51 protein-coding genes and 2 pseudogenes (2 of these 53 running past the window's edge) are annotated in these 57,164 nt (G+C 64.6%); 28 read left to right on the top strand and 25 right to left on the bottom strand.

Annotated features, from left to right (window positions below; genetic code table 11):
- Positions 1-183, top strand: partial view of a class I SAM-dependent methyltransferase gene (locus CCX87_RS09830; RefSeq protein WP_087745907.1) — the final stretch only. It extends 792 nt beyond the left edge of the window; the window shows 183 of its 975 coding nt (coding positions 793-975); its start codon lies off the left edge, out of view; its stop codon occupies positions 181-183.
- A gap of 114 nt (positions 184-297) precedes the next feature.
- On the opposite strand, the gene CCX87_RS09825 is transcribed toward CCX87_RS09830, so the two are convergent.
- From CCX87_RS09825 to CCX87_RS09815, 3 genes are all read right to left on the bottom strand, one after another.
- A complete protein-coding gene (locus CCX87_RS09825) occupies positions 298-3,048 on the bottom strand; it encodes a DEAD/DEAH box helicase (protein ID WP_232476570.1) in 2,751 nt (916 codons plus the stop codon).
- 217 nt (positions 3,049-3,265) lie between these two features.
- A complete protein-coding gene (locus tag CCX87_RS09820) occupies positions 3,266-3,769 on the bottom strand; it encodes a hypothetical protein (protein WP_087745905.1) in 504 nt (167 codons plus the stop codon).
- Between the two features lie 42 nt (positions 3,770-3,811).
- Entirely contained in the window at positions 3,812-4,063 is a 252-nt protein-coding gene (locus tag CCX87_RS09815) for a GlsB/YeaQ/YmgE family stress response membrane protein (RefSeq protein WP_087745903.1), read from the bottom strand.
- Positions 4,064-4,332: 269 nt separating this feature from the next.
- On the opposite strand from CCX87_RS09815, the gene CCX87_RS09810 reads away from it, so the two are divergent.
- Positions 4,333-4,707, top strand: a complete 375-nt coding sequence (locus CCX87_RS09810; protein ID WP_087745901.1) for a hypothetical protein — start codon at positions 4,333-4,335, stop codon at positions 4,705-4,707.
- A 47-nt stretch (positions 4,708-4,754) separates the two neighbouring features.
- Here CCX87_RS09810 and CCX87_RS09805 read toward each other — a convergent pair whose 3' ends face one another.
- The gene (locus tag CCX87_RS09805; protein WP_087745899.1) at positions 4,755-5,318 is read right to left on the bottom strand and encodes a C40 family peptidase; all 564 of its coding nucleotides are present in this window, start codon (positions 5,316-5,318) and stop codon (positions 4,755-4,757) included.
- A 117-nt stretch (positions 5,319-5,435) separates the two neighbouring features.
- On the opposite strand from CCX87_RS09805, the gene CCX87_RS09800 reads away from it, so the two are divergent.
- The 4 genes from CCX87_RS09800 to CCX87_RS09785 all read left to right on the top strand — a co-directional run bounded on the left by CCX87_RS09800 (position 5,436) and on the right by CCX87_RS09785 (position 10,782).
- Entirely contained in the window at positions 5,436-7,034 is a 1,599-nt protein-coding gene (locus CCX87_RS09800) for a thymidine phosphorylase family protein (protein WP_232476375.1), read from the top strand.
- Between the two features lie 2 nt (positions 7,035-7,036).
- Positions 7,037-7,951, top strand: coding sequence for a ribose-phosphate diphosphokinase (locus CCX87_RS09795; protein ID WP_087745897.1), 915 nt, complete (start codon positions 7,037-7,039; stop codon positions 7,949-7,951).
- Between the two features lie 57 nt (positions 7,952-8,008).
- Positions 8,009-8,614 carry an isochorismatase family protein gene (locus tag CCX87_RS09790; RefSeq protein ID WP_087745895.1) on the top strand — a complete coding sequence of 202 codons (606 nt, stop codon included), beginning with the start codon at positions 8,009-8,011 and terminating at the stop codon, positions 8,612-8,614.
- Between the two features lie 188 nt (positions 8,615-8,802).
- Positions 8,803-10,782, top strand: coding sequence for a propionate--CoA ligase (locus CCX87_RS09785; RefSeq protein WP_087745893.1), 1,980 nt, complete (start codon positions 8,803-8,805; stop codon positions 10,780-10,782).
- Positions 10,783-10,860: 78 nt separating this feature from the next.
- Here the strand turns inward: CCX87_RS09785 and CCX87_RS09780 are convergent, their stop codons facing one another.
- The 5 genes and pseudogenes from CCX87_RS09780 to CCX87_RS09765 form a co-directional block, all read right to left on the bottom strand.
- Positions 10,861-13,176, bottom strand: coding sequence for a putative bifunctional diguanylate cyclase/phosphodiesterase (locus CCX87_RS09780; protein ID WP_232476374.1), 2,316 nt, complete (start codon positions 13,174-13,176; stop codon positions 10,861-10,863).
- A gap of 239 nt (positions 13,177-13,415) precedes the next feature.
- Positions 13,416-13,982 (bottom strand): annotated as a pseudogene (locus CCX87_RS21320) (PAS domain-containing protein); the annotation flags it as partial.
- A gap of 207 nt (positions 13,983-14,189) precedes the next feature.
- Positions 14,190-15,098: a DMT family transporter gene (locus CCX87_RS09775; protein ID WP_087745891.1), complete on the bottom strand. Its 909-nt coding sequence runs from the start codon at positions 15,096-15,098 to the stop codon at positions 14,190-14,192.
- The gene (locus CCX87_RS09770; RefSeq protein ID WP_087745889.1) at positions 15,095-15,643 is read right to left on the bottom strand and encodes a methylated-DNA--[protein]-cysteine S-methyltransferase; all 549 of its coding nucleotides are present in this window, start codon (positions 15,641-15,643) and stop codon (positions 15,095-15,097) included. The genes CCX87_RS09775 and CCX87_RS09770 overlap by 4 nt, the downstream gene beginning before the upstream one ends.
- Positions 15,644-15,700: 57 nt before the next feature.
- Entirely contained in the window at positions 15,701-17,278 is a 1,578-nt protein-coding gene (locus CCX87_RS09765) for a DNA-3-methyladenine glycosylase 2 family protein (protein WP_369825312.1), read from the bottom strand.
- Positions 17,279-17,410: 132 nt separating this feature from the next.
- Between CCX87_RS09765 and CCX87_RS09760 the strand changes: the two genes are divergently transcribed.
- From CCX87_RS09760 to CCX87_RS09750, 3 genes are all read left to right on the top strand, one after another.
- Positions 17,411-18,799, top strand: coding sequence for a phosphomannomutase/phosphoglucomutase (locus CCX87_RS09760; RefSeq protein ID WP_087745885.1), 1,389 nt, complete (start codon positions 17,411-17,413; stop codon positions 18,797-18,799).
- 19 nt (positions 18,800-18,818) lie between these two features.
- The gene (locus tag CCX87_RS09755) at positions 18,819-20,180 is read left to right on the top strand and encodes a 3-deoxy-D-manno-octulosonic acid transferase (protein ID WP_087745883.1); all 1,362 of its coding nucleotides are present in this window, start codon (positions 18,819-18,821) and stop codon (positions 20,178-20,180) included.
- Between the two features lie 171 nt (positions 20,181-20,351).
- Complete coding sequence (locus CCX87_RS09750) at positions 20,352-23,042, top strand: bifunctional acetate--CoA ligase family protein/GNAT family N-acetyltransferase (protein WP_087745881.1); 2,691 nt, start codon at positions 20,352-20,354, stop codon at positions 23,040-23,042.
- A 279-nt stretch (positions 23,043-23,321) separates the two neighbouring features.
- On the opposite strand, the gene CCX87_RS09745 is transcribed toward CCX87_RS09750, so the two are convergent.
- The 7 genes from CCX87_RS09745 to CCX87_RS09715 all read right to left on the bottom strand — a co-directional run bounded on the left by CCX87_RS09745 (position 23,322) and on the right by CCX87_RS09715 (position 32,334).
- Positions 23,322-24,521 (bottom strand): HPP family protein, encoded by a 1,200-nt coding sequence (locus tag CCX87_RS09745; RefSeq protein ID WP_087745878.1) that lies wholly within the window; start codon positions 24,519-24,521, stop codon positions 23,322-23,324.
- Between the two features lie 156 nt (positions 24,522-24,677).
- Positions 24,678-26,006: a TolC family outer membrane protein gene (locus CCX87_RS09740; protein WP_087745877.1), complete on the bottom strand. Its 1,329-nt coding sequence runs from the start codon at positions 26,004-26,006 to the stop codon at positions 24,678-24,680.
- 60 nt (positions 26,007-26,066) lie between these two features.
- Complete coding sequence (locus CCX87_RS09735; RefSeq protein ID WP_087745875.1) at positions 26,067-26,408, bottom strand: rhodanese-like domain-containing protein; 342 nt, start codon at positions 26,406-26,408, stop codon at positions 26,067-26,069.
- A gap of 21 nt (positions 26,409-26,429) precedes the next feature.
- Positions 26,430-27,143, bottom strand: coding sequence for a protein-L-isoaspartate O-methyltransferase family protein (locus CCX87_RS09730; protein ID WP_087745874.1), 714 nt, complete (start codon positions 27,141-27,143; stop codon positions 26,430-26,432).
- 24 nt (positions 27,144-27,167) lie between these two features.
- Positions 27,168-30,455, bottom strand: a complete 3,288-nt coding sequence (locus CCX87_RS09725; RefSeq protein ID WP_087745873.1) for an efflux RND transporter permease subunit — start codon at positions 30,453-30,455, stop codon at positions 27,168-27,170.
- A 6-nt stretch (positions 30,456-30,461) separates the two neighbouring features.
- Entirely contained in the window at positions 30,462-31,649 is a 1,188-nt protein-coding gene (locus tag CCX87_RS09720) for an efflux RND transporter periplasmic adaptor subunit (RefSeq protein WP_087745871.1), read from the bottom strand.
- Positions 31,650-31,653: 4 nt separating this feature from the next.
- A complete protein-coding gene (locus CCX87_RS09715) occupies positions 31,654-32,334 on the bottom strand; it encodes a TetR/AcrR family transcriptional regulator (RefSeq protein WP_087745869.1) in 681 nt (226 codons plus the stop codon).
- 98 nt (positions 32,335-32,432) lie between these two features.
- On the opposite strand from CCX87_RS09715, the gene msrA reads away from it, so the two are divergent.
- The 11 genes from msrA to CCX87_RS09670 all read left to right on the top strand — a co-directional run bounded on the left by msrA (position 32,433) and on the right by CCX87_RS09670 (position 43,197).
- The gene (gene msrA / locus CCX87_RS09710) at positions 32,433-32,972 is read left to right on the top strand and encodes a peptide-methionine (S)-S-oxide reductase MsrA (protein WP_087748274.1); all 540 of its coding nucleotides are present in this window, start codon (positions 32,433-32,435) and stop codon (positions 32,970-32,972) included.
- 136 nt (positions 32,973-33,108) lie between these two features.
- On the top strand, positions 33,109-33,504 hold the full coding sequence (locus CCX87_RS09705) for a hypothetical protein (protein WP_232476373.1): 396 nt from the start codon (positions 33,109-33,111) through the stop codon (positions 33,502-33,504).
- 218 nt (positions 33,505-33,722) lie between these two features.
- Positions 33,723-35,807, top strand: coding sequence for a TonB-dependent receptor domain-containing protein (locus CCX87_RS09700; protein WP_087745865.1), 2,085 nt, complete (start codon positions 33,723-33,725; stop codon positions 35,805-35,807).
- Between the two features lie 316 nt (positions 35,808-36,123).
- The gene (locus tag CCX87_RS20795) at positions 36,124-36,603 is read left to right on the top strand and encodes a hypothetical protein (protein ID WP_143218415.1); all 480 of its coding nucleotides are present in this window, start codon (positions 36,124-36,126) and stop codon (positions 36,601-36,603) included.
- Between the two features lie 752 nt (positions 36,604-37,355).
- Entirely contained in the window at positions 37,356-37,904 is a 549-nt protein-coding gene (locus CCX87_RS09695; protein WP_087745863.1) for a hypothetical protein, read from the top strand.
- A 90-nt stretch (positions 37,905-37,994) separates the two neighbouring features.
- Positions 37,995-38,252, top strand: a complete 258-nt coding sequence (locus CCX87_RS09690) for a hypothetical protein (protein ID WP_087745861.1) — start codon at positions 37,995-37,997, stop codon at positions 38,250-38,252.
- A 267-nt stretch (positions 38,253-38,519) separates the two neighbouring features.
- Positions 38,520-38,648, top strand: coding sequence for a hypothetical protein (locus CCX87_RS21485; RefSeq protein WP_255378706.1), 129 nt, complete (start codon positions 38,520-38,522; stop codon positions 38,646-38,648).
- Positions 38,649-38,879: 231 nt separating this feature from the next.
- Positions 38,880-39,761, top strand: a complete 882-nt coding sequence (locus CCX87_RS09685; RefSeq protein ID WP_087748273.1) for a hypothetical protein — start codon at positions 38,880-38,882, stop codon at positions 39,759-39,761.
- An 81-nt stretch (positions 39,762-39,842) separates the two neighbouring features.
- A complete protein-coding gene (locus CCX87_RS09680; RefSeq protein WP_087745859.1) occupies positions 39,843-40,790 on the top strand; it encodes a sensor domain-containing diguanylate cyclase in 948 nt (315 codons plus the stop codon).
- 85 nt (positions 40,791-40,875) lie between these two features.
- The gene (gene chrA, locus CCX87_RS09675; protein WP_087748272.1) at positions 40,876-42,123 is read left to right on the top strand and encodes a chromate efflux transporter; all 1,248 of its coding nucleotides are present in this window, start codon (positions 40,876-40,878) and stop codon (positions 42,121-42,123) included.
- A gap of 126 nt (positions 42,124-42,249) precedes the next feature.
- Complete coding sequence (locus CCX87_RS09670; protein WP_087745858.1) at positions 42,250-43,197, top strand: AEC family transporter; 948 nt, start codon at positions 42,250-42,252, stop codon at positions 43,195-43,197.
- Between the two features lie 6 nt (positions 43,198-43,203).
- Here the strand turns inward: CCX87_RS09670 and pdxH are convergent, their stop codons facing one another.
- Positions 43,204-43,842 carry a pyridoxamine 5'-phosphate oxidase gene (gene pdxH / locus CCX87_RS09665; RefSeq protein ID WP_087745856.1) on the bottom strand — a complete coding sequence of 213 codons (639 nt, stop codon included), beginning with the start codon at positions 43,840-43,842 and terminating at the stop codon, positions 43,204-43,206.
- 165 nt (positions 43,843-44,007) lie between these two features.
- Here pdxH and CCX87_RS09660 point away from each other — a divergent pair, with 165 nt between their 5' ends.
- Positions 44,008-44,466 (top strand): (2Fe-2S)-binding protein, encoded by a 459-nt coding sequence (locus CCX87_RS09660; protein WP_087745854.1) that lies wholly within the window; start codon positions 44,008-44,010, stop codon positions 44,464-44,466.
- An 11-nt stretch (positions 44,467-44,477) separates the two neighbouring features.
- Positions 44,478-46,763, top strand: a complete 2,286-nt coding sequence (locus tag CCX87_RS09655; protein WP_087748271.1) for a xanthine dehydrogenase family protein molybdopterin-binding subunit — start codon at positions 44,478-44,480, stop codon at positions 46,761-46,763.
- 333 nt (positions 46,764-47,096) lie between these two features.
- Here the strand turns inward: CCX87_RS09655 and CCX87_RS09650 are convergent, their stop codons facing one another.
- The 3 genes from CCX87_RS09650 to CCX87_RS09640 all read right to left on the bottom strand — a co-directional run bounded on the left by CCX87_RS09650 (position 47,097) and on the right by CCX87_RS09640 (position 49,628).
- Positions 47,097-48,182 carry an IS630 family transposase gene (locus CCX87_RS09650; RefSeq protein WP_087748270.1) on the bottom strand — a complete coding sequence of 362 codons (1,086 nt, stop codon included), beginning with the start codon at positions 48,180-48,182 and terminating at the stop codon, positions 47,097-47,099.
- A gap of 112 nt (positions 48,183-48,294) precedes the next feature.
- A complete protein-coding gene (locus tag CCX87_RS09645) occupies positions 48,295-48,960 on the bottom strand; it encodes a GDSL-type esterase/lipase family protein (protein ID WP_157667119.1) in 666 nt (221 codons plus the stop codon).
- A 488-nt stretch (positions 48,961-49,448) separates the two neighbouring features.
- Positions 49,449-49,628, bottom strand: a complete 180-nt coding sequence (locus CCX87_RS09640) for a hypothetical protein (protein WP_087745850.1) — start codon at positions 49,626-49,628, stop codon at positions 49,449-49,451.
- Between the two features lie 38 nt (positions 49,629-49,666).
- Here CCX87_RS09640 and CCX87_RS09635 point away from each other — a divergent pair, with 38 nt between their 5' ends.
- Positions 49,667-50,248, top strand: coding sequence for a nucleotidyltransferase family protein (locus tag CCX87_RS09635; protein ID WP_087745848.1), 582 nt, complete (start codon positions 49,667-49,669; stop codon positions 50,246-50,248).
- A 48-nt stretch (positions 50,249-50,296) separates the two neighbouring features.
- Here CCX87_RS09635 and CCX87_RS09630 read toward each other — a convergent pair whose 3' ends face one another.
- Positions 50,297-50,827 carry a superoxide dismutase family protein gene (locus CCX87_RS09630; protein WP_087745846.1) on the bottom strand — a complete coding sequence of 177 codons (531 nt, stop codon included), beginning with the start codon at positions 50,825-50,827 and terminating at the stop codon, positions 50,297-50,299.
- A gap of 104 nt (positions 50,828-50,931) precedes the next feature.
- The gene (locus CCX87_RS09625; protein ID WP_198314695.1) at positions 50,932-51,525 is read right to left on the bottom strand and encodes a gamma-glutamylcyclotransferase; all 594 of its coding nucleotides are present in this window, start codon (positions 51,523-51,525) and stop codon (positions 50,932-50,934) included.
- 59 nt (positions 51,526-51,584) lie between these two features.
- On the opposite strand from CCX87_RS09625, the gene CCX87_RS09620 reads away from it, so the two are divergent.
- Positions 51,585-52,121 carry an OmpA family protein gene (locus tag CCX87_RS09620; protein WP_087745843.1) on the top strand — a complete coding sequence of 179 codons (537 nt, stop codon included), beginning with the start codon at positions 51,585-51,587 and terminating at the stop codon, positions 52,119-52,121.
- A gap of 113 nt (positions 52,122-52,234) precedes the next feature.
- Here CCX87_RS09620 and gloA read toward each other — a convergent pair whose 3' ends face one another.
- Entirely contained in the window at positions 52,235-52,648 is a 414-nt protein-coding gene (gene gloA / locus CCX87_RS09615) for a lactoylglutathione lyase (protein ID WP_087745841.1), read from the bottom strand.
- Positions 52,645-53,196, bottom strand: coding sequence for a PaaI family thioesterase (locus CCX87_RS09610; protein ID WP_087745839.1), 552 nt, complete (start codon positions 53,194-53,196; stop codon positions 52,645-52,647). Before CCX87_RS09610 ends, gloA begins: the two co-directional genes overlap by 4 nt.
- Before the next feature lie 73 nt (positions 53,197-53,269).
- Between CCX87_RS09610 and CCX87_RS09605 the strand changes: the two genes are divergently transcribed.
- The 4 genes and pseudogenes from CCX87_RS09605 (at position 53,270) to CCX87_RS09590 (ending at position 56,967) form a co-directional block, all read left to right on the top strand.
- A complete protein-coding gene (locus CCX87_RS09605) occupies positions 53,270-53,770 on the top strand; it encodes a MarR family winged helix-turn-helix transcriptional regulator (protein ID WP_087745837.1) in 501 nt (166 codons plus the stop codon).
- Entirely contained in the window at positions 53,760-55,019 is a 1,260-nt protein-coding gene (locus CCX87_RS09600) for an MFS transporter (RefSeq protein ID WP_087745835.1), read from the top strand. Before CCX87_RS09605 ends, CCX87_RS09600 begins: the two co-directional genes overlap by 11 nt.
- A 40-nt stretch (positions 55,020-55,059) precedes the next feature.
- On the top strand, positions 55,060-55,563 hold the full coding sequence (locus CCX87_RS09595; RefSeq protein WP_087748268.1) for a MaoC family dehydratase: 504 nt from the start codon (positions 55,060-55,062) through the stop codon (positions 55,561-55,563).
- A pseudogene (locus CCX87_RS09590) lies at positions 55,560-56,967 on the top strand (MATE family efflux transporter). Before CCX87_RS09595 ends, CCX87_RS09590 begins: the two are co-directional and overlap by 4 nt.
- Positions 56,968-57,046: 79 nt before the next feature.
- On the opposite strand, the gene CCX87_RS09585 reads toward CCX87_RS09590, so the two are convergent.
- Positions 57,047-57,164, bottom strand: partial view of an SDR family NAD(P)-dependent oxidoreductase gene (locus CCX87_RS09585; RefSeq protein ID WP_087745833.1) — the 3' end only. The gene runs 689 nt beyond the window's last position; the window shows 118 of its 807 coding nt (coding positions 690-807); its start codon lies off the right edge, out of view; it ends in the stop codon at positions 57,047-57,049.

Here is a 57,164-nt window from a genome sequence, read left to right as displayed (position 1 = left end):
CTGTGCCTCAATGCGCCCGAGCTGGGCCTGGCCTTTTTGCAAGACCAGATGCGCGAGCTGGCGCCCGAACTGCGCTTTGTGGAGCGCGTGGCCAACCCGCCCGTGTTTGCCGATGTGGACGAGGGCAGGGCGCTGAAGGTGCTGGTGTACCAGGCGCCTGAGCTGCCCGGCCAGGGCGGGTGAAGGGCGCGGGTGAAGGAAGCACTGCCCGGTGGCAGGGTGCGCCATTTCGCGAGTTGCTTTTAATTTAATAGCTGTAAGCGCTTATCTGGCGGGCGCTGCAGGCCAAAATCGCCCTCAAACCTCGGGGGCGTGCAATGGCCTTGGCCGCCGTTTGCCCGTGCCGCCCCAGCGCAGCGCGTCTTCGCCCGGAATGCCCAACGGGTTGTTGGCCGGTTCGGTGAGCGGCGCCAGCAGCGCGTGCAGGTCGGCCGCGCTGAATTTCACCGCGCCCTCGGCATCATGGCCCAGCACGCCCTGGGCCAGCGCGGCCTTGCGGGCCTGCAGCTCCAGCATGCGCTCTTCGATGCTGCCTTCCACCACCAGCTTGTAGACAAACACTGGTTGGTCTTGCCCGATGCGGTGGGCGCGGGCGGTGGCCTGTTCTTCCACGGCGGGGTTCCACCAGGGGTCGAGGTGAATCACGGTGTCGGCGGCGGTGAGGTTCAGGCCCAGACCGCCGGCCTTGAGGCTGGCGAGCAGGATGGGGGCGCTGGTTTCGTCCTGTGCCTGAAAACTCTTGACCACTGCACCGCGCTGGCGGGGCGGCGTCTGGCCGGTGAGCGTGAGGTAGGGCAGGGCCAGGGTGTCGAGCAACTCGGCCGCCAGCGCCAGCATTTCGGTGAACTGCGAAAACACCAGCACGCGGCGGCCTTCATCGACCAGGGCGGGCAGCAGGTCGGCCAGCAGTTCCAGCTTGGCGCGCTCCATGGCGTGGGCCGTCTTCGTGGTTCCTTTCACCAATCGGGGGTCGCAGCAGACTTGGCGCAGCTTGAGCAGGGCGTCCAGGATGGCAATTTGCGAGCCTTCGAAGCCTTGCCGCTCCAGCGCGCGGCGCACCTGCTTGTCGGCGGTGGTGCGCACGGCCTCGTACAACTCGCGCTGTTTGCCCTGCAACTGCACGCGCAAGATGGTTTCGGTGCGCGGCGGCAGTTCGGTGGCCACGTCCTGTTTGCGGCGGCGCAGGATGAAGGGGCGCACGCGCTGCGCCAGCAGCTGGGCGCGCAGGGTTTCGCCGTTTTCTTCGATGGGCTTGCGCCAGCGGGCGTTGAAGCTGCGCACATCGCCCAGAAAACCGGGCATCAAAAAGTCGAACTGCGCCCACAGCTCACCCAGGTGGTTTTCGAGCGGCGTGCCGGTCAGGCACAGCAGGTGCGGCGCCTGCAGCTTGCGCAGTGCGCGGGCGCTGCGGCTGCCGGCGTTTTTCACCATCTGGGCTTCGTCCAGGATCAGCAGGTGAAACGGCTGGGCCGCCAGCGCGTCCACATCGCGCCAGAGCAGCGGGTAGGTGGTCAGCACCAGGTCGTGGTCGGCCACCTGCAGGTAGCGTTTGCCACGGTCTGCGCCATGCAGCGCGAGCACGCGCAGTCCGGGAGCCATGCGCGCGGCCTCGGCCTGCCAGTTGAAGAGCAGCGAGGTGGGCAGCACCACCAGGGCAGGGCGCTTCAGGCGCCCGGCCTCCTTCTCGGCCAGGACATGGGCCAGGGCCTGCGCGGTTTTGCCCAGCCCCATGTCGTCGGCCAGGATGCCGCCCAGACCCTGGGCGCGCAGGTATTGCAGCCAGGCCAGGCCTTCAAGCTGGTACGGGCGCAGTTGCACCTGCAGGCCCTGCGGTGCAGCCACCGGCTGCGGGGTGCCGATGGTGCGCAGGCGCTGGGCGAGCTGCGCCAGGCCCGCGTCGCCCTGCAATTGCCAGTCGTTGTTCCAGCCGTTGACCGTGCCCACGCGGTGGGCCTGCACCAGCCCGGCACGCAGCGCCTCGATGCGACGGGCTTCCCAGGCGCCCAGGTGCAGCGGGTCGCCGTCTTTGCGCTGATTCCGTGTCGGGTCGGTCAGCAGATCCACCATGGCGCCCACGATGGCCTTGAGCGGGCCGGCGGGTGCTTCGATGCGTTTGCCGCCCGGGGCGCGCAGAGAAATGATGGCGATGTCGTCAATGGCGGCCATTTGCTGGGCGTTGAGCCAGCGGGCGTCGCGGCGCAGCAGGTCGGCCAGCATGGGGGCCAGGTCCAGCGTCTGGCCGTCGATCTCGATCCCCAGGCTCAGCAGCCAGGCGCCTTCGCGCTCGGGCAGCATGAGCTTTTGCACGGGGCGTTCGCGTGCGGCCAAGGGTCCATCTACTTCCTTGCCCAGCAGCTCACCGGTGTCGGGGGCGATCAGCAGCTTCCAGCGCTGTACGGGCACGCTTTCGTGCGCAAAGCCGGGGTGCACCACCACGCTCCAGCCCTCGGCGCGCAGCTGCGGGATCTGCTCGGCCCAGAAGTCGCCAAAGTGCGCCTCCTGCGCCAGCGTCCACACGGGGCCCAGCGTGGCGGCGGCAGCGCGGTGGCGCCATTGCAGCTTGGTGGCGTCCACGGGGATCAGGCCCAGGTCCCACATGCGGTCCATGGCGTCGGATTCAGCCGCCAGATTGCGCTGCATGCGCACCACGGGACCGCCGGTGTCGAACAGGTCTTGCACCGGGGCCGGGCGCGCGTTGAGGATGGAGGCGGGGGCGGGCGTCTGCCAGGTGGCACCACTGTCGGTGCGGTAGGTCCAGTCGATCCGCACCAGCGTCACGCTGTCGCCGCGCGGGCCCAGCTTACCTTGCGGTTGCAGGCCCAGCAGGCCATCGCCACGGCCCAGGGTCATGAGGGTGATGCGGGGGCAGAACCTCCCGTGCGCCAGCGCGGGCGTGGCGGTGGGCTCTGGCGCAAGGGCAGGCAGCGCCGCTTGCGGCGTTTCCTCGCGCAGCAAGGCCATGACGCGGGCGGCTTCCGCGCCCGACAGCGGTGTGAGCGTTTTCAGGGTGGCGGCATCGGCATGGCTGCGCAGTGCCTGAAGCCACATCGCCACGGCCTTTTCGCGCGCCGCAGGATAGGGGCCGGGGGAGAAAGGGGCGTTGTTGCCAGCGGTAGCCATGGGCTGCAATTTTGCCTTGCGGCCGGGTGCCGGATATTGCCAGTTGGCGGTGCGGGTAAAACGCCGGGCGCCAACCTGGAATGCGCCGTGTATATAGAGAAAACCGCGTTCCGCGCTTATGCCATCAGCGGGGATAGCTATTTTTTTAGGAGCGTTCTGGCGGGGCCGGCAAACGCAACCGGGCCTGTTGCACAACTTGCACGCAGTCGCGCAGATGCTGTTCACCCAGATAGCGCAAGGTGGCATAGCCGACCGTTGCCGCCACCACCTGGCCTGCCAGTGGCACGTATTTGGCCAGCTGCCTGGTGGTCAGGCGCAGGCCCACCGTGCGGGTGGCGCGCAGCACGAGTTCCTTGGTGATGAACTTGCCGATCAGCACCGAGCCGACGAGCGCGACCGCTTTTTGCACCTGCTCGCGCTTTTGGGGGTCGAGCTGGTCGAGTTGCTCGGGGGTAAGGCCAAACTGGGCATTGATTTGCGGCAGCAGGCGCGAGAGCAGGGCGGCATCGACCGCCCAGTCCAACCCTGGCACGGGCACCGCGCTGGCCGCCGCCGCCACCAAGGCGCGCCGGTGCAGCAGGCGGCGGCTGCGCTGCACGGCCGCAGCCAGCTCCGGGTGATCAGCGGCCATTTGCCGGGCGGATGGCATGGGTGCGGCGCCTTGCCTGCAGTGCTGTGAGGGTGTCGGCGATCAGGTCTTGCTTTTGACCAGGCTGTAAATTGCCAGCAAGATCACGGCGCCGACCACCGAGGCGATCCATCCTGCCGGTGCGCCTTGGGTGTACCAGCCCATGGCAGCCCCCACGTAGCTCGCCAAAAACGAGCCCGCCACGCCGAGCAAAGCCGTCATGATCCAGCCCATCTTGTCGTCGCCCGGTTTGATTGCCCGTGCAATGAAGCCAACGATGAGTCCGACGATGAGGGTTCCGAGGATTGAGAGCATGGGTACACCTGGTAAGAACAAAGATGGGTGCCACTGTATGGCAAATTCACCAGACGCGTGTGTCAGACAAGGCCTTGTGCATTCGGACGGGAAGATTTTTTTAAGGATGGCTGCCGCGGCATGGCGCGGACGGCAAGAGAAATGCATATCGGCCTTGTCCGACATGCCAGCGCGCTGCGCGCCTGCGCATTGCGTGGGAGCGGGACTATGGGTGCAACCCTGCCGCGCGCCTAAAGTTTCAGCTACTGATGGACTCTTAAGGAAATCGCATGAAGAACTTTTCGGCTTCTGGCCTGTTGGCCGCCGTGGCGTGGGTGGTGGCAGGTGTATTTTCGGCGCCCGCTTTTGCCCAGGGCGGCGAAGAAGCATCGCTGACGCGTGGTGCTATTCCGGACACCACCGCCCAGCAACGCTACCAGTCAGCCATCCGCGAGGCGGGAGGCGGGCTGAAAATTAGCCTGGAGGAGTGCCGGGCCATGCCCCAGGGCAAGGAACGCAAGGGTTGTGAGGCGGATGCCCGGTCTCGCTACCAGCAGGACATGGCCAATGCACGCGCCATGCGCACCAACCCCCATCTAGGCCCCGTGAATATCACGGGTGGTCCGATACGAAGCACTGAAACAGTGACGACGGTCACACCATGACCGGTTTGGGCGGCGCTGCACGAGACGGCGGCGCTGCTGGCGCCAGTTCAGGGCTGGGTCTTGGCTTCCACCGTCACACGGCGGGCACCGTCAAAGCGGTGCTGCCAGTACGACAGGCGCATGTCTTCCACCCGCACCTCACTGCCTGTGCGCGGTGAATGGATGAATTTGCCGTCGCCCACGTAGATACCGACATGGCTGAAGGCGCGGCGCATGGTGTTGAAGAACACCAGATCGCCGGGTTGCAGCTCTTTCTTGTCAATGACCTCTGTGCTGGCGGCTTGCTGGTCGGCCTTGCGGGGCAGGACCATGCCCACGGTTTTTTCGTACACAGCGCGCACGAAGCCGCTGCAATCAAACCCGGTGGTGGCACTGGTGCCGCCCCGGCGGTAGGGCACGCCGATGAAACCCATGGCGTTGCCGATCAGATCCGCGGTACGGTCTGCGACCACATGGGCTTTGTCTGCGACGGAATGGCGCACTTCATCGAGCTGGGTAATCAACCTTCTTTCGGCCAGAAAACGCTCGATGTCCTCGGGGGATGCCGCTGAAGGGGCAGCTTGGGCGGCAGAGGCGCAGGTGATGAGTAAGGCAATGAACCAACGGGACATGGGTGCGAAGGGTAACACGCAATTCTTACAGGCCTGGAATCCGGGGTTCTGCGCAAGTCGTTGATTTGAATTGTTTTCCTGTTTTGGCAGCGGCGTTTCCGGTGTAGTCTGCTGCCCATGCACATTGAGACCAGCGAACCGCAGGACATTCCCGCTGTACCCGTTTCGAGCCAGATCCCCTCGCAATTGGCGCTGCGCCGTGTAGCCATCGACACCTGGCGAGAAAACGTCGCCTACCTGCACCGAGATTGCGCGGTGTACCGGGCCGAGGGCTTTCAGGCGCTTTCCAAGATCGAGGTGCGCGCCAACGGGCGCCACATCCTGGCCACCGTGAATGTGGTGGACGACGCCGCCATCGTCGGGTGCAACGAACTGGGTCTGTCGGAAGACGCCTTTGCCCAGCTGGATGTGGAAAACGGCCACACCGTCTCGGTAACGCAGGCAGAGCCACCCGAATCCATGGGTGCGCTGTTTCGCAAAATTGCCGGCGAGCGCCTGACACGGGCGGACTACGCCGCTATCGTGCGCGACATTGCCGGCCACCACTATTCCAAGATCGAGCTGACGGCCTTTGTCGTGGCCTGCAACCGCGACGAGCTTGACCGCGAAGAAGTGTTCTTCCTGACCGACGCCATGGTGGCCAGCGGTCGACGGCTCGATTGGCACGAGCCGCTGGTGGTCGATAAACACTGCATCGGCGGCATTCCCGGCAACCGCACGACCATGCTGGTGGTGCCCATCGTGGCGGCGCACGGCATGCTGTGCCCCAAGACATCGTCGCGCGCCATCACCTCGCCGGCAGGCACGGCCGACACCATGGAGGTGCTGGCCAATGTGGAGCTGCCCTTCGAGCAGCTGGCCGACATCGTGCGCGACTACCGCGGCTGCCTCGCCTGGGGCGGCACGGCCAATCTGTCGCCCGCCGACGATGTGCTGATTTCGGTGGAGCGCCCGCTGTCGATCGACTCGCCCGGGCAGATGGTGGCCTCCATCCTGTCAAAAAAGGTGGCTGCCGGCGCCACCCATCTGGTGCTCGACATCCCCATCGGCCCCACGGCCAAGGTGCGTTCCATGCCCGAGGCCCAGCGCCTGCGCCGGTTGTTTGAATATGTGGCGCGGCGCATGGGCCTGTCGCTGGACGTGGTCATTACCGATGGCCGCCAGCCCGTGGGCAACGGCATTGGCCCGGTGCTGGAGGCGCGTGACGTGATGCGCGTGCTGCAAAACGACCCCGACGCGCCCAACGACCTGCGCCAAAAGGCCTTGCGACTGGCGGGTCGCCTGATCGAATGCGACCCCGACGTGCGCGGCGGTGACGGCTATGCCATTGCGCGTGACATTCTTGACTCGGGCCGGGCGCTCCGGCGCATGGAGGACATCATCAACGCGCAAGGCAGCAAGGGGTTCGATCACCTGCACCCGCAACTGGGACCGCTGACCTTCGAGGTCTGCGCACCCACCAGCGGCACGGTGGTGGGCATCGACAACTTCCAGATCGCCCGGGTGGCGCGGCTGGCCGGCGCGCCCAAGGTGCAGGGCGCGGGCGTGGACCTCATGCACAAGCTGGGCGCCACGGTGGCGCAGGGCGATGTGCTGTACCGCGTGCATGCCGGCTACCCCGCCGACCTCGAATTTGCCCGGCAGGCCAGTGCGCGCGATATTGGCTACCGCCTGGGTGCTGCCGACGCCGTGCCCCAGGTGTTTGTGGAGTTTTGACCATGCAGCTCGCTCCCCCGCAGGCCTGCCTGCTGCATTTTGCGGACGAGACCGATGCCGCCCGGCGCCTCGGGCAGGCCGCGCAGTTGCCCGTGAAGACGATCGACCGCCACCGTTTCCCCGATGGCGAGCTCAAGCTGCGGCTGCCGGTGGATGGGGCAGGGCGCCTGCCACCCCATGTGGTGCTGCTGCGCAGCCTGCACGATCCCAACGAAAAGCTGGTGGAGTTGCTGCTGGCGGCCCGCACCGCCCGCACCCTGGGTGCACGGCACATCACGCTGGTGGCGCCCTATATGGCTTACATGCGGCAGGACATGGCCTTCACGCCGGGCGAAGTGGTCAGCCAGCAGGTGGTCGGCGGGTTTCTGGCCGGGTTGGTCGATGCCGTCATCACGGTGGACCCGCACCTGCACCGCGTGGCGTCGCTGAAAGAGGCGATTGCCGTGCCGCAGGCCGTCGTGCTCAGCGGCGCCGAGCCGCTGGCCGACCTGATCGCGCAGCGGCGCCCGGGTGCCTTGCTAGTGGGGCCCGATGGCGAGTCGGCCCAGTGGATTGCCCAGGCGGCCGCACGCCATGGTTTTGACCGTGCCGTGTGCACTAAGGTGCGCCACGGCGACCGCGATGTGACCATCGAGTTGCCGCCGATCAACGCCCAGGGGCGCACCGTGGTGCTGCTCGACGACATGGCCAGCACCGGCCGCACGCTGGCCCAGGCGGCCCGGCTGCTGCGGGCGGCGGGCGCGGCGTCGGTGGACGTGGCCGTCACCCATGCGCTGTTTGCCGGCGATGCCTTGCAGGCCCTGCACGATGCCGGGGTGGGCGAGGTGTGGAGCACCGATTGCATTCCCCACGCCAGCAACGCCGTGCCCATGGCGGAACCCCTGGCGGGTGCGCTTCGTTCGCTGTTGCCTGCATGACTTGGGCTGCGACAATCAGTGCCTTCCGCGTGCCACTGACCGCTTTCGAAAGACACCATGCTGCTCGACGCCTCTGAATCCCAACTCGTTCTGGTGGACTACCAGGAACGCCTGATGCCCGCCATCTTTGAGGGCCCTGCCGTGCTGGCCAATGCGCTGCGTCTGGCCAAAATGGCCCAGCTCATGGACGTGCCCGTGTGGGGCACCGAGCAAAATCCCTCGCGCCTGGGGGGCAACGATGCCGCGCTGCGCGCCCTGTGCCACAACACCCTGGCCAAGATGCATTTCAGCGCCGCCGAAGAAGGCCTGGGTGAATGGCTGCGCCCGCCCGCCAAACCCCAGCAGGGCGGCAATGCCCGCAGCCTGCCCAAGCACCTGCAAAAGCCCGCCCAGCAGGCCCCCGAGCGCGGCACCATCGTGATTGCCGGCTGCGAAGCCCATGTATGCCTGCTGCAGACCGCGCTCGACTTGATTGAAGACGAGTTCGAGGTGTGGGTGGTGACCGACGCCTGCAGCTCGCGCACCGAACGCAACCGCGATGCCGCCTTCGACCGCCTGGCCGGAGCGGGGGCCGAACTGGTGACCACCGAGATGGTGGCGTTTGAATGGCTGCGCACCTGCGAAAACCCGGTGTTCAAGGACGTTCTGGCGCTGGTGAAATAGCGCCGCTGGTTTTTTGGTGATTTTGGGTCTTTTTGGCCTCTAGCGCTTATTTATAAAGCGTTGGTAGCTATTGAATAAATAGCATAGCGAATACTTCGGTGCGTCAGCTTGCCGCAAGCCCGTTATGAATAATTATGAATTCAAAACCTGCATCCCCTGCAGGACAAGAGATGCCGAGGAGACGCTCCATGCCCAATTACGCCGACTTTTATCGCCAGTCCATCGACCAACGCGACGCCTTCTGGGCCGAGCAGGCCCAGCTGATTGACTGGAAAACGCCACCCCAGCAGATCTGCGACTACAGCAATCCGCCGTTTGCGAAGTGGTTTGTCGGCGGCACCACCAACCTGTGCCACAACGCGATCGACCGCCACCTGAAAGACCGCGCCAGCCAGCCGGCGCTGGTCGCTATCTCCACCGAAACCGACACCGAGCGCAGCTACAGCTTTGCCGAGCTGCACGCCGAAGTGCAGCGCATGGCCGCCGTGCTGCAAAGCCTGGGGGTGAAGAAGGGCGACAGCGTGCTCATCTACATGCCCATGATCGCCGAGGCCGCCTTTGCCATGCTGGCCTGTGTGCGCATTGGCGCGCTGCATTCGGTGGTGTTTGGCGGCTTTGCCTCGGGCTCGCTGGCCTCGCGCATCGAGGATGCCGAGCCCGTGGCCATCGTCAGCGCCGATGCTGGCTCGCGTGGCGGCAAAAGCGTGCCCTACAAGCCGCTGCTGGATGAAGCAATTGTGCTGTCCAAACACAAGCCGGCCGCCGTGCTCATGGTGGACCGGGGCCTGGCGCCCATGGCCATGCGCGCCGGCCGCGACCACGACTGGTCCGCGCTGCGCGCCCGGCACCTGAACGCCACCGTGCCCTGCGAATGGGTCGAATCCACGCACCCCAGCTACACGCTCTACACCAGCGGCACCACCGGCAAACCCAAGGGCGTGCAGCGCGACACGGGGGGCTACACCGTGGCGCTGGCCGCCAGCATGAAGCACATCTTCGATGCCAAGGCGGGCGATGAGGTTTTCACCGCCGGGCCGCCCCAAGGTGAAAACGCGGCCCCCCCGGGGGGCAGCGACCCGCGCGAGCGGCGGAGCGTGGGGGTCTTTTTTGCCACCAGCGACATCGGCTGGGTGGTGGGGCACAGCTACATCATCTATGGCCCGCTGATCGCCGGCATGACCACCATCATGTACGAAGGCCTGCCCACGCGGCCCGACGCGGGCGTGTGGTGGAGCATTGTCGAGAAATACCAGGTCACGCACATGTTCTCGGCGCCCACGGCGGTGCGGGTGCTCAAAAAGCAGGACGCCAGCTGGCTCAAGAAGTACAACGTTTCCACCCTCAAGGCGCTGTGGCTGGCCGGCGAGCCGCTCGATGAACCCACCGCGCAGTGGATCAGCGACGCCCTGCAGGTGCCCATCATCGACAACTACTGGCAGACCGAGACCGGCTGGCCCATCCTCACGCTGGCCAACGGCGTGGAGCAGCAGACCACGCGCTTTGGCAGCCCTGGCAAGGCCATGTATGGCTACCACGTCAAGCTGATCGATGAGAGCAACGGCGAAGAACTGACGGTACCCAACCAAAAGGGCGTGGTGGCCATCGAAGGGCCGCTGCCCCCCGGCTGCATGCAAACCGTGTGGCGCGACGACGACCGCTTTGTCAACACCTACTGGAAGAGCATTCCCGGCCGCCTGATCTACAGCACGTTTGACTGGGGCATTCGCGATGCCGACGGCTACCACTTCATCCTGGGCCGCACCGACGACGTGATCAACGTGGCCGGCCACCGCCTGGGCACCCGCGAGATCGAGGAGTCCATCTCGTCGCACCCCAACATCGCCGAGGTGGCCGTGGTGGGCGTGGCCGACAGCTTGAAGGGCCAGGTGGCCATGGCCTTTGCCGTGCCGCGCGATGCCTCGGGCCTGACCGACGACGCCGCGCGCCTGAAGCTCGAAGGCGAGGTGATGAAGCAGGTGGACAGCCAGCTCGGCGCCGTGGCCCGGCCCTCGCGCGTGTACTTTGTGACCGTGCTGCCCAAGACACGCAGCGGCAAGCTGCTGCGCCGCGCCCTGCAGGCCGTGGCCGAGCGCCGCGATCCGGGCGATCTGACCACCATGGACGACCCGGCCGCGCTGCAGCAGGTCAAAGACCTGGTCGGCCCCTGACCGCCGGGCTCGACGCGGCACAAGCCGTGTCAAAAACAATAGCTGCTCGCGCTTTATGGATAAGCGCTGCAGCCGTTTTTAGATCAAATATTCTGCGACGTGCTGGTGCTGCCACGCCGTGGGTTGTCGCCAGTGGCGGGTCCAGTCGATGAAGGCACCGAGGGGCATGGGCCGCGCAATGCAATAGCCCTGGGCCTTGGCGCAACCGAGCTGCAGCAGCAATTGCCCTTGTTCGATGGTTTCCACGCCCTCGGCAATCACCTGGTAGCCAAACGACTGCGCCAGCCCGATCACCCCTTGCACGATGGCCCGGTCTCCCGGGTCGGCCATCATGCCCTGCACGAAGCTCTGGTCGATTTTGAGCGTGTCCATCGGCAGGCGGCGCAGGTAGGTGAGCGATGAATAGCCGGTGCCAAAATCATCGAGCGAAACCACCACGCCCAGCGCGCGCAGCGTGGCCAGTGTCTCGGCGACCGCCGCCAGGTTGTACAACGCCGCGCTTTCGGTGATTTCCAGCTCCAGCAGGCAGGGCGCCACCCGAGGGTGGCGGGCCAGGCACTGCACCATCCACTCGGCAAAACCGGGTTGCTGAAGTTGCTGGGCCGAGATGTTGACGCTCACGGGCAGGTTCAGCCCTGCATCCAGCAATTGCTCGAGCTGTGCCAGTGCGGCTTCGACCACCCATTGGCCAAAAATAATCTCCAGCTCGGTGCCGTCCAGCAGCTGCAAAAAAGCGCCCGGTGGCAGCAGACCGCGCTCGGGGTGCTGCCAGCGTGCCAGCGCCTCGGCCCCCACCACCTGACCTGTTTGCATGACCACCTTGGGCTGCAGAAACAGCACGAACTGCGCCTGCGCCAGGGCCTCGCGCAGGCGCAGGCCCTGCTCACGTTGCTCGCGCTGGGCGCGCTCTTGCGCAGCGTCGAACTGGTGAAATCGGTTGCGCCCCGCCTGCTTGGCGGCATACATGGCCTGGTCTGCGTGGCGCAGCAGGGTGTCGGCGTCCGCGTCGTCCGAGGGGAACACCGTGTAGCCGATGCTGGCCGTTACGGCCACGCGCTCGGTGTCCAGCGTGTAGGGCGAAGAAATGCTCTCCATCACGCGTTGCAGCAGGCGTTCGCCATCGCCGTGCGTTGCCAGACCCGGCATGAGGATGACGAACTCGTCGCCGCCCAGGCGGGCCACGCAGTCTTGCGGGCGCAACGCGCGCGACAGCCGGCCCGCCACCACCACCAGCAGCCGGTCGCCCGCGCCATGGCCCAGGCGGTCGTTGACGGGCTTGAAGCCGTCAAGGTCCAGGTAGGCCACGCCCAGCTGGGTGCCTTGGGCACGGGCCTGGGCCATGCCGTCCTGCAGCCGGTGCGCCAGCAGCACGCGATTGGGCAAGCCCGTCAGTGCGTCGTAGTGGGCCAGTTTTTGCAGCAGCTCTTCCTGCTCGCGCTGCGGCGTGACGTCAATGGACACACCCAGCATGCGCGTGGGCTGGCCGGCGCTGTCGTGGCTGATGATCTTGCCCAGGTTGCGAATCCATCGGGTCCCTTCCTGGGGCAGCGTCACTTTCCAGGTAGCGTCGAACGGGGTGGCAGGATGGGCGGTGTGGCGCGCGACTTCCGCTGAAATGCCGGGCAGCGTGTCGGCGGCCACCCCAGTCGTCCAGTGCACGGCGGGCGCGGCCGCATCGTCGGTGCCTGCGCCACGCAGGGTGCGCCAGCGCGCATCGCCATGGACCATGCCGGTTTGCAGATCCCAGTCCCAAAGCCCCAGCGCGGCGGCCGAAATGGTGAGCGACAGCAGCGCTTCGCGCTCGCGCACCTGCTCTTCGCTGCGCTTGCGGTCGGTGATGTCCTGCAGCGCGAACAGCCAGCACGCTTCGCCATCGAACTCCGTGGCGCGCATGGACTGCAGCACGGTGCGCTTCTCGCCGCTGCGCGTGATGATCTTGACCTCGTAGGCATCGAGCTGGCCGGCCTGCCGGGCCACGTCAATCAAGCGGGCACGATCGTGCGCCTCAAAAATGCCCAGTTTGATGGCCGAGCTGCCCACCGCCTGCTCGCGCGTGAAGCCCAGCACCTGCTCCCACGCGGGGTTCACTTCCACATGGGCGCCGTCGCTTTGCCGCGTCATGCCCATGGGGTAGGGCATCAGGTGAAAGATGCGTGAAAACCGGTCTTCCGACTGGCGTAACCGCTGCTCGGCGCGCTTGGCCTCGTCAATGTCCTGCAGCACGCCGCGCATGCCGGTGACGGCGCCGTCCTGCAGCACCGGCGCGCCGCTTGTGCGCACCCAGGCGTGGCGGCCATCGGTGCGGACGATTTCGACCTCCAGGCTCCATTCCTCTCGGCGGTGGATGCAGTCGTGCGATGCGCGGTGCACCGCGTCCTGCCACGCGGGCGCCACGAAACGTTCGATGTAGTCACCCGCCAGCGGGGCACCTGGGGCAGGCCGTGGATGTCATAGCAGACATCCGACCAGTACACCATGCCCCGTGTGCGCGAACTCTCCCATGCGCCCAGACGCGCCATGCGACCGGCCTGCTGCAGCAGGTTGTTCAGAGCCCGCAACTCGTCGCTGATGCGCTGCGCCTCGGTCATGTCGTGAAAGACGAACAAGAAACAGTCTTCCCCCTCCACCACGATGCGGCGCGCCGACATCAGGCCCGGTACGCGCTCCCCGTTGCGCTGCGCCACCATGGGCAGGCGGTCCACCCGGCCTTCGCGCTGGTAGGTTTCGAGCATGCGTGCGCGCTCAGTGGGCGATGCCCAGATGTTGAGTTCTGTGGATGTGCGTCCCAGCACGGCGTCGCGCCCTTCACCCAGCAACTCGCAAAAGGCCGGGTTCACGTCGAGATAGCGCCCGTCCGATATCCGCGAAATGCCCGCGGGGTCGGGCAGCGTCTGGTAGATGGTGGTGTATTTGGCTTCCGAGGCCCGCAGCGCCTCCTCGACCTCGCGCTGGGCCGTGATGTCCACGTCCATGCCCAGCAGCGTCAGCGGGCGCCCGTCGGCATCGCGCTCGTCCACCAGCCCGCGCGATATCACCCAGCGCCAGCGGCCCGCCGTGTCCAGAATGCGGAACTCGGCTTCGTAGGTGTCGAGCTGCCCGCGCATGGCGCGATCCATCTTGTCGGCAAGGCGTGCGGCATCGGCCGGATGCTTGCGCGTGTGCCAGCGTTCCCAGGCGTCCTCTGTGTCGGCGGCTTCCATGCCGAAGGCGGCATAAAAGCGGCCATGGCATGCCAGCTTCTGGCGCGAAATGTCCCATTCCCAGCGCCCGCCGCCCAGGGCATCGAGCGCCAGGCGCATTTGCTGATCGCGCTGGCGCAAATCACGGTTGGCCTGCTGCTCGGCGGCGAGGTGATTTCTGAGGTCCGGCACAAGATCCATGCGCCGAGTTTAGGCCCGTTCCGTGACTCACCGCCGAGTGGGCGACGTCCCGATAAGTCCTGTTGACAACATCGTTCCGCACACGATGATGAGCCCGCAGCCGATCATCCACGGCGTGATGGCCTCGTGCAAAAACACCGCGCCATACAGCAGGGCAAACACCGGCGCCAGAAACGTCACCGCCAGGGCGCGGCTGGGGCCGGCGTGGGCAATCAGGCGAAAGTAGAGGATGTAGGCAATGCCCGTACAGAGGATGGCAATGGCCACGATGGCCGCCCAGGCGCGCGGCCCCGGCATGACCGCGGGCCAGAACCACAGCATGGGTACGAACAAACCCAGCGCTGCACCCAATTGGCTACCCGTGGCGGCGGCCAGCGGCGGCACTCCCACCAGGTTGCGCCGGGCAAAGCTGGCTGCGATGGCATAGCAGGTGGTGGCCCCCAGGCAGGCAGCGATAGCCCAGGGCGCGTCATCCGATTGGAGGCCCGCGCCCCCCGGTGCACGCCAGGCCAGCAGCGCCACGCCCACGAAGCCTATGCCCAAGCCCAGCCAGCGCAGGCGGTTGATGCGGTCGCCCAGCCACACCCAGGCTACCAGGGCGCCGAACAGGGGCACCGTGGCGTTGAGGATGGAAGCCAGACCTGTGGTGATGTGCAGTACAGCCCAGGAGTACAGGGCGAATGGAATGGCTGAATTCACCACGCCCGACAGCAGCGCTGGCTTCCAGTGCTTGCGCAGCGCCGGCCACTGCCCTTGTTGCAGCAGGATGGGCCACAGGAACAGCGTGGCCAGCGCCACCCGCAGCCCGGCCGTGGGCAGCGGCCCGAACTCGGCGGCCCCCAGCCGCATGAACAGAAACGATGCGCCCCACAGGGCTGCCAGCAGCACAAACTCGCCCAGCCAGGCCGGCACGGGTTGGGGCGCGGGGGCGTTCATGCGCCCACCTCGCCCTGTGCCTGTGCCCGCGCCGGGCGCAGCGCAGCGCCTTCCAGTTGCAGCAGCGCGCTTTTGCGCTCCAGGCCGCCGGCGTAGCCCGTCAGGGCGCCATCCTTGCCCAGCACGCGGTGGCAGGGCACGACCACGCTGATCGGGTTGTGCCCCACGGCGGCCCCCACGGCGCGCACGGCCGTCGGGCGGCCCAGTTGCTGGCCCAGCGCCCCATAGCTGGTGGTGTGGCCGCAACCAATGGACAGCAGCGCACGCCACACGTCCTGTTGGAACGGCGTGCCGCCTGCCAGGTCCAGCGGCAGCTCGAACCGGGTGCGCTCGCCGCGCAGGTATTGCTGCAGTTGCCCGACGGCGGCAACCAGCACCGGGTGCTGCGGGTCGTGCGGCCAGGCATGGGGCCCGTCGAGTTGCGCGGGCAAATGGCGCTGGCCGTCAAACCACAGGCCGGCCAGACCCCGTGGAGAAGCGGCCAGTCGCACGGTGCCCAGGTGGGTCGAGGTGCTTGTCTGTACGGTGGAAGGGTGGTATTGCATGGTCAGAGAATATTAGATGAAATTGGCTTGTAGCGCTTGATGCACAAGCGCAAGCAGCTATTTTTTTAATAGCTTATGTGCAGCTGCTCCTTGGCCGGTGTCGGCCATGCTGCCCGCCGCCCAGGCGCGCACCACGGCGTAGCTGCGCCAGGGTTGCCAGGCCCGCGAGGCTTCGGTGGCCGCACGGGCAGGATGGGGCTGCGCCTGCACGCCCAGGGCCTTTTGCAAAGCCACGTCACCGGCCGGAAACGCATCTGGCCAGCGCAGCACGCGCATGGCGATGTACTGCGCCGTCCAGTCGCCAATGCCGGGCAGGGCGCACAGCGCCGCCGTGGTGGCGGTTACGTCCGCGCCCGCCTGCAGCGGCAACTGGCCCGCATCCACCGCTCGCGCCAGCGCCACGATGGCCGCCTGGCGCTGGCGCACGATGCCCAGCTGCCCCAGCGCTTCGCCCGGCACCTGCGCCAGCACGGCCGGTGCGGGAAACAGCCGCGTGAGTTCGGGCCAGGGCGTGGCGATGGGCTCGCCAAAGCGCTCCACCAGCCGCTGCCCCAGGGTGCGTGCGGCCGCCACGGTGATCTGCTGGCCCAGCACGGCACGCACGGCCAGCTCAAAGCCATCGAAAGCGCCGGGCACACGCAGGCCATCGCCCTCGGGAAAACTGGGGTGGAGCACGGCATTGATGGCCGCCGGGTCGGCGTCCAGATCCAGCATGGCGCGCACGCGGCGAATCACCTGCGGCAGCACGGGGTACAGGCTGTCGCTGGTCTGCACCAGCACCTGGTGGCGGGTGGGATCAAAGCGCGCGCTCAGCCAACCGGTGTGATCTTGCGGCCCGGCAGCCCCCGGGCTTTGCAGGCGCACCGTGCGGCGCAGGGCAGGGGTGGCGGCATCGCCCGCCCACTCCACGCCATGGAACTGGCGGCGGGCAAAAAAGGCCAGCAAGGCGGGCACGTCCAGCGGCGGCCGGTAAGCCAGCCGCAGCGTGGCCGCCTGAGCGCCGGCGGGCGTTTCGCCCCCACGGCGCAGCTGGGTCGGGTTCAGGCCATAGTGCTGGGCAAAAGCGGCGTTGAAGCGGCGCACGCTGGCAAAACCGCTGACCAGGGCCACCTGCGTGACGGGCATGGGCGTGTCGGTCAGCAACTGCTTGGCGGTCAACAACCGCCGGGTCTGCAGGTATTGCAGCGGCGACACCCCCAGTGCCGCCTCGAAGATGCGGCGCAGGTGCCGGTCGCTCACGCCCAGACGGGCCGCCAGCCGGGCCACCGTGGCCGTGCGTTCGTCGCCGGTGCACCACGCATCGGGGGCGTCGAGCAGCCGCACGGCCTGCTGCACCAGAATGCCGCTGGCGTCCTGCACCGACCACACCAGTGCCTGCGGCGCCAGCTCGGGCCGGCAGCGCAGGCAGGGCCGAAAGCCCGCGCCCTCGGCCTGCGCGGCCAGCGTGAAGAACCGGCAGTTCTCGCGCCGGGGCGTGCGCACCGCACACACTGGGCGGCAATAGATGCCGGTGGAGGTGACGCCGGTGAAAAACCGCCCGTCAAAACGCGCATCCCGGGCCTGCAGGGCGCGGTAACAGCCGTCGTCGGATGAAAGGTCGTCCGGTGCAGCAGAAGGCGAGTTGCGCGGCGTCATGGCATGCATGATAGGCCGCCGGTGCCGCCGCACTGGCCGTTTTCGGACCTGTGCCTGTGCCCTGCGGTGGGGCTGGAGCGCCCCCTACAATGCAGCGGATATTTGCCCTTCTTCCCCGCGAAAGACCTTTCCGTGCAAACCACACCCGCTATTTTCAAGGCCTACGACATCCGCGGCATTGTGCCGTCCACCCTGAACGAAGCCGTGGCCCTGGGCCTGGGCCGGGCCTTTGGCACGGCAGCCCGCGCCGAAGGCCAGACCACCGTGGCGGTGGGGCGCGATGGCCGGCTGTCCGGCCCCGCCATCAGCAGCGCCCTGGTGCAGGGCCTGATTGAAGCGGGCATCGAGGTGATCGACGTGGGCCTGGTCACCACGCCCTTGCTGTATTTCGCGGCCAGCACGCTGTGCGCCAGCGGCATCCAGGTCACAGGCAGCCACAACCCGCGCGATTACAACGGCTTCAAGATGGTGCTGAACGGCCGTGCCATCTACGGCGACGAAATCCAGGCCCTGCGCCGCACCATGGAGGCCGAAAGCTGGCAGCTGCTGCCCGGCGGCAGCGTGCGCACGGTGGATGTGCTGCCCGCCTATGCGCAGCGCATCACCGGCGACGTCAAGCTGGCCCGCCCCATGAAAATCGTGGTCGATTGCGGCAACGGCATTGCCGGCGCATCGGCCCCGGCCATCTTCCGCGCGCTGGGCTGCGAGGTGATCGAGCTGTTTTCCGAGGTGGACGGCAACTTCCCCAACCACCATCCCGACCCCAGCAAACCCGAAAACCTGCGCGACCTGATTGCCGCCCTGCAGGCCAGCGACGCCGAGCTGGGCCTGGCCTTTGATGGCGACGGCGACCGCCTGGGCATCGTCACGCGCGATGGCACCAACATCTTCCCCGACCGCCAGATGATGCTGTTTGCGCAGGACGTGCTCAGCCGCGTGCCGGGCGCGCCCATCCTGTTCGACGTGAAATGCACCCAGCGCCTGGCGCCGGCCATTGCGGCGGCGGGCGGCCAGCCGGTGATGTACAAAACCGGCCACTCGCTCATCAAGGCGCGCATGAAAGAGCTTGATTCGCCCCTGGGCGGCGAGATGAGCGGCCACATCTTCTTCAAGGAGCGCTGGTTCGGCTTTGACGACGGCACCTACGCCGGCTGCCGCTTGCTCGAAATCCTGAGCCGCAGCGCCGACCCCGGCGCCGTGCTCAACGGCCTGCCCACCAGCTTCAGCACGCCTGAACTCAACGTCGCCTGTGCCGAGGGCGAGCCGCACCGCCTCACGGCCGAGCTGCAGGCCCTGGCGGCAGACACCTTTGCCGCCCCGGCGCAGATCAACACCATCGACGGCCTGCGCGTGGACTGGCCCGACGGCTTTGGCCTGATCCGCGCCAGCAACACCACGCCCGTGCTGGTGCTGCGCTTTGAAGGCCACACGCCCGAGGCGCTGGAGCGCATCGAGGCGGCCATGCTGGCCCTGTTGCACCGCGTGAAGCCCGACGCCCAGGTGGGCAGCGCAGCACACTGAGCGCCGCTTTTAGCTGCCCATGGCACATGCCGCACTCTGGCTGTATTCCGCCCTGACCTGGGCCGCCCAGCCGCTGCTGCTGCGCAAGCTGCGCCGCCGCGCGCTGGCCGAGCCTGGCTATGCCCACGCGGTGGGCGAGCGTTTTGGCCACTACGCGCGGCCCCTGGACAGCCTGATCCCCCCAAGCAGCACGGACCCGCTGGGCAGCTTTGTCTGGATTCACGCCGTATCACTGGGCGAAACCCGGGCCGCCGCCATTTTGCTGGCCGAGTTGCGCCAGCAGCTGCCCGGCATGCGCCTGCTGCTCACCCACGGCACCGCCACGGGCCGGGCCGAGGGCGAAAAACTGCTGATACCGGGCGATGTGCAGGTGTGGCAGCCCTGGGATACACCGGGCGCGGTGCGCCGTTTTTTGCGCCAGTTTCGCCCCGCCATCGGCATCCTCATGGAAACCGAGGTCTGGCCCAATCTGGTGGCCGCTTGCCGGCAGCGCGGCATACCGCTGGTGCTGGCCAATGCCCGGTTCAATGAAAAATCACTGCGCAAATCCCAGCGCCTGGCCGCGCTGGCCCGCCCGGCCTATGGCGGCCTGACAGCCGTCTGGGCGCAGACCCAGGCCGATGCCGAGCGACTGCGATCCATCGGCGCGCCGGTGCGGGGCGTGTTTGGCAACCTCAAGTTCGACGTGGTGCCCGATGCCGCGCAGCTGGCGCGCGGGCGCACATGGCGCGCAGGCAGCACCCGGCCGGTGGTGATGCTCGCCAGCAGCCGCGAAGGTGAAGAGGCGATGTGGCTGGCTGCCTTGAAGCCAAAAAGCCCTGTAGCGCTTGATGGACAAGCGCAAGCAGCTATCAATAATGAAGCAATTTCAACGGATGGCCCCGTACAGTGGCTGGTGGTGCCACGCCACCCCCAGCGTTTTGGCGAAGTGCAGCAACTGCTGCGCAGCGCCGGCCTGACCGTATCGAGCCGCAGCCAGTGGGCCGACGGCCCCGAGCCCGCCGATGTCTGGCTGGGCGACTCGCTGGGCGAGATGGTGCTGTATTACGGCCTGGCCGACGTGGCCTTGCTGGGCGGCAGCTTTGCCCCGCTGGGCGGGCAGAACCTGATTGAGGCCATTGCCTGTGGCTGCCCGGTGGTGCTGGGGCCACACACCTTCAATTTTGCCGAGGCGGCCGCGCTGGCCTGCGAGCAGGGCGTGGCCCACCGCGTGGCCGATATCGGGCAGGGGCTGAAACGGGCCTGCGATCTGGCAACCGACACGCCCCGGCTGGCCGCCGCCCGTGGCTTGACCCAGGCGTTCATGCAGCAGCACCGGGGCGCCGCGCTGCAGACCGCAGCCGCCATCGCGGCGCTGCTGGGCATGGCCGCTGCGCCCTGAACGGGCCGCAGGGGCGCAAATTTCAGGCCCGCGCCCGGGCCCCATTCCGGTTCCGCGCTGACAATGTCACCTCAGGTACTTGGCTTTTTTGCGATGGCCCCCGAGCTGTGCCACAGTCACACCCATCTGCTGGTTAATCATTGATGGGCGGTCCCGCGCCGCTGCAAGCCCATGGACAAACACTACCTCACGCCGCTTTTTGCGCCTGCCTCCATTGCTGTTCTGGCGGGCCAGGCCGATGAACCCGAAACGCTGACCGCGTATGCGCAAGCCTTGCATCCGGCCCTGCGGGCGCAGCGCTTTGCCGGCAGCCTGCAGTTTGTGGACACGCACACCAGCGGCACGCTGGCCGATCTGGCGCAGCGAAAGTCTGATCTGGCCATCATCGCGCTGCCGCCCGCCGAAGTGCCCGCCGCGCTGGAGGTGGCGGGGCGCATTGGCTGCCGTGCAGCACTCGTGCTGTCGAGCGGCATGGACGCCGACCAGGCAGCCCACCTCAAAAAAATAGCGCGCCGCGAGGGGCTGCATTTGCTGGGCCCCAACTCGCTGGGGTTTCAGCGCCCGCACCTGCAGCTCAATGCCAGTGCGGCCGGCCCGCTGGCCCGCGATGGCTCGCTGGCGCTGGTGTGCCAGTCGGGCGCGCTCACGGCGTCGATCCTGGACTGGGCGCGCAACAACGCCGTGGGTTTTTCTGCGGTGGTGTCGCTGGGGCCGAACACGGACGTGGACATTGCCCAGGTGCTCGATTTTCTGGCCCACGATGCGCGCACACAAAGCATCGTCGTCTATATGGAGGGCATCTCCAACGCGCGCCGCTTCATGAGTGCGCTGCGCTCGGCCGCCAACGCCAAGCCGGTGGTGGTGCTCAAGGCGGGGCGCAAGCCCGCAGGCAACGAGGCCGCCCAGACGCACAGCGGCACCATCGTGGGCAGCGACGACGTGTTCGACTCGGCCCTGCGCCGGGCGGGCGCGGTGCGCGTGCGCTCGTTTGTCGAATTGTTCTCGGCCGCCAAGTGCCTGGCGTCACGCTACCGGCCGGTGGGCAAGCGCCTGGCCATCGTCACCAACGGCGGCGGCCCCGGTGTGCTGGCGGCCGACTGGGTCAATGAAATTTTGCTCAACCTGGGCAAGCTGTCGCCCGATTCGGCGAGCGCGCTGGCGCCCCAATTGCCGCCCCTGGCGTCTCTGTCGGATTTGATCGACCTGTCGGAAGACGCGGGCCCCGAGCACTATCGCCTGGCCATCGAGGCGGCCAGCAAAGACCGGCAGGTGGATGGTGTTCTGGCCATCTTTTCACCCAAAGTCGGCGCGGACTCCTGTGCCGTGGCCACCGTGCTGGCCGAGGTGAAGCAGCGCATGGGCAAGCCGCTGCTGGCCTGCTGGATGGGGGACGCCTCGGTGGTGCCGGCGCGCGCCATTTTGCGCGACGCCGCCATCCCGAGCTTTCGCACGCCCGAGGCGGCCGTGGGCGCCTTTGGCAACATCGCTTCGTTCTACCAGAACCAGCAGCTGTTGCAGCAAACGCCACCGCCGCTGTCCACGCTGGCCAAGCCCGACATCGAAGGCGCGCGCCTGGTCATCGAAAGCGTGCTGGCCGAGCGGCGCAAGGTGCTCACCGAAATGGAGTCCAAAACGCTGCTGGCGGCGTTCCATATTCCGGTCACCAAGACTATCCTTGCGCGCAATGCGCACGAGGCCATGATGATCGCCACGCAGATGGGTTTTCCGGTGGCGCTGAAGATCGACTCGCCCGACATCAGCCACAAGTCCGACGTGGGCGGCGTGGTCCTCAACATCCACAGCGGCACCGCGGCCCGCGACGCCTACACCGACATGGTCCAGCGCGTGGCGCGCCTGCAACCGGATGCGCACATCAACGGGGTGACGGTGCAGAACATGGCGGGCGCCCGGCGCGGGCGCGAGATCTGCATCGGCCTTGTGACCGACGCCCCGTTCGGCCCGGTGATCACCTTCGGTGCGGGCGGCACCATGATCGAGCTCATCAACGACCGCGCCATGGAACTGCCCCCGCTCAACCAGTTTCTGGCACGCCAGCTGATCGAGCGCTCGCGCGTGGCCGAAACGCTGGGTGAGTGGCGTGGCGCCAGCGCGGTCAACCACGATGCGCTGGAACAGGTGCTGCTGCGCGTGTCGGAAATGGTGTGCGCCTTGCCCCAGCTGCGCGAGATGGACATCAACCCGCTCATCGTGGACGAGCACGGCGCCGTGGCGGTGGATGCGCGCATTGCCATCGACCACGCGGCCAACACCTCGGGCGGGCGGGCCGACAGCTTCAGCCACCTGGCCATCCTGCCGTATCCCGCACGCTACGAGCAGCTGTGGCCCATGCGCGGGGGCGGCGAATACCTGGTGCGCCCGATCCACCCCGACGACGCGCAGATGCTGCAGGGGCTGGTGCAGCACCTGTCGCCCGAAAGCCGGTATTTCCGCTTCATCTCATCCATGGTCGAACTGCCGGCCTCGATGCTGGCCCGCTTCACCCTGATCGACTATGACCGCGAAATGGCGCTGGTGGCCGTGTTCCGCGAGCGCACCGTGGGCGCCGACGGCGAGGTGACGGAAACCGAGCGCATCGTGGGCGTGTCGCGCTATGTCACCAACCCCGACCAGTCGAGCTGCGAGTTTGCGCTGGTGGTGGCCGACGATTTCAACGGCAAGGGCCTGGGCTCGCGCCTGATGCTCAGCATCATGGACGCGGCCCGCGACAAAGGCCTGGCCGAGATGGAAGGCCTGGTGCTGGCCAATAACCCCAACATGCTCAAGCTGATGCGCAGCCTGGGCTTTGTGATCAAGCCTTATCCGGAAGACGCAGATTTCAGGCTGGTCACGCAAACGCTGTAGTTCAGTTTCCAAATCATTCGTGTCCAGGCGCAAAGCCGCAGGCAGTGCTGTGCAGCACGACAAGGCGAAGCAACAACGACATGGGTGATTGAGAAATGGAATAACTCGGTTGTCTTGAGGAAATCAGCCGCTCGCGCTTATGCAGCAAGCGTTGACTGCTATCAAATGTGCGGACTCGCGCACATCCCACAAAAAAGGCGCGCGGGTCAGGCGGCATGGATGGCGTCGCGGTTACGGTGGATGTTGGCCAGTACGCACGGGTTGTGCACGGCACCCCGCTCAACCAGATCCCCCCCTCGGCCCAGCAGAGCTGCCAGAGTGCACCGCCGAGGCCAGGATGCGCACCAGGTCGGTCTGGGTGATGATGCCCACGAGGTGATCCACGTCATCCACGATAGGAATGTGATGGTGCCCGCCCTGTGAAAAGAGCGGCACCAGGTCCATCGCATGCTGCGCCGAACGCGCCACCTGAACCGGGTGGGACATGATCTCGCCCACTGCCTGGGGTTGCCCGCCGCGCCGCCCCATGACCAGTGTGCGCAACCGCTGCCCCAGCCCTTCGTGGGTGTCCAGATTGGCCAGCCGCATGAAGTCGGCCATCGTCACGATACCAATCACCTGGCGCTGGGCATCCACCACCGGCAGCGCCTTGATTTGCTGCAGCCGCATCAATGCCCAAGCCTCCTTGAGCGACACTCCGGCCTCCACAGCGTAAGGCGGGCTGGACATGATGTCCACGCAGCGCAACTCTCCCAGGGTCCGCTGGAATGCCGCGCGGCCCGCCAGGTGCAGCAGCCCCTCCAGATCCGCCCGGCTCACGTCGAGCACCTGGTTGTAGTGGGCCAGCGCCGCATCCACGTCCGATGCAGTGAAAGCGCCCTGGCTGGTTGCCACCCGCGGCGCGACGCGCTGAGGGTGTGGGTAGCGTCGGCCCGTCAGACCGTTGTAGACCACTGCGGCGATCAACAATAGCACCACGTTGAACAACACCGGGAAGGCCGCGAGGTGCCACCCATCGCCTGAGGTCAGCACTACGTACAACGCCATGGCCCCACCCGGAGGATGCAGGCAACGCAGCGGCACCATCAACGCAATGGCCAGGCCCACGGCAATGGCACCCGCCAAGGCCTTGTCCGAAATCACCGCAGAACAGACAGCGCCCACCAGCGCCGACAGAGTGCTGCCACCCAACACGGGCCAGGGCTGGGCCAGCGGGCTGGAGGGCATGCCGAACACCAGCACGGCACTGGCCCCCAACGACGCCACCATCCACGGGCCGGTGCCAGTGCCCTCGGCCCACCATCGACTGAGCCATGCCGTGAGCAGCACACCAATCACTGCGCCAACCGCAAAGCGCAGGTGCTCTTTGCCATCGATGCCCAGTGGAGCGGGCCAGAAATGCCGGAGCCATTCGGCCAGGCGCGCAGCCAATGGTGGGCGTGACGACGAAGGGGAAAATTCGGAGGGTGAAGAGGGCATAAAGAAAAAACGCGGATGCAGCCGCAAACTACATCAATATTCGCACCATGTCTCGGTGGGATACGCCGGGCGCCTGCCCTGGAGTAATTGGGGTCATGGAGTAATTGGGGTCAGATTCCAATTTCCCGGATTCCGATCCCCACCATACCAACGCTCTTACGGCTGCCGTAGCAATCCATTCACCGCCCCCACATCGTCATCCGTCAGCACCCCCGCCGCCTGGCGCAGTTTCAGGCTGCCCAGCAGCACGTTGTAGCGCGCCTGCGCCAGGTCGCGCTTGGTCTGGTAGAGCTGGCTTTGGGCGTTGAGCACGTCGATGTTGATGCGCACACCCACCTGGTAGCCGAGCTTGTTGGCGTCGAGCGCGCTCTGGCTGGAGGCTTCGGCGGCCTCCAGGGCGCGCACCTGGCCCTGGCCGGACTGCACGCCAAAGAAAGCCGACCGCGTGGTCTGTGCGACGTTGCGACGCGTGGTTTCCAGGTCGGCCTGGGCTTTTTCTTCGAGAGCCAGCGTTTCCTTGATGCGGTTTTGCACGGCAAAGCCGGCAAACAGCGGCAGGTTGAATGCCACGCCCACGCTGGCGTTGTTGGTGCGGCTGTTCATGCCGGGCGCGGTGACGGTGCCGCTAGGGTTGCGCGCAATGTTGTAGCCGGCCTGCAGGTCCACCGTGGGCAAGTGGCCGGTGTTGGCCTTCTGGGTTTCCAGGCGCGCAATGTCGAGTGCGATCTGAGCCTGGCGCACGGCTGGCTGCTGGTCTTGCGCCGTTTGCACCCAGGCTGTCACGTCGTCGGGCTGCACGGCGGGCAACTGCACCGGCTGGGCCAGCGGCAGGGGCTGGGTGCCGGTGATGCCCACCAGCTGGTCGAGCGCCAGCTTTTTCACGCGCAGGTCGTTCTCGGCGGCAATTTCCTGGGCGATGACCAGGTCGTAGCGGGCCTGGGCCTCGCGCTGGTCGGTGACGGTGGAGGTGCCCACCTCGAAGTTGCGCTTGGCAAAGGCCAGTTGCTCGGAGACCGCCGTTTTTTGCGCCTGCACAAAGCTCAGTGTGTCCTGGGCTGCCAGCACGTCAAAGTAAGCCTGGCTGACGCGCACCAGCAGGTCTTGCGTGGCGGCGTCCAGCTGGGCGCGGGCCACGTCGATGCCGCGCTGGCCTTGCTGATAATTGATGCGGTTGGCCGGGCGGTACAGCGGTTGCGAGGCGCTGACGCCCACGCTTTGCGTGCTGCCGTTGAAGTCCACCGGGGGGCGGGTGACTTCGGTGTTGGATCGGGACACGCCGGCTGTCAGCCCGGCACTGGGCAGCAGCCCTGCGCGGGCCTGCTCGGCGCGGCTGGAGGCCGCATCCAGCTGGAGCCTGGCCGCCTGCCAGACCGTGTCGTAGCTGCGCGCTGCTTCCACCAGTTGCGACAGGCTTTGAGCCTGCGCCGGCGCGCAGAGGGCGGCAGTGAGTGCCAGGGTCAGGGGAAGCAGCCGAAGCGGGGTCATGGTGGTCCTTTAGATCGTTCAGCGCGCAAGGGGGGTAGGAACACGGCGGTCGGCTTCGGTTCAGTACCGTGGCACGCGGGGATCGTGTTCGCGGGACCAGGCATCGATGCCGCCCGTGATGTTGGCCAGCGTTCCAAAACCCTGCTGCGCAAGGAAAGCCGCCACGCGCAGGCTGCGGGCGCCGTGGTGGCACAGGCAGGCCAGGGGGCGCGACGGGTCCAGTTCGCTCAGTCGGCCGGGCAGCTCACCCATGGGAATCGCCACCAGTTCAAACCCGTCTGCCCGCACGCTGGCGGTCTGTAGCTCCCAGGGCTCGCGCACGTCCAGAACCAGGGGCTGGCCTTCGGCCGATGCATCCGCAAACCAGGCGGACAGCTGTGCGGGGCGGACGTGGTCGATCATGCAGAACTCCGTGGTGCCAAATCAGAAGGAAAAGCCCGAGGGTTCGGCAAAACCGACCAGGCGCGGCGCCATGGTGTCCCAGGGCTGGGTGGTTTCAAAACGGTCGCCGGTGCGACGCACCAGCGTGAAGCGCATGACGGGTTCCTGGCCCACGATGGCGGCCAGGCGGCCACCTTCGCGCAGCATCGACAACAGGTTTTGCGGGACTTCAGCCACAGAACCGCTGAGCACAATCACGTCGAACGGGCCTTCGGGCACGGCATCGCGGCAGCCATCTGACAGACGCACATGGGCGTTGGTGATGCCGGCCCGCTGAAGGTTGTCGCGCGCCATGTCGGCCAGTGCGGGCACGATTTCGAGCGAGACCACGCTTTGTGCGCGGTGGGCCAGCAGCGCCGCCATGTAGCCCGAGCCCGCGCCGATTTCGAGCACGCGGTCGGTGGGCACAATCTTCAGGTCTTGCAGCATGCGGGCCTCCACGCGGGGCTGCAGCATGCTGTGGCCCAGGCGCACAGCCTCTTCGGCATCGGTGCCCAGAAGGGGGATTTCGATGTCCATGAACGCCATGCTGTGGCAGGCCGGGGGCACGAAGTCTTCGCGGTGCACCACAGCCAGCAGCTCCAGCACGTCTGCGTCCAGCACATTCCACGGGCGGATCTGCTGCTCGATCATGTTGTAGCGGGCCTGTTCAATAGGGTCGCTGATGTTGGCGGACGTGTTCAAAGGCATGTTCATGGAATCTCTCCAGGGGAAGGCGGGTCAGGACAAACCCTTGATTTTAGGGGGCACGGGCGCGGGCTGGCCGCGGCCCATGCGGGCAAGTGCCCAGCGGGCCAGATCATCCATGTAGCAATACACCACCGGAACCACCACCAGCGTCAAAAGCGACGAGGTGATGACGCCGCCGATCACGGCCTGGCCCATGGGCGCGCGCTGCTCCGAACCCTCGGACAGCGCAAACGCCAGCGGCACCATGCCGAAGATCATGGCCAGCGTGGTCATGAGGATGGGGCGCAGCCGCACGCGGGCGGCCAGCAACAGGGCTTCGGCGCGGGGCAAGCCGGGCACGGTGTGGCCGGCCTCGTCAACGTGGTCTTCGCGGGCGCGAATGGCAAAGTCCACCAGCAAAATGGCATTCTTGGTGACCAGGCCCATCAGCATCACCACGCCAATGATCGAGAACATCGACAGCGTGGAGCGGAACATCAGCAGCGCCAGCACCACACCGATCAGCGTGAGCGGCAGCGAGGTCATCAGCGCCAGCGGCTGCAAGAAGCTCTTGAACTGGCTGGCCAGGATCATGTAGATGAACACGATGGCCAGCACCAGCGCCGAGATGGCATAGCCAAACGACTCGGCCATGTTTTTGGTGGAGCCACCAAACTGGTAGCGGTAGCCCGGTGGAAACACCACGCTGTCGAGCGCCTTCTTGATGTCGTTGGATACCTCGCCCGCAGAACGGTCGGCCACGTTGGCGGTGACTGCCACCTCGCGCGTGAGGTCACGGCGGTTGATCTGGTTGGCGCCAGTGGACTCCGTCACCCGGGCCACCTGGTTCAGTCGCACGATGCGCGTGCTGCCGTCGGCCGCCGTCAGGGCAAAGGGCAGGCGCTCCAGGTCTTGTGGGGTGGTGCGGGCTTCCGGCGCCAGGCGCACATTCACGTCGTAGGTCTGGTCATCGGGTGCACGCCAATTGCCCACCGTGGTGCCGGCCACCAGCGTGCGCAGCGATGCGGCCAGCTGGGCCACGGAAACCCCCAGGTCGGACGCTGCATCACGCTGCACATCGAGCGCAATCACCGGCTTGTCTGGCTTGGCGCTCGTATCCAGGTCCACCAGGCCCGGAAGATCACGGATCTTCTCGTTGACGATGCGGGTCAGGCGCTCCAATTCCTGCAGATCAGGCCCCTGCAGCGAGAACTCCACCTGCTTTTGGCCACCCACCGGGTCCAGCAGGCCCACATGGGTCACGGTAATGCCCGGCACCTGCTTGAGGCGCTCGCGCAGCACGCCCGACATGGCATCCACGCTGCGGCTGCGGTCCTTGCGGTCGACCAGGCGCACATAAATGCTGGCGTACATCTTGCCCTGCGCGCTGCCGGTGTTGATGGTGGACAGCGTGTAGCGCACCTCGGGAAACTCGCGCAGGATGCCTTCCACCTGCCGCGCCTTGGCCTCGGTGGCCTCCAGCGACGAGCCCACGGGCGTATAGAAGTTGACGGTGGTTTCCGAAAAATCGGCCTTGGGCACGAACTCGGTGCCCAGCAGCGGCACCATGAAAACGCTCAGCACGAAGATGGCCAGCGCAATGCCCAGCGTGGACAGCTTGTGTACCAGCGACCAGCGCAGGATGCCCTGGTAGCCTTCGGCCAGGGCATCGGTGGCGCGGTCAAACCAGCCGGTGACACGGCCGATGGTCTTGTCGTAAAAAGTGACGGGCTCGGTGCGCTGCCCGTGCGCGTGGATGGTGGGGTCGTGCCAGATGCTCGACAGCATGGGGTCGAGCGTGAAGCTGACAAACATCGAGATCATCACCGCCGCCACGATGGTGATACCGAACTCGTGAAAAAACTTGCCGATGATGCCGCCCATGAAACCAATGGGCATGAACACCGCCACGATGGACAGCGTGGTGGCCAGCACGGCCAGGCCGATCTCCTGCGTGCCGTCCATGGCTGCCTGGTAGGCACCTTTGCCCATCTGCACATGGCGCACGATGTTCTCGCGCACCACGATGGCGTCGTCGATCAAAAGACCCACGCACAGGCTCAGGGCCATCAGCGTGATCATGTTGATGGTGAAGCCGAACATGTTCATGAACAAAAACGTGCCGATCAGCGCAATGGGCAGCGTAAGACCCGTGATGACGGTGGAGCGCCACGAGTTCAAGAACAGAAAAACAATCAGCACCGTGAGCAAAGCACCTTCGATGAGGGTCTGGCGCACGTTGTTGACGGCCACGCGAATCGGGCGGGCACTGTCGCCAATGGTCTCCAGGCGCACGCCGGGCGGCAACTGGTCGCGCAACTCAAGCACGGCAGCGTTCAGACCATCCACCACCTCAATGGTGTTTTCGCCCTGCGACTTTTGCACCGACAGCAGCAGCGTGCGTTGGCCGTTGTAAAGCGCCAGGCTCTCCACCTCTTGCGCGCCATCCTGCACGCGGGCCAGCTGCTCCACCCGCACGGGCGCGCCGTTCTTGCGCGTCACGATGATGCGGCCAAAGTCTTCGGGCCGCTGCATGCGCGCATCGATCTGCACCACGCGCTCCTGCGCCAACGAGCGGATGGCGCCCACGGGCAAGTCCTGGTTCTCGTTGCGCACCGCAGCGGCCACCTGGTCGGGGGTCACGCCAAAGGCTTCCAATGCCTGCGGGTTCAGGTAGATGTTGATCTCGCGCTTGGTGGCGCCCACCAGGTTGACAGCGCCCACGCCACGCACGTTTTCGAGCCGTTTTTTGAGAATCTGTTCGGCCCATGTGGTCAGCTCCACTGCAGAGGGAACCCCCACGCTTCCCGCTGCGCGTGGTTCGCTGCCCCCCGAGGGGACCTTCGCGCCTTGGGGCGGTACGGCGGCGCTCACGCTGCGCTCTGTTGCCCCGGCCTTGTCATCCGGCAGCACCGCCAGCGACCACACGGCGCGGCTGGCCGGGTCAAAGCGCAGCACGCGCGGCTCTTTCACCTCGGTGCGCAGCGTGGGGCGAACAATGGCCACCTTCTCGCGCACGTCTTCTGCGGCCTTGCGCCCATCAATGTGCAGCTGAAACTCGATGATGACGACGGCCGTGCCCTCGTAGCTGCGCGAGGTGAGGGCGTTGATGCCCGCAATGGAGTTGACGCCTTCCTCGATTTTCTTGGTGACTTCACTCTCCACGATTTCGGGCGAAGCGCCGGGGTAGTCCACCGTGACCACCACCACCGGAAAATCGATGTCGGGAAACTGGTCCACCTTCAGGCGCTGGTACGAAAACAACCCCAGCACCACGATGGCGAGCATCACCATGGTGGCGAACACTGGGTTCTTCAGGCTGACCTGGGTGAACCACATGGCGGGCTAGGGCGCAGTGCGCGATGCTGCAGGGGTTGCGGCTGCGGCAGGCATGGCTGGCACGCTGTTCTGGATGCGTACCGGCGTGCCCTCGCGCAGCGAACCCATGCGCCCGGTCACCACTGCCGTGCCTTCAGGCACGCCCTCTATGGCCACCAGCGTGTCGCTTGCCACCACGGCACGGGCGCCGGTTTTCACCGGCAAATACACCACACGGCCGTTCTGCACCGCCTGCATATAGGGCGCTGGCTTGTCGGTGCGCACGGCATCCAGCGGCAAGGCCAACACATCGGCGTGGCCGGTGTCGAGCGTGCCCTGCACAAACAGGCCCTGGCGCAGCACCGATGTCGCTGCGCCTTGCTCGATGACAAGGTACACCGGCACGGTGCGGCTGCCGGCCTGGGCACTGGGGTTGATGCGGGCCACCGTGGCCTCGATGGGGGTGGCCACGCCCTCGATCCGCAGGCTGGCCTTTTGCCCCACGCGCACGGCCAATGAATCGGCCGGGCTCAGCAATGCTTCAAGCTCCAGCCGGGACAGGTCCACCACCTCGACGATGCGGGCGTCAAGGGCTACGCGCTCACCGGGCTGCACGAACCGCTGCGACACCTGGCCCGCCAGCGGGCTGCGCAGCACGGTGTCGTCCAGCGACTTGCGCGCCACATCGGCAGCGGCCAGCGCCGCCTGGTAAGTCGATTGCGCGGCCTCCAGGCTGGCCTGCGAGGTGGCCAGTGCCGTAGCAGAAATGAATCCCTGGTCCACCAGCGCGCGGTTGTTGGTGAACTGGCGCTGGCTGATGTCCACCTGGGCCTTTGCCGCATCGGCCTGCTGCTGGGCCTGGCGCAGGCGGGCACGCGCCTCGGTGCTGTCGATGCGGGCGATTTCTTGCCCGGCGCGCACGCTGTCGCCCTCGCGCAGGGTCAGGCCCTGCAGTTCGCCGGCGGCACGGGCCTTGACCATGGCCGATTCCACGGCGCGCAGCGCGCCAGACACCGGCACGGCCAGGGCCAAGCTGTGGCGCTGCACCGTGACCATCTCACCTGGCGCCAGGTCCAAAGTGGTTTCCTTGATTTGCGCACTGGATTGAGCCAAGGCCTTTTGCTGCGCCTGCCGCGCGGCCAGCGCGCGCCAGACGCCGCCGCCCACCAGCACGACGGCAATGGCAATAGCCACCCAGAAAATCCAGCGTTTCATGGTGTCAGGCGGGTGAAGGGGGGAATGATGGCGCAGCCCCATACAGACCATGCAGGATGTTGTCGGCCTGCATGGCCAGGTATTTTTCGGGGTCCAGTGCGAGGGCATCCGGCACGCATGCGCCCATGGAATGTTTCCACAGCATCAGAAAAATCATCGGGGCCAGCACCAGATACACCGCGTAGTCCATGTCCACCGGCCGGAACTCGTTGCGGTCCATGCCCCGCTGCAGGATGCGGCGGATCAGCGCCTGGCCAGGCCGCATCACTTCGTGCTGGTAGAACTGGGTGATCTCGGGGAAATGGTGCGCTTCGCTCAGCATGAGCTTGGTGATGCCCGAGGTCTTGGTGCTGCCAATGCGCTCCCACCACACCTTGTAGCAATAGCGCAGCAGATCGTCCGTGCTGCCCTCAAAAACGTCCAGCTCCAGCGTCCATTCGGCAAACCGGCCCGCGATGTTTTCGCGCACCACGGCCTTGAACAGCTCTTCCTTGCTGGAAAAATACAGAAACAGCGTGCCTTTGGACACCCCCGCACGCGCCGCCACCTCATCCACCCGGGTGGCTGCAAAGCCCTTCTCGACAAACAACTCCAACGCGGCTTCGATGAGTTCGCCGGGGCGCGCCTCCTTGCGCCGTTCGCGCTTGGCCGCAGTGGTGGGAGGAGGAGAGGTTGGTACTTGCATTTTTAATGACTGACTGGTTAGTAATGTAGCGAGCGCCCTCACCGTCGTCAATTCATAATGCGGCGATGCACAACATCCACCTTGGCAAGGAAACATCCATGGCACAGCAAACCATCACCCTGGGAGGCGGCTGCTTCTGGTGCACCGAAGCGGTGTTTGACCGCGTGCGCGGCATCACCGATGTGGAAAGCGGCTACACCAACGGCCACACGCTGAACCCCAGCTACGAACAGATCTGCCAGGGCGACACCGGCCACGCCGAAGTGGTGCGCCTGACCTTCGATGCCGACGAAATCAGCCTGCAGGAGATTCTGGAAATCTTCTTCCACACCCACGACCCGACCACCCTCAACCGCCAGGGCAACGACGTGGGCACGCAATACCGCAGCGGCATCTATTTTGAGAACCCCGAGCATGGCGACATCGCCAACGACATGATCCGCCAGATGTCGCAAGACAAGCTGTTTGGCGCGCCCATCACCACCGAGGTGAAGCCGCTGGCCAACTACAGCGCCGCCGAGGCCTACCACCAGGACTACTTTGCGAACAACCCCCACGCGGGTTACTGCGCATTTGTGGTGGGGCCGAAGGTGGAGAAGTTTCGCAAGACCTTTGCGCGCTACCTGAAGCCCGATTGATTCAACGCCCGGCATTGCTGCAACGCGGGGTTTTGCAGGGCACAATTCAGCCCTCTTGCGATAGGGGCGCTTTTGCAGTGCTCTGCGCTGCCCCCACGTCATGCCGCCCGCACCCTCCACCTCACACAACACCTTCGTGACTCTGCCTGCCGCAGTGCGCCGCGCTGCGGTGTGGGGCCTGCTGCTGGCCCTGGTGCTCGCGCCCGCGCTGGGCCGCTGGCACCAGGTGTTGCACGCCACCCCGGCGTCGGCCGTTGTCGCGCTGCACGATGACGGCGGGGCGCGCGTCTCTGCCCACGCCACCGCAGCCGCCCACGCACCCAGCCTGCTGGCAGCGCTGTTCTCGGGCCATGCGCCCATCGATTGCCTCTTGCTCGACCAGCTAGCCCTGGGCACGGCATTGCCCTGTAGTGCGCCGGTGCTGCCTGCGGCTGCCCCGGCCGTGGCGCCCAGCGCACCCGCGCCCGAGCGCTGGGCGGTGCGGCATGTCGCGCTGTTCCAGGCCCGGGGGCAACCGGCCCTGGTGGGCTGATCCAGCGCGCCACTGCACGCCGACGCCTGCTGCTGCGTGGGCGGCGCACTGCGCGTGCCCAACGCGCCAATCACTCCTTATTTCATAGCTGCTAGCGCTTAACTATAAAGCGCTAAGGGCACTTTTCATTCATATCCTGCGCCCTGTGCGCAAAACGGTATGCAGCGCCCCATGCCTGCCAAGCGGGTGGCGCCATGCCTTGAGACACATAAAAAACCATGACTGCTATTTCTGCATCCCTCCACCTTTACGCACGTCACCCCGTGGCCCTTGCCGCCTGGCTGGCCCTGGCTGGCAGCAGCCTGGCCCATGCCGCAGACACCGCCCCCGTGGCCGCACCGGCCGCCAGCCTGCCCCCCGTTACCGTGTCTGCCAGCGGCCTGCAACTGGGCGCCAATGACATGACCACGCCCGTCACCGTGCTGGAGGGCGACGAACTGGTGCGCCGCCGCGAGGCCACCTTGGGCGAAACGCTGAGCAGCGAGCCCGGCATCACCAGCAGCCACTTTGGTGCCGGCGCCAGCCGCCCCATCATTCGGGGCATGGACGGCCCGCGCGTCAAGGTGCTGAGCGACGGCGCCGAGCTGCACGACGCATCCACCATCAGCCCTGACCACGCCGTGGTCTCCGAGCCCATGCTGGCCACGCAGATCGAGGTGTTGCGCGGCCCCTCGGCCCTGGTCTATGGCAACGGCGCCGTGGGCGGCGTGGTCAATGTGCTCGACGGCAAGGTGCCCACCGCCATCCCGCAAAAAGGCGTTGAAGGCAGCGCCGAGTTGCGCGCCAACACCGGCGCGGGCGAGGGGGCAGGGGCCTTCTCGCTGACCGGCGGCGCGGGCAACCTCGCCGTGCATGTGGAAGGCGTGGCGCGCGACGCGGGCGACTTCCGCGTGGGCAAAGGCTGGACGGGTGGCAACAAGGTGCCGGGCAGCTTCAACCGCACCGACACCGGCAGCGTGGGCCTGTCGTGGGTGGGCGACCGGGGTTATCTGGGCGCGGCCTACACCCGCCAGACCGCCAAATACGGCCTGCCGGGCCACAACCACAGCTTTGAGGACTGCCACCCCCACGGCAGCCACCTGCATTGCGGTGCCCACGAAGGAGAGGAAGACGGCCACGACCACGGCGCCGAAGAGCATGGCGATATGCCCGTGGTCGACCTGCGCAGCGAGCGCCTCGACATCAGGGGCGAGCTGCGCAACCCGTTCACGGGCTTCTCGGCCCTGCGCCTGCGCGCGGGTGTTACTGACTACCGGCACGACGAGGTCGAAGAAGGCGCCATCAGCACCACCTTCAGGAACAAAGCCTACGACACCCGTATCGAGCTGCAGCACGAGCCCATTGCAGGCTTCAAAGGCGTGATCGGCTTGCAAACATCGCAGCGCAAGTTCAGCGCCGAGGGCGCCGAAGCCTATGTGCAGCGCACCATCACGCGCAAGACCGGCCTGTTCATGCTGGAGGAATACCGCCTGGGCGACTGGCGTTTCGAGGCGGCCCTGCGCCACGACCGCCAGACCGCCGAAGCACAGGCCAGCGGTATCGAACGCAGCCACAACGGCACCTCCGCATCGCTGGGCGCCGTGTGGAAGTTCACGCCCGGCTACCAGGTGGGCACCTCGTTCACCCGCGCCAGCCGCGCCCCCTCGGCCGAAGAGCTGTACGCCAGTGGCCTGCACATGGCCACCAGCACCTATGAACACGGCAATGCCGACCTGCGCTCCGAAACCTCGCAGAACATCGACGTCAGCCTGCGCAAGACGAGTGGCGACACCACTTTTGGCGTCAGCGTGTTCAAGAACCGCATCAGCAACTACATCTACGGCCGCACGCTCGATGAAGTGGATGGCCTGCAACTGCTGCAGTACAGCCAGGCAGACGCCACCTTTACCGGCATCGAAGGCCAGGTGCGCCAGCGCATCGCGCGTAACCTGGGCGTCACTCTGTTTGGCGACACCGTGCGCGCCAAGCTCAACAACGGCGGCGGACTGCTGCCGCGCATCCCCGCTACCCGCGCCGGTATTCGGCTGGACACCCACTGGAATGCGTGGGAAGGCCAGGTCGAATGGGTCCAAGTGGCCCGTCAGAACCGCGTGGCAGAGTTTGAAAGTGCCACGCCCGGATACGGCATGCTGAACCTGGGGGTGAGCTACAGCGGCCAACTGAGTAGCGGCACGCCTTGGCAGGTGTATCTGAAGGCGAACAACCTGACGGACCGGTTGGCGTATGCGCACACCTCGTTCATCAAGAATGCCGCGCCGCTGATGGGGGGCAATGTGACGGTGGGGGTGAGGGTGGCGTTTTGATGCGACGGAGCTTGTGAAGCGGATTGACTGGCAAGGGCGAAAGTCCCAGCCTACCTGAATAGTGAATCTTGGGTGAGGCCGCGGCTTTCGACTCATGGCAAGCGCAAACGGATGCTGTAGCAAGCTGTTACAGTAAGGCTGGATTCCTTTCAGAGGGTCACAGATTGGAGTTAGAGCGGGTGCGCGACGGAGTCAATTTTCTTGATTACATTGACACCGATTGACTAATATCGTGTGAAAATTTTTAACCGGCAGTCACGTTGTTAGCGCCGCCCGCAGGGCGTTACAAAATCAAATATATTTATGAAGACTGTAGATGCATTGCATCATAAAAATCGACAAGAAATTACTGCGCGCTAAATTAACAACAAACCAAATTGAGAGAAATATGTTTGATTTATTTAAGAAAAAATCTACAACGACTTCTAGTCTTAGGTTGCCAACAAAAGACGAGCAATTCAATGAAGAATTGGTACTATTTGGCAGTCGATTTTCCGGAATAATTCGTCATATTGACCCAAGTGGCGAAGAGGAAATGCTTCGTCGCGCCTACGACGACTATTATATGCGCTCTGATGAGTTGGCAGGTTTTGGTGCGGCAGATTTGTATATGCATGAATTTGCCCATCTAATTTTTGAGGCGACGGATAATTCTGAACTTAACCCGCGTCACTCTCTTCAATTCTATGTTATGGTCGATTCTTTTCTTGATAATTTCCCGTTTTATAGAACTCAATATGTCATGCATATTATGAATTTGTGGCATGAAAAATTAACAAAACATGGCGTCATTTGAGCATAGTGAATTCTCTAGAAAAATTATCTTATAACATGTTTATCAAGGGAGGTACTAAGCATAATGCAAATATAATTGGTAATTGCCATGAGCGAAGGTCGTGTGCCTACGCCCGGTGTCTGCATTAACTCAGCAGTCTGTTGCTTTAGGAATCCTTATATCGAAATCAGCGCCTTTTTGGCTTGGCAGGAAACTAGTCGCTTGGTGTGGTCATAAATCGGCATTTGGTCAACCACCAAAACCCCAAAAACCGCCTAAGACAACTGCTCGAACGCGAATAATTAAGAAAATCCATGAACATTCTAAGTGAGATTGCCTTTGAGAAGGCCTGCGGCAAGATGATCCCTTTGGTTCGCGACCTTTCGACCTTTGACGGTGACATTTTTAAATGCGCATGCGGCCAAGAACATACTTTCTATTCGGGTGTAATTAGTGTTTTGTCGCAAGGATTTAATGGAAAATTCGTAGTGATTTGCCCTAGCGACCCTCAAATTGCGAGTCTCATAAAGACCAAAATGAGATTTGGAGTGATATATCAAGGTCTCGAATATTTGGCAGGTTGCAAGATCGGCAGTTAATGAGGTGCGATCTCAATGTGATATTAGAAATTCCGATGCCCACCAAATTCCTGTCTCACTAGTGATATAGCATTAAAATAAATCACAGCAGGTTTAATGAAACGAATCGCGATTTTTCTCCGAAAAAACGGTGGCACGAACAAGTTTCGTCGAACAGTCCTAGGCGCACTACGCATGAGCATGGTCGACGAGGCTCTACTTTGCAGTGGGTTCTTCCAAGACGATGCAAAGTACTCCACGGGTGCGGACTTCGATTTAATAACTTACCGTTCTGGTACGCCGCTAAAGCTAACCACGCTCGGTTTATATGCGTACACTTGGAAAGCACAATACTCTACATTCTTCTCGCAGATTCAAGCAAAAAATGCAAGCCCGAGTTTTACGGCCATTCAGAAGCGAATCCCCAGCATGGGTTGGCACGCAAAGGTATTCTTGGCAAAAGCCGCGGGAAAGCCTGTTGTCGGCATTATCGGGAGTAGTAACGTAACTCGGCGAGCCTTCGGCGAGGTTAAAGATTTCAATTATGAGTGCGATGTTGTTATGTGGGACGAGAGCATTTCGAGCGTTGACGCGGTTGTGAGCGCGGCCATTGGTGAAGCAGGTGATGTCTCTGACGTCATAGTTACGAACTACGACGAGAGTCACAGGGCAAATAGAATATCGCTTCAACAACGTCTAATTTCATTGGAGGCTGAAATCATGTCCAAGGCGGTAGACTTCTAGTAAGGCCTCGCCTCCTTATTTCAATGCTCGCCCAGAGGCGCCACTAAAGTTAACGTTCCTAGCGCAAGTCGCAATTCAACCAGATCCAACATGAAATTTATTCTCTGGCTTCTTCGATTTATCTGCACGATGGTCATTTTTATCATCGGTATCTACACAACCATTTCGCTGGCAGTTGCCTTTTTTGTAATCATCGGCATACTCACGCCAGGTGAAGAAATGTGGATTGATATCATCACCCCCACTCTCGCTGACGCACTGGTGTTCGCCGGTGTAGGTGCTGTGTTCTGCGTTGGCTTCGCAGTCATACGAAAAAAACTCTCACTTGGATACGTAGGAATAGGTTGAGAGTACAAGAGGGCTCCACGTTAAGTTCGGGAAAATGCGACGTAACAGGTTGTTTGATACGGACGTCCTATCGACGGGCCTCATCGCGTACTGACCGCCGGTTAACTCCGACGTTAAACGCCCGGTCTCTATAGTTGGTACTGTGCCGTGCTTGTCCGATGCCCGCCATTCCGTAACTTGCTCTGAACCGCATAAGGCGCAGTGTCCCAACCCCAACAAACCCATCCATTTCAGTGCGATACCCACGCACTGTTACCATTCGCCCCCATGACTTTCCAGTCCCCCACCTTGTTCCACCCAGGCCCGCTGCGCGGCTGCCTGTGCGTGGGCGGGGGCGCCGTGGTGCGTGAGATCTGGCCCTACAAGCCGGTCGCACATTCCTCCGCCCGGCGATAAACCTTCTTTCCCTCACATCTGCGCAGAACATCCATCGCCGGGCACCCGCCCAGCGCGATGGCGGCCGGTGACTTTGTGGTAGCGCACGCCGGGCCGCTCCTTCAGGAGATGCGTGCTCATGTACCCCCAAAACCTTGCCGGTGGCACCACGTCCATCTGCGCCTCGTTCACCATTTCTTCCCAGCGTTTTGTAGCCGCCGCTGTCGCCGCGCTGCGCACGGAGTGATGGCGATGGAATTCACCAAGAAGTTTTTGCGGGCAAAAAGCCCGTGCGCAGACGGCTTTCGCTGGTTCAGCCGCCATGTGGAGGACGGCACCGGCTACCAGGAGGCGCTGGACACGCTGGTCAACGCCGGGCGGGTGGAGGATGCGTGCTGGCTGCTCGCGCAGTTTGGGCCGACCAATGCAGTGCTGGCGGTGGATGCGCTGGAGGCCGAGGCCATTGTGTTTGCCGGCACGGTGGAGGTGCGTGGCTCCATCGATGTGGCTACGGTGATCCAGGCCGGGCGGTCGATTCGCGCGGGCGGCGGTCTGCGGGCGGGCAGCGGCATTGTGGCGGGGGAAGGCATTCGCGTGGCGGGCAGCATTATCGTCAGCCAGGGCACGCTACAGGCGGGCGGCGATGTGCGTGCCGATTGGGGCGTGGAGGTAGAGGGCGACATTACCTGTGCGGGCGACCTGCGCGCTGCATGGGATGTGGTCTGCCATGGCAAGTTGCAACTCAAAGGCGGTGCTTTTGTGGGGCAAGACCTCATCGTGCATGGCCCGGTGGAGTGCGACAAGGGCCTGCGCGTGGGCGGCCACCTGACCGGGGCCGAGAGCCTGCGGGCGGGGCAGGGCATTGTGGTGGGCGGGGCCATTGCCGGCGTGGCGCACCTGGAGGCGGGCTGGGGCATCAAGGCGGGCGAGAGCATTCACACCCAGGGCGCGATCAAGGCTGGCGAAAGCCTGTGCGCGGGCGGCGAGATATGCGCGGGCCCGGGCTATGGCGTGTATGCCGGGCTGAATGTGCAGCAGCAGACCTGGGAGGCCAGCGCGCAGGTGTGGTCGCGCGAGCGGCCAGAGGGGCTGCGCAGCGGCATGTGGCTGGGGGCCAGTCCCTTGCATCCCTGAAATCGGCCGCAGCAGAAGTTGTACGATGCTGTCACAACGGTAAACAATAATTTCAGCCCATTGGCCCCGAAGGGATTGAGCATGTCCGACGTGAGTGACCTCCGAAACGACGACGCGGTTTACAGAACACTTCTGGAATCGACCAAGGCCATCCCGTGGAAGATCGACTGGGCTACCAAGAAGTTTGCCTACATCGGCCCCCAGATTGAAGCGCTGCTGGGCTGGAGCCCGGAAAGCTGGATGACCGTGGAAGACTGGGCGATGCGCATGCACCCCGAGGACCGCGAATATGTGGTGAATTTCTGTGTCGCGCAGTCCCAGGCTGGGATCGATCATGAAGCCGACTATCGCGCGCTGACCAGGGACAACGGCTATGTGTGGCTGCGTGATGTGGTGCATGTGGTGCGCAAGGACAACGGCGAACCCGAGGCGCTGATTGGCTTCATGTTCGACATCAGCGAGCGCAAAAAAACCGAGGAAAAGCTGCTCGTTCTGCAAAAAGAGCTGGAGGCGCTTTCATTCAAGGACGGGTTGACGAACATCGCCAACCGGCGCCGGTTTGATGCGAGTCTGGAAGTGGAATGGGAAAGCGCACGCAGCAACGCGCAGCCGCTGTCCATCCTCTTGTTCGACATCGATTTCTTCAAGCAATACAACGATCTCTACGGGCATGTGCGGGGCGACAAAGCCCTGATCGAAATTGCGCAAACGCTGAGCCTGGCGCTGGATGGCCCGCGCGACCTGGTTGCGCGCTTTGGTGGCGAAGAGTTTGTCGTGCTGTTGCCGCAAGCCGATGCCTCGGTGGCACTGAAAGTCGCCGAACGCTGCCAGCGGCAGATTGACAAGCAAGCGATAGCGCACGCGCAATCACCGCTGGATCAGCGCATCACCGTCAGCATCGGCGTTGGCACCGTCACGCCAGGCGCCCACATGAAACCCTCCAGCTTCATCGAGGCCGTGGATCAGCAACTCTATGCGGCCAAGAAAAACGGCAGAAACCGGATCGAAACGGTTCAGGTGGCGGCTTGACCGCGCTGGCCCAGCCCATGCTGGGTGCGATGGGCGTGTGTCCCCCTCGGCGCATTGCGCATTGGTAGGGTTCTGATTGACCACCATGCCTCAACACCCGCCGGCAACGGCCGCCACGCCCCCTGTCCACACCGGTGCCTGGCAGGTGTTCTGGATTTTCTTGCGCCTGGGCCTCACGTCGTTTGGCGGTCCGGTGGCGCATCTGGGCTATTTTCGTGATGAGTTCGTGCAACGCCGCCAGTGGCTGACCGAGCACAGTTATGCCGACCTGGTGGCGCTGTGCCAATTTTTGCCCGGCCCCGCCAGCAGCCAGGTGGGCATGGCGCTGGGGCTGATGCGGGCGGGCATGCCGGGGGCGCTGGCCGCATGGCTGGGGTTCACGCTGCCGTCGGCGCTGGTGCTGGCCTTGTTCGGCCTGGGGCTGGCGGGCGGGCATGCCGTTTTGCCCGCAGGCGCCATCCATGGGCTCAAGGTGGTGGCGGTGGCCGTGGTGGCGCAGGCAGTGTGGGGCATGGCACGCAGCCTGTGCGTGGGGCGCGCGCGGGTCACGCTAATGGCGCTGGCCTGCTGCGCGGTGCTGCTGGTGCCCGGTGTGTGGGGCCAGGTGGGCGTGATGCTGGCCGCGGGCGTGGCCGGTTGGTGGCTTTTTGGGCGGGGCAGGGCGGCGGCGCCCCAAGCGCCCATCGACGCACCCGATGGCTTGCATGTGCCGCTGCGTCGGCGCACAGGGGCGGTGCTGCTTGTCGTGTTTGTGGCCTTGCTGGTGCTGCTGCCGCTGGCCGTGCGCCTGTGGCCTGGTTCGCTGCTGGCCATGGTGGATGCGTTTTTCCGCGTGGGCGCACTGGTGTTTGGCGGCGGCCATGTGGTGCTGCCGCTGCTGCAGGCCGAGGTGGTGGGGCCGGGCTGGGTGTCGGCCGATGCGTTTTTGGCCGGCTATGGCGCCACGCAGGCGGTGCCGGGGCCGCTGTTCACGTTTGCGGCGTTTCTGGGCGCGTCCATGCAGGTCTGGCCGGGCGGCTGGCTGGGGGCGGTGGTGTGCCTGGTGGCGATTTTTGTGCCGTCATTTTTGCTGGTGGTCGGGGCCCTGCCGTTTTGGGCGCCCCTGCGGCGCAGCCCGCATGCGCAGGCGGTGCTGGGGGGCGTGAACGCGGCGGTGGTGGGGCTGCTGCTGGCGGCGCTCTACAACCCGGTGTGGACCAGCGCCATCCACAGCGGCGGTGATTTTGGCCTGGCGCTGGCCGCGTTTGTGGCGCTGGTGTTCTGGCGCGCGCCGCCCTGGGCGGTGGTGCTGGTCTGCGGTGTGGGCGGCGCCGTGTTGGCCGCGTGGTTGTGAATTTTGAGTCAAAATAGCCTCTAGCGCTTGATGGATAAGCGCTACCAGCTATCAAAACAATAGTTACGGCACACGCAGGGTGCCGGGCTGATCCCGTCGTTTTCAGCGCACCGCGCCCGCTACACCGTGAACTCTCCCGTCTTTGCGTCCCTGATCCCGGTCATTTTGTTCATTGCGCTGGGCTTTTTTGTGGGGCGGCGCGGCTGGATCCGGGCCACATCGGTCAAGGACTTGTCCAACCTGGTGTTCATGGTGCTCACGCCCGCGCTGCTGTTTCGCACCATGAGCACGGTGCGGGTGCAAGACCTCGACTTTGGCCCCGTGGCCGTTTACTTCGCCGCCGCCGGGCTGATCTTTGTCGCCACGCTGGGGGTGCTGGGTTTCAGCAGTCTGGCGGCAGCGCGGGGGCTGGCCAATACCTTCAGCAACACCATCATGATCGGCGTGCCGCTGGTGGGGCTGGTGTTTGGCCAGGCGGGGCTGGTGACGCTGTTCACGCTGATTTCGGTGCACTCGCTGATTTTGCTGACGGCCGCCACGGTGGTGTTCGAGCTGGCGCAGGCGCGCGAACGCGCCCGATCGGGCGAAGGCCCGCAGCATTCGATGCTGCGCACGGTGTTGCAGGCCATCGGCAGTGGCATCGTGCACCCGGTGCCGCTGCCCATCATTGTGGGCCTGCTGTTTGCCCAGACCGGGCTGGTGGTGCCCGAGGTGATTGGCAAGCCGCTGCAACTGCTGGGCCAGGCACTGGGGCCGCTGGCGCTGCTGCTGGTGGGGGTGACGTTGGCCTTCAGCACCGTGGGCACGCATTTCAAGGCCGCGCTGCGCATTGCGCTGGTCAAGAACATCGTGCACCCGCTGCTGCTGGGCGCATTGGGGTGGGCGTTGGGCCTGTCGGGGCTGTCGCTGGCCGTGATGGTGGCCACGGCGGCGCTGCCGGTGGGCGCCAATGTGTTCCTGTTCGCCCAGCGCTACGGGGTGGCGCAGGACGAGGTCACCGCCAGCATTGCCGTGTCCACCGCGCTGGCGCTGGTCACGGTGCCGGTGGCGCTGCTGCTGGCGGCCCGGCTGTGATGTGGTTCAGGGCGCCAGGCGCTCGCGCACCCAGGCGTCGCCTTCCTGGCGGTAGCGCAGTCGGTCGTGCAGGCGGCTTTTGCGGCCTTGCCAGAACTCCCATTGGTCGGGCTTCAGGCGGTAGCCACCCCAATGCGGCGGACGGGGCGGCTTGAGCATGAATTGCGCGCCATATTTGGCCGCGTTGGCCACCAGCACACCCCGGCCAGCGATCACCTGGCTTTGCGGGCTGGCCCAGGCGCCGATGCGCGAGTCCAGCGGGCGGCTGGCAAAGTAGTCGTCGCTTTCTTCGTCACTGACCTTTTCCACAAGGCCTTCGATGCGCACCACGCGTTCGAGCTCCACCCAGTGGAACTGCAGCGCCACATACGGGTTGCCGGCAATCTGGCGGCCCTTGCGGCTGTCGTAGTTGGTGAACCAGACGATGCCGCTCTCGTCATAACCCTTGATCAGCACCACGCGGGTGCTCGGGCGCAGGTCGCTGCCCACGGTGGCCACGGTCATGGCGTTGGGCTCGGGCACTTCGGATGCAATGGCTTCTTTCAGCCACTGGTCAAACTGCTGCAGGGGGGCGGCGTGCGAGGCGTCTTCGTTGAGTTCGGCGCGCTCGTAGCTCTTGCGAAGGTCGGCAATGGAAGTGGTCATGGGCACGATTGTGCACGCCCATGTGCAGGCAGGCGGCCCAGCCGATGCACCAAGTAACCTTCTGCGAGCGCAGGGATGCACAAAAGGCGTAATGTGCCATGCTGGCTGAATGCGCGCCCCTGCGTGCACCCCATGAATTACCTCTTTCCCCCAGGAGAACCCACGATGCCCACCCTCAATATCAACGGCAAAGACACGGCTGTGGACGCCGATGAATCCACCCCCATCCTCTGGGCCTTGCGCGACACGTTGGGCATGACTGGCACCAAGTTTGGCTGCGGCCAGGCCTTGTGCGGCGCCTGCACGGTGCACCTGAACGGCGCGCCGGTGCGCTCGTGCATCACGCCCATCTCGGCGGCGGCGGGCCAGAAGATCACCACCATCGAGGCCGTGGCCCAGGACAAGGTGGGCCAGGCCGTGCACGCAGCCTGGGTGAAGCACGATGTGGCGCAGTGCGGCTACTGCCAAAGCGGCCAGATCATGAGCGCCACCGCGCTGCTCAAAGGCCAAAAGAAGCCCACCGACGCCGACATTGACGCCGCCATGGCGGGCAACGTGTGCCGCTGCGGCACCTATGTGCGCATCCGCGCCGCCATCCACGACGCTGCCAAAACCCTGGCTTGAAGGAGAAAACCATGCACTTCGATTCCAACGCCCTGCACGGTCAGGCACACCGCTTCATGCCAAAACACCTTCAAGCGCTTATGGAGAAAGCGCAAGGCGCTACTGATTCAGGAGCGTTCGATGCGCCAGACGGCGTGGCACGCCGCACCTTTCTCAAGCTGTCGGCAGCGTCGGGCTTTGCGCTGGGCGCGTTTCCACTGGTGGCTGGCGCGCAGAGCGCTGCGGCAACCACTGCGCCCGCAGGTCTCAAGCCGTTTGAGCAGCCCTCGGCCTTTGTGCGCGTTGACGCCGATGGCACGGTCACCGTCACCATCAACCGGCTGGAGTTTGGCCAGGGCGTGCAAACCGGCCTGCCCATGATCCTGGCCGAAGAGCTGGATGCCGACTGGAGCAAGGTGCGCAGCGTGCACGGCGATGCCACGCCGGCCTATGTCGATCCTGCGTTTGGCATGCACCTCACCGGTGGCTCCAACTCCATCAAAAACTCCTACACCCAATACCGCGAGCTGGGCGCCCGCACCCGCGCCATGCTGGTGGCGGCGGCTGCCGCGCAGTGGGGCGTGGATGCCTCGGCGCTGCGCACCAGCAAGGGCTTCGTCGTCGGCCCCGGTGGCAAAAAGCTGGGCTACGGCGCGCTGGCCGAAGCCGCCATGAAGCAGCCCGTTCCCGAAAAGGTCACGCTCAAGGACCCCAAGCAGTTCCGGCTGATCGGCAAGCCCACGGGCCGGCTCGATGCCAAGGCCAAGTCAAGCGGCCAGCAGGCCTTTGGCATTGACGTGCGCCTGCCCGGCATGCTGACGGCTGTAGTGGCGCACCCGCCGGTGTTCGGCGCCAAGCTGAAGTCGCTGGATGACAGTGCCGCCAAAGCCATCAAGGGCGTGAAAGCCGTGCTGCGCGTGCCCACCGACCGGGGCGGCGAGGGCGTCGCCATCGTGGCCGACGGCTACTGGCCTGCCAAGCAGGGGCGTGATGCGCTCAAGGTGGAATGGGACACCAGCGCGGTCTCCAAGCCCGACTCCACCGCGCTGCTGGCGCAGTTCCGCGAGCTGGCCGCCAAGCCCGGCAACGTGGCCATGCAGGCCGACATGGCGCCGCTGGCGGGCGCTGCCCACAAGATCAGCGCCGAGTTCGTGTTCCCTTATCTGGCGCACGCGCCCATGGAGCCGCTGAACTGCACCGTCAAACTCGATGGTGACCAGGCCGAGCTGTGGGTGGGCACCCAGATGCCGGGCTTGGACGCCATGGCCGCCGCCAAGACGCTGGGCTTGCAGCCGCAGAACGTGAAGGTACACGTCCAGATGGCCGGTGGTGGCTTTGGCCGCCGCGCCATTCCCACCAGCGACTATGTGGTGGAGGCCTGCGGCGTGGCCAAGGCGGCGCGCACGGCGGGCATCAACGCCCCGGTGCGCACGCTGTGGAGCCGCGAGGACGATATCAAGGGCGGCTACTACCGCCCCATGCATGTGCACCGTGCCGAGATCGGCTTTGACGCACAGGGCAAAATCCTGGCGTGGGACCACACCATCGTCGGCCAGTCCATCACCAAGGGCTCGCCGTTCGAGGCCTTCATGGTCAAGAACGGCATCGACGCCACGACCACCGAGGGCATGAAGGAGCCCTACGACGTGCCCATGAAGCTGTCGGTGCACCACCCTGATGTGAATGTGCCCGTGCTGTGGTGGCGCAGCGTGGGCTCCACCCACACGGCCTACGCCATGGAGACCTTGATCGACGAAGTGGCCCGCACCACGAAACAAGACCCGGTGGCCTACCGCCTGGCCCTGATAGGCGACAAGCACCCGCGCCACAAGGCCGCCCTGCAACTGGCCGTGGCCCAGTCGGGCTACGGCAAGAAGAAGCTGGCCGCAGGCCGCGCCTGGGGCGTGGCGGTGCACGAGTCGTTCGAGTCGGTGGTGGCCTATGTGGTCGAGGCGTCCGTCAAAGACGGCACGCCCAAGCTGCACAGCGTGACAGCCGGCGTGCACTGCAACCTGGCGGTCAACCCGAAAAGCGTCGAGGCCCAGGTGCAGGGCGGGGCGCTGATGGGCCTGGGCATGTGCCTGCCGGGCGCCGCCATCACGTTGAAGGACGGCGTGGTGGAGCAAAGCAACTTTGGCGACTATCCCGTTCCGCGCATCACCGACATGCCCCAGGTGACTGTGCACATCGTGCCCAGTGCCGACCCGCCCAAGGGCATGGGCGAGCCCGGCGTGCCGCCGCTGGCACCGGCGTTTGCGAATGCCATTGCCCAGATCACGGGCAAGACGCCACGGGAGTTGCCGTTTAAGTTGGCTTGAGGGACTGGATGGAATGAGAGCGCCGGGTTTGAAAAAGCCCGGCGCTTTTTTTATGGCGGCGGATTCAGTGGCATGAGTTTGGCGTGCCGGGCATTGCTCAGGCGAGCAGCTTTTGACCCATTTCGATCCTTGGGAATACTGTGGTGAGGTGACTGCAATGTAGTGGGTGCTGTCGGTCGATAAGTCCGTTCCGAGCGTTCCCTGTCGACCGGGAGCGGTCGATGCTCAAAGGGGAAAGCAGTCGTTCAACGCCTAGATAACCTGCGTTTTGGCTGGCGCGACCCTTGCTTTGCAAGGGGCGTGACAGCCAAATAAGTCAGGTTGATCTAGATGTTAGTGTAGTGTTGCATTCTGTTTGGAACTTAATCGGCTATTGGCGCGGATGACCTTTTGCAGGATGTCGCGAGCGTTCTTGGTCCAGATGAACGGCTTGGGGTTGGTGTTGTGATGCGCGATGTACTCATCGATGGCCGAGACGAGTTCGGGCACGCTGGTGAACACCCCGCGGCGTAGCCGGTTCTCGGAGATGTCGCGAAAGAAGCGCTCGACCATGTTCAGCCACGATGCCGAGGTTGGCGTGAAGTGCATGTTGAATCTGGGGTGCTTGGCCAGCCACTCCTGCACAGCTGGATGCTTGTGCGTGGCGTAGTTGTCGGCGATCAGATGCAGCGTCTTGTCCTTGGGCGTCTCCCGATTGATTTGACGCAGGAACTTCAGCCACTCGATGTGGGTGTGGCGCTGCTGGCACTGGCCGATGACCTGACCGTTGAGCACGTTGAGCGCAGCGAACAAGGTGGTTGTGCCGTTGCGCTTGTAGTCGTGCGTCATGGTGGCCGCGCGCCCCTTCTTGAGCGGCAGCCCGGGCTGCGTTCGGTCCAGCGCCTGCACCTGGCTCTTTTCGTCGCAGCACAGCACCAGCGCATGCTCGGGCGGCGACATGTAAAGCCCCACGATGTCTTCGAGCTTTTGCACGAACTGCGGATCGCGCGAGACCTTGAAGCCGCGCACGATGTGAGGCTTGAGACCGTGGGCCTGCCAATGGCGCATCACGGTGCTGGCGCTGACGCCCAACTCAGCGGCCATCGTGCGCGTGCTCCAGTGCGTGGCCGCCTCGGGCTTGGTCTGTGTGGTTAGCTTCACAAGCTTGGCCACATCCACCTTCACCGGCGGTGCGCCGCGCGGCAAGTCGCGCTCGATACCTTGCAGCCCCAATTGCAGGTAGCGTTCACGCCAGCGCGCCACCTGCACGCGCCCAATGCCAAGCTGCTCGGCAATATCCTTGTTTTGCAGCCCCTGCGCGGCCAGCAGCACGATCTGGGCGCGCTGGGCCAATCTGACGCTGGTGCGCTTGGAGCGCGCCAGCCGGCTCAGCTCGCTTTCCTCTTCATCCGTCAACACAATCGTCGGGGCAACTCGCAATTTTTCACTCCAATGCAAACCGTAGTAGAGCATTGGAGCGTGGTTGCTCAATTAAGTTTCATTAAGAATCAAACACTACATTAGCTTGGTCCTTTTTCTAAAATCATCACAATTAGGCGCCAAGTTTCGCTAGTACTTTCAAAATATTCTCTCGAAAGAATGCGTAACCTTCTGTGTTCAGATGAACCCCATCTGTAGACAGTTCGGTCTTTAGGTATTCACCATCAGACAGACCATTTGTCATATGAACCAGTGGAATTGATTCTTTGAGTGAATATTCACCAATTAGCTGATTTAAAAGCTTCACTTCGTTGTTGATTTCTGAGGAACTTGCCGGTAACTTAGCCTTTGGTTCTCTGGTCACAGGAATGACTTCTACTAGGATTGGTATGATGTCATTCTTCTTACAGAAATCAACAATTGCGACTTTACTCTCAAGAATTGTTTTCACCGGAGTTTTGCGATTTATGTCATTGATTCCCCCTTCAATTAGCAAATACTTTGGCTTCTTAGAAAGGAGATACTTCGTTCTGTTCTGCATCCAAATAGAATTATCACCAGAAATCCCGCGGTTGACAATATCATTCCGCCCTAGCAATTCCGGGAGATTGGCTGCTTCCACAATAGAATCGCCAAGAAACGCAATTCTAGGTTTATTGGTCTCTGGCAAATAGTGAAAGGTGAAGCGTTCAAGTGAGTACTTGATCTCTGGGTCCGACTTCAGAACGTACTTGTTATAGAAAGATGTGGGGTAGTGGGTGAATTGAAGTCCCGCCAACAGGATATTCAGAAGTACTGATGCAATCAGTACATTAATCTTTGGTCTTTGGTCTTTGGTCTTTGGTCTTTGGTCAAGATAGTGCTCCTTTCTTTAGCAATGGAAGTTCAGTAATCTCCGATCCCGCTAACGCAATGTCCAGAGCAAAATAAGTTGGTCATGTGTCCCTCCTGAAAGTGGCTTGCTATTCAATATGCTGGATATATGTCCAGTTATAAAAACCTGTGAAACTCAGCACCCCTGTGCTGCAGTCCACCCGAGTTCTGGACCAGCTGCGCTGCACTATAGCCTCAGCACCGAGCAGGTATATGTCTACTGGTCCGCTTCTTCATTCGTTGGTCGGGCCGTGGAGGAGCCATGCTCTTTACCGGAAAGTGCTTGCTATTGAGTTGCCCTGGCTGAACGGCATCAACCGCCCCCCCAAAAACGCCGCATTGCCAGCGCGTTAACCAAAGACGAGGTGGCGCGTTTGCTGCTCTGTAATCACTTCATCTCAACCGCGCAGATTGCACCTCTTTCCCCAACATCACCCGCGTCATCGCCTCTTTCACCGCCTCCAAAATCGCGTCCTGCAAGTGGTGCAGCAGCTCTCCAGGCGCAAAGATGTCCGGCTGATCTCGGCGCAGTTTACCGGTCACGGCCCAGCCGTTGCTGCGTAGGGATGCCATGATGCGGCTGGCTTCAGCACCAAGCCTTTCCCACACCCATGCCACTGACACCACCCACCGTCCTCATCCTCGCCTCTGGCCGGGGCGAACGCTTTAAAGCATCCGGCGGTACGGTGCACAAGCTGCAAGCCTTGCTGGCGGGCAAACCTGTGCTGCAGCACACGCTGGATGCCGTGCGCGCCAGCGGCTTGCCGTGGCATGTGGAGGATGCTGAGCACCCGGGTATGGGTGATTCGATTGCCGCCGCTGTGCGCCACACGGCCCGATCAGCGGATGCGGCGGGCTGGATGGTGTTGCCGGGCGATTTGCCGCTGGTGCAGCCCGCCACGCTGCAGGCCATGGCGCAGGTGCTGCTGGATCAGCGGGCCGTGGTGGCGTGGCCGGAGTTTGCGGGCGAGCGGGGGCACCCGGTGGCGTTTGGGCGGGATTGCTTGCCTGACTTATTGGCGCTGCAGGGTGAAAAGGGGGCCGCGCCCGTGGTGCGCCAGTGGGCGGGGCAGGGGCGGGGACTGGCTGTGCCGGTGCAGGACGAGGGTGTGGTGACGGACATTGACACCGTACAGGCGTTGGAGCGGGCTGAGGCGTTGTTGGCTGCACGCCTTCTTTCATCCTGCCCATGAAAAAAGCCGCTGCACGGTGCAGCGGCTTTGGTTAGATGGGTGTTTGGCTTACTGGGCCGCAATCACCGCGCAGGCCAGGCGTGGGCCTGCATTGCCGGTGGGCTGGGTTTTGTAGTCGTCGGGGTCGCGGTGCACGATGAGGCCACGGCCAACGATGTTGTTGTCGGTGCTGCCCACGCGGATGGTGCTGGATTCAAAGTTCAACGTGGCCACGCCGTTGGCGTCGGCCTTGAGGCTGGGCAGGTCGCCGGTGTGGTGGTCGCCCATGCCGTGGTGGCCGTGGGCTTTGCCGCCGGGGTTGAAGTGGCCGCCCGTGCTCATGCCGTCGCCGCTGGAGCAATCGCCTTTTTCGTGGATATGAAAGCCATGCTCGGCACCGGGCTTGAGGCCGCGGATTTCCCCGGACACTTGCACGCCACCGCCGGTCTGGACAAAGGTCACGGTACCGGTGGTCGTGCTGCCGCGGGTGGGCTCCAGTTTGGCTGCGGCGCGGTTGCCCGCGGGGTGCGATGCGCAGCCTGCCAGGGCGACAGCAGCCACCAGCGACGACAGAATCGACAGGGTGAAACGAGGATTCATGACCCACACTCCTTTGAACAGATGCCGAAGAACACCGCACGGCGTGGACATCGTTGACGATGCCTGCCTGCAGTGACCGCCATCGTATCGGGGACGGTCGCGAATTACGCGTCTTTTTTTGCCAATGCGATCAACCGGGCCAAAGCCCTGTCGTGAATGCCGTGCTTGCGCAACTCGTCGTACGTGGCCTGGGCGTAGTCCCGCGTCGTGCCATACCGCCCGCTGGCCTGCTCAAAAATGCGGCAGACCTCGTGGTCGGGCAGCTCGCCCGTGTGGTTGGGGCTTTTGCGCGACAGGGTGAAGGCCAGCGCCTGCACCGGGCCATGGGGCGTGTGGCACACCAGCCAGCGCGGGTCGTACACGGCGGTGACCATCTCGCGCTGCCACAGGTTGATCATCACCTGTCGGGCATGTGCCTTGTCCACGCGGAACACCATGCCACGGCAGCTGCCGCCCGACAGCATGCCAAACACCAGGCCAGGGCACTCGGGCGTGCCGCGGTTAATGCGGCTCCACATTTTCAGCGCCCGGTGCCAGCCGTGGACCGTGGCGGGGCGGCGCTCGGCATAGTCAAAATCGGGCCGCCAGATCAGCGAGGCATAGCCGAACACCCACAGATCGCTGCGGTCGCCCCATTCCTGCAGGGCGCGCTCAAGCATGGGTGCCGGGTCACGGTGGGGTACGGGGTGCATCGTCATGGCAACACTTTAGAATCGCGGCCTTATCCAGCAAACCATTATTTACGGAGTTCTGCACCATGTCTTTCAAGAGCTCGGACAACGACAGCCAGCAACGTTTTGCCCTCGGTTTTCTGTTTGCACTGATTGCGTTGGTGATCTCTGTGGTGGTGGGCACCGCGGTGGTCAAGCAGGTGCGCGGCCCCGCAGCGCCCAAGCTGGCCGCAACCACTGAAGCAAGCAACGCGCCAGCAGCACCCGTCGCTGGCGCAGTGGTCACCGATGGCGCCAGCGTGCGCGTGGAAAACGGCGTGGTGAAGTTCTACTTTGCCAGCGCCAAGGCCGACCTGGCTGCAGGCGCCAACGAAGCCCTGGCCGACGTTGTCAAGGGTGTGGCCGAAGGCAAAAAGGCAGTCGTCTCAGGCTTTCATGACGCCACCGGCGATGCGGCCCTGAACGCCGAATTGGCCAAGCAGCGCGCCTTTGCCGTGCGCGATGCCCTGACAGCGCTGGGCGTGGCCGAAGACAAGATCGAGCTCAAGAAGCCCGAAGAAACCACGGCGAGCGGCAGCAACGCCGAAGCCCGCCGCGTGGAAGTGGCCTTGAGCGCCCAGTGATCGCGAACCTGCCTTTACCAAAAAACCCGGCATTGCCGGGTTTTTTATTGGTCAAATACGCTGTTAGCGCTTATCCATAAAGCGCGAGCAGCTATCTAATTAATAGTAACCAGTTACCGCAGCCCCGCACCGGCAGCGCCATCGGCGCGCTGGATCAGCTCGATCTTGTAGCCATCCGGGTCGGTCACGAACGCGATCACCGTGGTGCCGCCCTTGACCGGGCCTGCTTCGCGCGTCACGTTACCGCCGGCGGCCCGGATCTTTTCACACGCGGCGTAGGCATCAGGCACGCCCAGCGCAATATGGCCATAGGCATTGCCGTGGTCGTAGCTCTCGGTGCCCCAGTTGTAGGTCAGCTCGATCTCGGCCTGGCTGGGGTTGCCGCCCTCGAATCCCAGAAACGCCAACGAGTATTTGTACTCGGGGTTCTCGGACTGGCGCAGCAGTTGCATGCCCAGCACCTGGGTGTAGAAATCAATCGAGCGTTGAAGGTTGCCAACGCGCAGCATCGTGTGGAGGAATTTCATCCTTTCGATTGTGCCGGCAAGTCAAAAACCAGGCAGGTGGTGGTGGCGTGGGCATACAGCGTGCCATCCGGCCCCACCAGGCGCGCCTCGGCCGTGGCCAGTTGGCGCCCGCTGTGGATCACGCGGCCTTCGGCGCGCACGCGCTGCACCTTGGGCGTAATGGCCTTGACCAGGTTGATGCCCAGCTCGGCCGTGGTGTAGCCACGCCCCGGCTCCATGCGCGTGTGCACGGCGCAGCCCAGGGCCGAGTCGAGCAGGGTGGCAAACCAGCCGCCGTGCACGGTGCCCATGGGGTTGAGGTGCTCGGCGCGGGGCGTGCCCTGGAAGATGGCGGTGCCTTCGCCCACTTCGACGATCAAAAAATCCAGCGTCTTGGCAATAGCGGCATAGGGCAGCTCGCCACGCAGCATGGCCTGCATTTGCTGCAGGCCGTTCAGGTGGGCGATCTGCTCGCGGCTGGCCACGCCCGGGCCGGGGCCTGCGTCCAGGGTGGCGAGGATGTCGCGCTCCTGCGCCAGCCAGTGTTCGAGGTGGTTGTGTTGGGTCATGGGGTGTCCTGGTCACAGTTGTGGTTGAAATGGATATGTTGCACATGCAATTGTTGCAGATACAATCAAATCCATGCAAGCCAACATCTCCACCATGGACTCTGGCGTACCGACCGCCACCCAGGCGCTGCCGCAGGGCTGTACCAACTTCAAGCTGCGCCAGCTGATGCGCCGTGTGGCGACCCACTACGACGCCGAAATGGTGCAGTGCGGGCTCAAGACCACGCAGTATTCGCTGCTGTCGCATGTGCTCAAGCTGGGGCCGATCCGCCCCGGCGACTTGGCGGTGGCCATGAAAATGGATGCCTCCACGCTGACCCGCAACCTGCGCCCCTTGGTCGATGCGGGCTGGGTGACGCTGGATGCGGGCGCTGATGCCCGCAGCCGCCTGGTGCACATCACCGACGCGGGTCGCGACAAGCGTGCCGAGGCGCAGCGCCACTGGAAGGCGGCCCAGCTTGCGCTGAACGAAACGCTGGGCGTGGAGCGCGTGATGGCCTTGCACGCCTTGGTGGATGATTCGCTCGCCTTGCTGGCGGCATTGCCCGCGCAGGACGCTGGCCATGACGACTGACAACACCCCTCAAGCGGCAGCCAAATCCAGCGCACCGTGGACCTTGTGGCTGGTGCTGCTGGCCGCCGCAGGCGCGTTTGCACTGACGATGGGCACGCGCCAGACGATGGGTCTGTTCCTGTCGTCGCTCAACACCTCCACCGGGCTGGGCATTGGCAGCATCAGCCTGGCTTTTGCGTTTGGTCAGCTTTGGTGGGGCCTGACGCAGCCCTTTGCGGGCGCCGTGGCCGACCGCATTGGCACGGGGCGTGTAATCCTGCTGGGCGTTGCGCTGGTGGCTTTGGGCACGTTCATAACGCCTTACATGACCACAACGGCGGGCCTGATTTTTGCCATCGGTGTGCTGGCTGCTGGCGGTGCGGGCATGGCCGGACCGTCGGTGGTGATGGCGGCCACGGCGCGGCTGGTGCCTGCGAGCAAGCGCGGTTTGGCCAGCGGCATCGTCAACGCAGGCGGGTCGTTCGGGCAGTTTGCGATGGCGCCCATCGCCATTGGCCTGACAGCCGCAGTGGGCTGGGCTAGTGCGATGCAGTGGCTGGGGGTGCTGGTGCTGCTGGCGCTGCCTGCGGTGTGGGTGCTCAAGGGCAACTCCAATGCCATGGCCGCGCAGGCTGCCGCCGCATCGGGCCAGAAGGCGCTGACGGCGCGCGAAGCCATTGCCCAGGCGCTGGCCATGCCCAGCTACCGTTATCTGGCAGCGGGTTTTTTGGTGTTCGGCTTTCACGTGGCGTTTTTGGCCACGCACCTTCCGGGTGTCATCGCCGCGTGTGGTCTGCCGCCCGAGATTGGTGGGTGGTCACTGGCCATGATTGGTTTGTTCAACATCGTCGGCAGCCTTGCCATGGGCTGGGCTGTGGGCCGCTGGCGCATGAAGTCGCTGTTGTCGCTGCTGTACGCCACGCGCGGCCTGGCGGTGCTCGTTTTCTTGTTTGCGCCCAAGACACCCGCCGTGGTGCTGGTCTTTGCGGCGGTCATGGGCGTGACGTTCCTGTCTACCGTGCCGCCCACGGTCGGCCTGGTTGCCAAAATGTTTGGCACGGCCAACATGGCCATGTTGTTCGGCATCGTGATGCTGGCGCACCAGATTGGCGGCTTTTTTGGTGCCTATCTGGGCGGAACCGTGTTCCAGGCCACGGGCAGCTATGACTGGGTCTGGTACATCGACGTCGTGCTGGCCGTGGGGGCCGCTTTGGTCCATTTGCCCATCCGCGAAGCACGCCCGGTGCGCCCGGCAGCCACCGCCGCCTGAGCCCACAAGGCATCCATCCCCTTGAATGAAAGCCAATGACATGACGGATACCCACGCCAGCTGCACCTCAACGACAGGCAACCCGCTGATTTATCTGGACGACCTGACGGTGGGCGACCGATTCAAAAGTGGCGAGTACGCCATGGACGAGGCGCAGATCATCTCCTTTGCTGCACAGTTCGACCCACAGCCCTTCCACCTGGACGACACCGCAGCCCGCGCCACCCTGTTTGGCGGCCTGGCCGCCAGCGGCTGGCACACGGCGGCCGTGACCATGCGCCTGCAGGTGACCAGCGGCCTGCCGATTGCGGGCGGCATCATCGGAGCCGGGGGCGAGCTGAGCTGGCCCCGGCCCACGCGCGCCACCGATGTGCTGCATGTGGTGAGCGAGGTGGTGCAGATCCAGCCCTCCAAATCCAAGCCGGACCGTGGCATGGTCACCGTGCGCAGCGAGACCCGCAACCAGCACGGCGATGTGCTGCAGCTGTCCACCGTGCGCATCGTGGTGCCGCGTCGGCCTGGCGCAGCGGCGGTGACTGCATGACCGATGCACTGAACCCACGCACCCGCATGCTGCTGGAGGCGCCCATCGCGCCCACGCTGCTGCGGCTGGCCGCGCCCAATGTGCTGGTGATGCTGGCGCAGGCGGGCGTCGGGCTTATCGAGACCTATTTTGTTGGCCAGCTGGGCACCGATGCGCTGGCGGGCATGGCGCTGGTGTTCCCGGTGGTCATGCTGATGCAGATGACCTCTGCGGGCGCCATGGGCGGCGGCATCGCATCGGCCATCGCCCGTGCTTTGGGGGCCCGACGGCGGGACGCATGCCGATGCGCTGGTGCTACACGCGTTGGTGATTGCGGCGGTGTTTTCGCTGGTCTTTACCGTGGGCGTGGTGGGAGGAGGGCGCTGGCTTTACACCCGCATGGGCGGCACTGGCGGCGCGCTGGACGCGGCGCTGGTCTATTCCAACTGGGTGTTTGCGAGCGCGTTTTTGGTGTGGCTGTTCAACACGCTGTCGGCCGTGATCCGGGGCACGGGCAACATGGCGGTGCCGGCGTATGTGACGGTGCTGGGCGCCTTCGTGCTGGTACCGTTGTCGCCACTGCTCATCTTTGGCTGGGGCCCCATGCCCGGCCTGGGCATTGCCGGCGGGGCCATTGCGTTGATGGCGTATTACCTGGTCGGCAGCGCGGTGCTGGCGGCGTATTTGTGGTCGCCGCGCAGCCTGCTGCGGCCGTCGTTGACGCACATCCGTTTTCGGTGGGTGTTGTTCAAGGACATTTTGCGGGTGGGGCTGGTGGGCACCGTCTCTACCGTGGCCACCAACCTGGCGATTGGCGTCACCACCGCGCTGGTGGGCGGCTTTGGCACGGCAGCCATCGCGGGCTATGGCACGGCGTCGCGGCTCGAATATCTGCTGGTGCCGCTGGTCTTTGGCCTGGGCGCGCCGCTGGTGGCCATGGTGGGCACCTGCATCGGCGCGGGCCAGCGCGAACGCGCCTTGCGCGCCACCTGGATCGGCGCGGCCATGGCGTTTGTGATGGCCGAGGCGATTGGCTTGTGGGCGGCGGCCTTTCCCAACGCGTGGCTGTCGCTGTTCAACAGCGACCCCGCCATGCTGGAGGCGGGCGCGCTGTATCTGCGCACCGTCGGCCCCGTGTATGGCTTTTTCGGCTTGGGCCTGGTGCTGTACTTTGCCTCGCAAGGGGCAGGGCGCCTGCTCTGGCCGGTGATCGGCAACATCGTGCGGCTTGCCATTGCGGTGACCGGTGGCTGGCTGGCGCTGCGCTGGGGCAGTGGCTTGGCGGCCGTGTTTGCGGCGCAGGGCGTGGCCCTGGTGCTCTACGGCGCTGTCAACGCCTGGGCCGTTGCGGGCGGTGCCTGGTTCGGCCCGGTCGGCTGGCCGCGCAGCATGGCGGGTTTGCTGCGGCGCATGCCGCAGGCATAAAAATAGGGTAAAAATGGCCGCTAACGCTTATGCAGAAAGCGCTAGCAGCTATCAATTCAGTAGTATTCTGCAGACTGAATCAGACGGGGACGGTGTAGTTCAACGTCATGCGCCCGCCATCCACGGTCACGATTTCGCCGGTCACATAGCTGGCAGCGTCGCTGGCCAGCCAGGCCACCACATCGGCAATCTCCGAC

The sequence above is a fragment of the Acidovorax sp. T1 genome, assembly GCF_002176815.1.
Classification (GTDB): domain Bacteria; phylum Pseudomonadota; class Gammaproteobacteria; order Burkholderiales; family Burkholderiaceae_C; genus Acidovorax.
Note: the sequence above shows the minus strand (reverse complement) of the source record. Positions and strands in the feature narration are given on the sequence as shown.

Coding starts and splice junctions, on each gene's coding strand:
- CCX87_RS09825 (WP_232476570.1), bottom strand. CDS start 3,048: ATGTGGCTTCAGGCACTGCGCAGCCATGCCGATGCCGCCACCCTGAAA.
- CCX87_RS09820 (WP_087745905.1), bottom strand. CDS start 3,769: ATGCCATCCGCCCGGCAAATGGCCGCTGATCACCCGGAGCTGGCTGCG.
- CCX87_RS09815 (WP_087745903.1), bottom strand. CDS start 4,063: ATGCTCTCAATCCTCGGAACCCTCATCGTCGGACTCATCGTTGGCTTC.
- CCX87_RS09810 (WP_087745901.1), top strand. CDS start 4,333: ATGAAGAACTTTTCGGCTTCTGGCCTGTTGGCCGCCGTGGCGTGGGTG.
- CCX87_RS09805 (WP_087745899.1), bottom strand. CDS start 5,318: ATGTCCCGTTGGTTCATTGCCTTACTCATCACCTGCGCCTCTGCCGCC.
- CCX87_RS09800 (WP_232476375.1), top strand. CDS start 5,436: ATGCACATTGAGACCAGCGAACCGCAGGACATTCCCGCTGTACCCGTT.
- CCX87_RS09795 (WP_087745897.1), top strand. CDS start 7,037: ATGCAGCTCGCTCCCCCGCAGGCCTGCCTGCTGCATTTTGCGGACGAG.
- CCX87_RS09790 (WP_087745895.1), top strand. CDS start 8,009: ATGCTGCTCGACGCCTCTGAATCCCAACTCGTTCTGGTGGACTACCAG.
- CCX87_RS09785 (WP_087745893.1), top strand. CDS start 8,803: ATGCCCAATTACGCCGACTTTTATCGCCAGTCCATCGACCAACGCGAC.
- CCX87_RS09775 (WP_087745891.1), bottom strand. CDS start 15,098: ATGAACGCCCCCGCGCCCCAACCCGTGCCGGCCTGGCTGGGCGAGTTT.
- CCX87_RS09770 (WP_087745889.1), bottom strand. CDS start 15,643: ATGCAATACCACCCTTCCACCGTACAGACAAGCACCTCGACCCACCTG.
- CCX87_RS09765 (WP_369825312.1), bottom strand. CDS start 17,278: ATGACGCCGCGCAACTCGCCTTCTGCTGCACCGGACGACCTTTCATCC.
- CCX87_RS09755 (WP_087745883.1), top strand. CDS start 18,819: ATGGCACATGCCGCACTCTGGCTGTATTCCGCCCTGACCTGGGCCGCC.
- CCX87_RS09750 (WP_087745881.1), top strand. CDS start 20,352: ATGGACAAACACTACCTCACGCCGCTTTTTGCGCCTGCCTCCATTGCT.
- CCX87_RS09745 (WP_087745878.1), bottom strand. CDS start 24,521: ATGCCCTCTTCACCCTCCGAATTTTCCCCTTCGTCGTCACGCCCACCA.
- CCX87_RS09740 (WP_087745877.1), bottom strand. CDS start 26,006: ATGACCCCGCTTCGGCTGCTTCCCCTGACCCTGGCACTCACTGCCGCC.
- CCX87_RS09735 (WP_087745875.1), bottom strand. CDS start 26,408: ATGATCGACCACGTCCGCCCCGCACAGCTGTCCGCCTGGTTTGCGGAT.
- CCX87_RS09730 (WP_087745874.1), bottom strand. CDS start 27,143: ATGAACATGCCTTTGAACACGTCCGCCAACATCAGCGACCCTATTGAA.
- CCX87_RS09725 (WP_087745873.1), bottom strand. CDS start 30,455: ATGTGGTTCACCCAGGTCAGCCTGAAGAACCCAGTGTTCGCCACCATG.
- CCX87_RS09720 (WP_087745871.1), bottom strand. CDS start 31,649: ATGAAACGCTGGATTTTCTGGGTGGCTATTGCCATTGCCGTCGTGCTG.
- CCX87_RS09715 (WP_087745869.1), bottom strand. CDS start 32,334: ATGCAAGTACCAACCTCTCCTCCTCCCACCACTGCGGCCAAGCGCGAA.
- msrA (WP_087748274.1), top strand. CDS start 32,433: ATGGCACAGCAAACCATCACCCTGGGAGGCGGCTGCTTCTGGTGCACC.
- CCX87_RS09700 (WP_087745865.1), top strand. CDS start 33,723: ATGACTGCTATTTCTGCATCCCTCCACCTTTACGCACGTCACCCCGTG.
- CCX87_RS20795 (WP_143218415.1), top strand. CDS start 36,124: ATGCATTGCATCATAAAAATCGACAAGAAATTACTGCGCGCTAAATTA.
- CCX87_RS09695 (WP_087745863.1), top strand. CDS start 37,356: ATGAGCATGGTCGACGAGGCTCTACTTTGCAGTGGGTTCTTCCAAGAC.
- CCX87_RS09690 (WP_087745861.1), top strand. CDS start 37,995: ATGAAATTTATTCTCTGGCTTCTTCGATTTATCTGCACGATGGTCATT.
- CCX87_RS21485 (WP_255378706.1), top strand. CDS start 38,520: ATGACTTTCCAGTCCCCCACCTTGTTCCACCCAGGCCCGCTGCGCGGC.
- CCX87_RS09685 (WP_087748273.1), top strand. CDS start 38,880: ATGGAATTCACCAAGAAGTTTTTGCGGGCAAAAAGCCCGTGCGCAGAC.
- CCX87_RS09680 (WP_087745859.1), top strand. CDS start 39,843: ATGTCCGACGTGAGTGACCTCCGAAACGACGACGCGGTTTACAGAACA.
- chrA (WP_087748272.1), top strand. CDS start 40,876: ATGCCTCAACACCCGCCGGCAACGGCCGCCACGCCCCCTGTCCACACC.
- pdxH (WP_087745856.1), bottom strand. CDS start 43,842: ATGACCACTTCCATTGCCGACCTTCGCAAGAGCTACGAGCGCGCCGAA.
- CCX87_RS09660 (WP_087745854.1), top strand. CDS start 44,008: ATGCCCACCCTCAATATCAACGGCAAAGACACGGCTGTGGACGCCGAT.
- CCX87_RS09655 (WP_087748271.1), top strand. CDS start 44,478: ATGCACTTCGATTCCAACGCCCTGCACGGTCAGGCACACCGCTTCATG.
- CCX87_RS09640 (WP_087745850.1), bottom strand. CDS start 49,628: ATGGCATCCCTACGCAGCAACGGCTGGGCCGTGACCGGTAAACTGCGC.
- CCX87_RS09635 (WP_087745848.1), top strand. CDS start 49,667: ATGCCACTGACACCACCCACCGTCCTCATCCTCGCCTCTGGCCGGGGC.
- CCX87_RS09630 (WP_087745846.1), bottom strand. CDS start 50,827: ATGAATCCTCGTTTCACCCTGTCGATTCTGTCGTCGCTGGTGGCTGCT.
- CCX87_RS09625 (WP_198314695.1), bottom strand. CDS start 51,525: ATGACGATGCACCCCGTACCCCACCGTGACCCGGCACCCATGCTTGAG.
- CCX87_RS09620 (WP_087745843.1), top strand. CDS start 51,585: ATGTCTTTCAAGAGCTCGGACAACGACAGCCAGCAACGTTTTGCCCTC.
- gloA (WP_087745841.1), bottom strand. CDS start 52,648: ATGAAATTCCTCCACACGATGCTGCGCGTTGGCAACCTTCAACGCTCG.
- CCX87_RS09610 (WP_087745839.1), bottom strand. CDS start 53,196: ATGACCCAACACAACCACCTCGAACACTGGCTGGCGCAGGAGCGCGAC.
- CCX87_RS09605 (WP_087745837.1), top strand. CDS start 53,270: ATGCAAGCCAACATCTCCACCATGGACTCTGGCGTACCGACCGCCACC.
- CCX87_RS09600 (WP_087745835.1), top strand. CDS start 53,760: ATGACGACTGACAACACCCCTCAAGCGGCAGCCAAATCCAGCGCACCG.
- CCX87_RS09595 (WP_087748268.1), top strand. CDS start 55,060: ATGACGGATACCCACGCCAGCTGCACCTCAACGACAGGCAACCCGCTG.